This is a genomic window from Streptomyces sp. NPDC059092 (assembly GCF_042756365.1).
Classification (GTDB): Bacteria; Actinomycetota; Actinomycetes; order Streptomycetales; family Streptomycetaceae; genus Streptomyces.
Window position 1 is genome coordinate 1 of record NZ_JBHZEJ010000036.1, and the last position, 57,221, is coordinate 57,221.

The window sequence follows — 57,221 nt, forward strand, 5'->3', positions numbered from 1 at the left end:
GTGTGACGCGGCCCGCGGCGTCGTGCCCGCGTGCGCGGGGACGGTCAGGGGGTCAGCGGCGGACGCGGGCCCTCGTCCTCGGGGTGCCGCGCGGGCGTACCGTCCTCCTTGATGACCTCACCCTGGACGACCTTGCCGTCGGGCTGACGCATCCGGGCCTGCTGGAAGGCGTCGCCGAGGGTACCCGGACCCGCCGCGCGCATACGGCGCTCCAGCGACCGTTCCGTGTACCGGCCGAGCGCCGTCCGTACGGGCCCCACGAGCAGCAGCAGGCCCAGTACGTCGGTGATCAGCCCGGGGAGCATGATCAGCAGGCCGCCGAGCATGAGGAAGCCGTTGCCGGTGGAACCGGTGGCACCCTCGGGCGGGGCCGTGCCGGGGCTCTGCTGCCGCTGGAGGGTCTCGGTCAGATTCTGGAACGCGCGGCGCCCGGCGCTCTTCATCACCACCGCGCCGAGCACGACCGCGCCCACGAGCAGCAGCAGGACGGTGAAGCCTCCGGCGGCCTCGGCCACCACGGTCAGCAGCCAGATCTCCAGCACCAGCCAGACGGCTACGGCGAGGGGGACGAGGGTGCGGGCGCGTGAGCGCTTGGGAACGGGCCGAGGCGATTGCGCGGTCGTCATGGTTCCAGTGTGCCTGGGCGCGGACCGTTACGGCGTACGGGGCAGGCCGTAACGATCATGGCGGCCCGGCCGGCGGAAGCGTCAGGCCGCTGGACCGGACGGCCTGGACGGTTTGCGCCCCAGCAGCCGGTTCGCCCGGGACTCGACACCCCAGGCGGTGACCCTCCAGAGCGCTTCCACGAGGATGTCCTTGCTCATCTTGGAGTCGCCCAGTTCCCGCTCGACGAAGGTGATGGGCACCTCGACCACATGGCAGCCCGCCTCGGCCGCGCGGCGGGCCAGGTCCACCTGGAAGCAGTAGCCCTGGGAGGAGACGTCGTCGAGGCCGATCCCTTCCAGGGTCTCCCTGCGGAAGGCCCGGTAGCCGCCGGTGACGTCGCGGAACGGGACGCCGAGCAGGACCCGTGAGTAGGTGCTGCCGCCCCGGGAGATCATCTGCCGGGTCCTGGGCCAGTTCACGACGCGCCCGCCCGGCACCCAGCGCGAGCCGAGCACGAGATCGGCGCCCTTGAGCGCGGTGAGCAGGCGGGGCAGTTCCTCGGGCTGGTGGGAGCCGTCGGCGTCCATCTCGACGAGGACCCCGTAGCCGTGCTCCATGCCCCAGCGGAACCCTGCCAGATAGGCGGCGCCGAGCCCTTCCTTGCCCTTGCGGTGCAACACCTTGACCTGGCTGTCGGCGGCGGCCAGCTCGTCGGCGATCTTCCCGGTGCCGTCGGGGCTGTTGTCGTCGGCGATGAGGATGTCGGCCGCCGGTACCGCGGCGCGCACGCGGGAGACGATCGGCGTGATGTTCTCGGCCTCGTTGAAGGTCGGGATGATCACCAAGGCTGTACCGAGCGGGCCGTACCGCCTCTGGCCACCGTCGTTCACTGCTGCCCCTTCATCGCCGTACGCAGACGCCACAGCTTAGCGAGCGGACGGGGGCTCCCGAGCACGATGGTGGTCCGGTGTCGGACGACTTGGCCGGTGATGTCCGGAGATGACGGAAGGAACCGCCGGCCCGAGGTCCTGTACGGGGCACGCGCTGCGGACCGGGACCCGGCGTCCTTCGGGCCGACCTGGGGCCCGCTGGCTGCGGGTCGACCGAAAGCCGTTGTCTACTGAACGCCGGAGCCCCGTCCGGGTCGCACCTGCCGGCCGGCGGAAACCTTCCCTCGCCCCCGAGACGCGGGCGCTGGACCTGGCTCCCAGTGGCGGTGCGCCGGTGCGGCACACCGCCCCATGGCCCAGCGGCGTTCGACGACGTGCGTGGAGATTGCCGGACGGACGTCCTGTGGTGGACCCGGCCGAACCTACCCGCCGGTGGCGGCTCACTGTCAATACCCGCTTGACCAGCACCGTTGACCGGAAACACCAGGTCAGCGCGGAAGACCCGCAGGTCGCGGCAGAGGCCGGAAAGCATCGGTCGGCGGTACGAAATGTCCGTACGTCACTCGTTCGGGCTCACGAACACGGTGTGCCCGGCGACAACGGTCCGCAGACATACCGGCAACGGGCGCCCCGGCGTGAGATCCGGCAGTCCGGGCGTCCCGGAGCGCGGGTCCGTGGACCAGCGCGCCACCCGGTCGTCGGGCGCCTGGACCACCAGTTCCTCGGTACGCCAGAGCGCGTAGTCGGCGGGGGCGCCCGGCACCAGCGTCCCCGCGTCGTCACGGCCGACGGCACGCCAGCCGCCCCGGGTGTGGGCGGTGAACGCCGCCCGGACGGAGATCCGGTGCCCGGGGGTGCGGTGGAAGGCGGCGGCCCGGACGGTCCCCCACGGGTCGAACGGGGTGACCGGGCTGTCCGAGCCCAGCGCCAGCGGCACCCCGGCGCGCAGCAGCGCCGCGTACGGGTTGAGGGTACGGGCCCGCTCGACGCCGAGCCGGCGCGCGTACATGCCCTCGTCGCCGCCCCAGACCGCGTCGAAGGCGGGCTGCACGGAGGCGGTGAGCCCGAGTTCGGCGAAGGCGGTGACGGTCTCCGGGGTGAGCATCTCCGCGTGTTCGACGCGGTGCCTGGCAGCCCGGATCCGTGCCGGCCCGAGACGCTCGGCGGCGGCCCGCACCCCGGCCACCACCGCGCTGATCGCGGCATCGCCGATCGCGTGGAAACCGGCCTGGAGCCCGGCCTCGGTGCAGGCCGTGACGTGGGCCGCGACCGCGACGGCGTCGAGATGCGCGGTGCCGGAGTGGGCGGCGTCGGCGTACGGCTCGTGCAGCGCGGCGGTGTGCGAGCCGAGCGACCCGTCCACGAAGAGATCACCCGCGGCGCCCGCCGCACCCAGCTCCCGGACCCGCCGGGCGCCCTTCTCGTCCTCGACCAGCTCCGCCCAGTAGCCGTGGACGCGCGGCCCCGCCTCCTCCCGGGCGAGCGCCAGCAGCGCGATGAAGTCCTCCTCGTCGGAGATCTCCGGCCCCGCGCACTCGTGGAGCGTGCCGATCCCGAGGGAAGCGGCCCGGGACCGGGCGGCGCGCTGCGCCTCGGTGCGCTGACGGGCACTGACGGCCCCATGAGCGGCCTCGCGCACAGCGTGGTGCGCCGGGCCGGTCACGGGCCCCTCGGGGCGGTAGCCGGCCAGGGAGGCGACGCCGGGGACCAGGTCGAGCAGGGCCGTCGTCACGACGGCCGAATGCACGTCCACCCGCGGCAGATAGAGGGGCCGACCACCAGCCGCCTCGTCCAACTCGGCCCGCGTCGGAGCCCGCCGCTCCGGCCAGCGCTCCGCGTCCCACCCGTGCCCGAGCAGAATCCGCTCGTCCGGACGCGCCGCACCGTGGGCCCGCACGAGCGCCAGCGCCTCCACGAGGCTGCCGGCGCCCGACAGATCGAGCCCGGTGAGAGCGAGCCCCGTCGCCGTGGTGTGCACATGGGCATCGGTGAAGGCGGGCGTGACGAGCGCACCGTCCAGATCGACCACCTCATCGGCCCCGGCGACGAACGAGTCGGCGGCCCCCTCGGAGCCGACCCAGGAGACGTGCCCTCGCTCGACGAGCATCGCGGTGGCGAAGGGGTCGGCGGGGCTGTGGACTTCTCCACGACGCAGGAGCACGGTGCGGTGGTCGGCCTGGGAGCCGATACGGTCACTCATGGCCCCAGTCTGCCCCTTTTCCGGGAGGGCTCGGTTCGCCTCCGGGGCGCTTGCCGTACTCATCAGCACCTCCGGCCGCGGTCGGGCCGGGCGACACGGTGCCGAGTCTTCGGCCCGAGTGCGCGGCCGGCCGGCGAGTGAGCCGAAGGGACGCGTCGGCGCCGCAGGAGAGAGAGCGCAGGTTCGTGAGGAACGGGCGAACCGGGCACGGTCGACCGTCGGCGCCGGCTTGCGGCGCCCCGGAGGCGAACCGGGCCACACCATCAAAAAGAAGGCGCCCGGGATTCGTAGGGGGTGGAGAGGACCACCGTGGTGCGGGTGGAGACTCCCGCCAGGGAGCGGATGCGGGTCAGGAGGTGTTCGAGTTCCAGCGGGGTGGAGACCCGGACCTTGAGGATGTAGTTCTCGTCGCCCGCCACGCTGTGGCACGCCTCGATCTCGGCGATCCCGGAGAGCCGTTCCGCGATGTCGTCGGGGGCGCTGGGGTCGAAGGGTTTGACCGAGATGAACGCGGTGAGGGGCAGGCCGACCGCTTCCGGGTCGACCACGGCCGCGTAGCCGCGGATCACTCCGCGCTGTTCCAGGCGGCGTACGCGCTGATGTACCGCCGAGGTGGACAGGCCAGTGGCCTTGCCCAGGTCGGTGTAGCTCATCCGGCCGTCCTTGACGAGCAATTCCACGATCTGACGATCCAGCTCCTCCATGCGGATCAACCTATTGCCCCGGGGGCGTTCCGGCACAGCCGGAGCGGTGTCGCGCCCGGCCGGATGGGCCGCTTCCGCACGCATCTGCGGCTGGCATGTGACGAAGACCACACACCTGCGGCCGGGTCCGCCGAGACCTTACGGTTACCTGGCACGCGCGACGGGAAGTGCTTGCTGTGGTCGAGACCACAGCAGCCTGGTCGGCCCACCCGAGGGGGAATGTCTCCATGCAGAGCCTGAAGCGCGCCGGACGTATCGAGCCGGTTTCCGTCGATCTCGACGAGAGTGACGAGATCGACTCCTACGACACCTTCGAGATGTACCGGGTGGTCTGCCCGGACTGCGTGCAGCCGATCGCGCTGCTCGCCGACGAGGACACCTTGCCGGAGCACGCGCTGTGCCCCACTCCGTGGAACCCGTTCGTACTGTCGGTGTGCGCCGGTACGGGCCGCGCCGCTTCCGAGGCGCGGCCCGCGGACTCGTCGTACGAGGCCCAGGAGCAGGAGACCGGGCTGCTGCTGACGCTCCCCCAGGGACTCGACTGGCGTACACAGCCCTTCTCGCACGTCGGCGGCGCGGGCTCGCGCCCGTTCAAGGTGCCGACGGTGCGGCAGCACGCCGCCTGAGCTTCCGTCAGCGGGTCTCCGGGCCCGCGAGATGGCGTGCGATCACCATCCGCTGGATCTGGTTGGTGCCTTCGACGATCTGCAGCACCTTCGCCTCGCGCAGATAGCGCTCCGCCGGGAAGTCGGCCGTGTAGCCGTAGCCGCCGAGCACCTGTACGGCGTCGATGGTGACCTGCATGGCCATGTCGGTGCAGAACAGCTTGGCCATGGCGGCCTGCGAGGAGAAGGGCCGGCCCGCGTCGCGCAGCCGCGCCGCGGCGAGGTAGAGCGCGCGTCCGGCCTCGATCCGGGTGGCCATGTCGGCGAGCAGGAAGCGCAGCCCCTGGAAGTCCGCGACGGGCCTGCCGAATTGCCGCCGTCCGGTGGCGTAGGCGACGGCCTCGTCCAGGGCGGCCTGGGCGACGCCGACGGCGCAGGCGGCGATGCCGAGCCGCCCCGAGTCGAGCGCGGAGAGCGCGATCGCGAAACCTTGCCCTTCCTCGCCGATCCGGCGGTCGTCGGCCACGCGCACGCCGTCGAAGTGGAGTTGGGCGGTGGGCGAGCCCTTCATGCCCATCTTCTTCTCCGGCGGGGCCGCGTTCAGTCCGGGTGCGTCACCCGGTACGAGGAACGCGGTGATGCCGCGCGCGCCGTCCGCACCGGTGCGGGCGAGCACCGTGTAGAAGTCCGCGACTCCGCCGTGGGTGATCCATGCCTTGGTGCCGGTGAGGACCCAGTGGTCGCCGTCGCGTACGGCCCTGGTCCGGAGCGAGGCGGCGTCGGAGCCCGAGGCGGGTTCGGAGAGGCAGTACGCGCCGAGCAGGCCGCCACCCAGCATCGCCGGAAGGAGTTCGGTCTGCTGGTCCTTGCCGCCGTAGCCGGCGAGGGCGTGGCAGGCGAGGGTGTGGACGCTGGCGCCGAGGCCCACGGTGAGCCGGGTGGCGGCGAGTTCTTCGAGTACCTGGAGGTAGACCTCGTACGGCTGGCCCCCGCCGCCGAGGGCGGTGTCGTAGGGGAGGCCGAGCAGGCCGGAGGTGGAGAGCAGACGGAAGAGTTCGCGCGGGAAGCGTCCGGCGTCCTCCTCCTCGGCGGCCTTCGGGGCGATCTCCCGCCGGCTGATGTCGCGTACGAGGGCGACGAGGTCCTGGGCCTCCTCGGTGGGCAACAGACGGTCCACCGGTCGCGGGGCGCGGTCGGACATGGCGGCGCTCTCCTCCCTGTCGGGCGCTGCGGCGGTCGCGCGCGGGTGTGGGCGGGCGCCGCCGGCGTGGGGTCCGGGGTGGTCCCCGGACGGGTCGTACCTGCCTTCACCGATGCTGCCCTCCCGGATCGCGGCAGGGGCTGATCGGTAGCTGTGGCGCGTTGAGTATGCCCGATCGGAGGGCGTGCGTCACGGGTCGGCGATCACGTACCAGGGGCGGCCACGGGCGGTACGGAACCGGAGGTGAACCGGCGTCGGGGCGGCAGCGAATTGGTCCGAACCATTGACCCCAGTGGTCTAGTCCTTCTAACGTCCCCTTCTGAAACCGCTTCACCAGTCCCTTCCAACGCGCCTGACATCTCCGCCGGTCGGCGACATGGCAGGCCCTTCCCCCCACCCGTGCTTCCCGCTTCTTCTCCCCCACGAGGAGACTTCATGTTCAGGCTCCACCGTTCCCGCACCCGTTTCCGGGCGCTCACCGCCGCCGCGTGCACCGCAGTTCTCGGCGTGACGCTGCTCTCCGGGGCCGGCACCGCCACGGCCGGCGAGACCTCCCCGGCACCGGCCGCGCCCGCGTCCGCCGCCGCGCCTGCCGCCGCGGCCGGGGACAAGGTCATCGGATACTTCACCAACTGGGGTGTCTACGACCGCAATTACCACGTCAAGAACATCGAGACGTCCGGCTCGGCCGACAAGCTCACGCACATCAACTACGCCTTCGGCAACGTCACCGGCGGCAAGTGCGCCATCGGCGACTCGTACGCGGACTACGAGAAGGCGTACACCGCCGACCAGAGCGTGGACGGCGCCGCCGACACCTGGGACCAGCCGCTGCGCGGCAACTTCAACCAACTGCGCAAGCTCAAGGCGATGCACCCCGGCCTCAAGGTGATCTGGTCCTTCGGCGGCTGGTCCTGGTCCGGCGGCTTCGCCGAGGCGGCGAAGAACCCGGCGGCGTTCGCGCAGTCCTGCCGCGATCTGGTGGAGGACCCGCGCTGGGCCGATGTGTTCGACGGGATCGACATCGACTGGGAGTACCCCAACGCCTGCGGGCTGACCTGCGACACCAGTGGCCGGGACGCCTTCAAGGACGTCGCGGCGGCGCTGCGCGGCACGTTCGGCTCCGACCTGGTGACGGCGGCGATCACCGCCGACGGCACGGACGGCGGGAAGATCGACGCCGCGGACTACGCGGGCGCCGCGCAGTACCTCGACTGGTACAACCCGATGACGTACGACTTCTTCGGCGCCTTCGCCGCGCAGGGCCCCACCGCCCCGCACTCGCCGCTGACCTCGTACGCGGGCATCCCGACGCAGGGCTTCGACTCGGACACCGCGATCACGAAGCTCAAGAGCCTCGGTATCCCGTCCGAGAAGCTGCTGCTGGGCATCGGCTTCTACGGGCGCGGCTGGTCCGGCGTCACCCAGGCGGATCCTGGCGGGACCGCGACGGGCGCGGCGCCGGGGAAGTACGAGGCGGGCATCGAGGACTACAAGCTCCTCAAGGACCGCTGCCCGGCCAACGGCACGGTCGGCGGCACCGCGTACGCCTTCTGCGGCGACCAGTGGTGGAGCTACGACACCCCGGCCACCATCGCGGGGAAGATGGCGTACAAGGACCAGCAGGGCCTCGGCGGCACCTTCTTCTGGGAGCTGAGCGGGGACACCTCGAACGGTGAGCTGATCAAGGCCATCGACTAGGACTCCGTGTGACGGAGCCCCGGGAACGCGCCGGGGGCGGGGCGCCCGATCGGCCCCCGCCCCCGGCGTTCCCGTTCCCCGCGTCGTTTCCGTTCCCGGCGTCCCCGTCCCCTGCGGCGTCCCCATTCCCGGCCGCAGGGACGCGCCCGCTACGGCAGGTCCCGCCCCGGGCCGTGGCCCGTGACCGGGATCCAGTCGAGGTCCTGGGGCGGCGCCGGGCACTCCGGCGCGAACTCCTCGATCGTGTTGAGCGTGTGGCGCAACATCCTGACCAGCAGATCGCGCGGGATCTCCCGCCGCAGCTCGTCCCGGTGCTCCAGCCATTCGAGCGTCAGCCACTCGACGCTGCTGAGCCAGCCGAGCAGGGCGAGCCGCGCGATCGGCGGGATGTCCTGATGTCCGTACGCGCCTTGGGCGACGGTGGCGACCAGGCCGGTCCTGACCGCGTCGCGGATCGCCTGGACCTGGGTGTCGAAGCCGACGCCGCCGGTGATGATGGTGCGGTACGCCGATTCGTTGTACTGGGCGAAGCGCAGATAGGCCTCGACGGTGCGCTGCACCCGCTGGGTGCGCGGCAGTTCGGCGCCGCCCGCGGCGAGTGAGACGAGTTCGGCGACCGAGTCCTCGACAATGGCGAGATAGTAGCCGCGCTTGTTCTTGAAGTAGTAGTAGATCAGCCCTTTGGCGACCCCCGCGTGCTGCGCGATGTCGTCCATCGACAGCGCGTCGTAAGAGGTGTCGGCGAACAACTTCCGGCCGGTTGCGATGAGTTCGGAGCGCCGCACCTGTGATCGCAGGGACGGTCCGCGCTGTTGACTACGATTCAAATCCGTGTCCTGGTCTCCGGCTGCCACGGTGTTCCCGCAGGAATTCCCGCAGTATCGCAGAGATGGCGCGAGGCTCCGCGATGTGGCCGGAGAAGACCCGTGGGAGGACGGGGACGGCGAGCAGGCCGGCCAGAGGCCCGTGCCCCACATCACACGGCCCTTTTGCCGGAACCGCAAAAGTGTTGCGAGTGGTGTGAGCGCACCCGAATGCTCGTGGCAGAAGCGCACCACGATCGAGGAGCAGCGATGTCAGCGATGCCGACGGCATACCCGGATGTGCAGCACCGGCTGGTGGACGTCCCCGGCGGCCGGATCCATGTGGCGGAACAGGGCACCGGGCCGCTGGTCCTCCTCGTCCACGGTTTCCCCGAGTCCTGGTACTCCTGGCGCCACCAGCTTCCGGCGCTCGCCGCCGCCGGGTACCGCGCGGTCGCGCTCGACGTGCGCGGCTACGGGCGCTCGTCGAAGCCGGCGGACGTGGCGGCGTACCGGATGCTCGCCCATGTATCCGACAACGTCGGTGTGGTGCGCGCCCTCGGCGCGGAGAGCGCGGTGGTCGTCGGCCATGACTGGGGCTCCCCCATCGCCGCCAACTCCGCGCTGCTCAGGCCGGACGTCTTCACGGCCGTGGGGCTGATGAGCGTCCCGTACTCGCCCAGGAGCGGGTTCCGGCCGAGCGACGCCTTCGGCATGATCGGCGGGGAGGAGGAGTTCTACGTCAGCTACTTCCAGCGGCCGGGCCGCGCGGAGGCGGAGATCGAGCCGGACGTACGGGGATGGCTGGCCGGATTCTACGCCGGGCTGTCGGCCGACACGATGGACCCGGAAAGCAAGGACGGCCTCTTCTTCGTGCCCCGGGGCGCGAAGCTCTCCGACCGCTTCCCGGGCGGGCGGCTGCCCTCCTGGCTGACGGAGGCCGATCTCGACCTCTACGCGGGCGAGTTCGAGCGGACCGGGCTGACCGGGCCGCTGAACCGCTACCGCAACGTCGACCAGGACTGGGACGACCTCGCCGCGTGGGACGGCGCCCCGGTCCGTCAGCCGTCGCTCTTCATCGGCGGAACGCTCGACGCCTCCACCACCTGGATGGCGGACGCCATCGCGAACCACCCCGCCACCCTGCCGGGCCTGGTCTCCTCGCACCTCCTCGAAGGCTGCGGCCACTGGGTGCAGCAGGAGCGGGCCGACGAGGTCAACGGGCTCCTCGTGGAGTGGCTGCGCTCGCTGCCCGCGCCCCGTCCGTAGAACGCCGTCAGAGCAGGCCGACCGCCCGCAGCGCCCGGCACTGCGCGGCGGACGGCTGCGCGGGCCAGTAGACGTAGCAGACCCCGCCCGTGCCGGAGGCGACCTTGCCGGACGCGTTGTACCGCTTGGTACGGAGCCAGATGGTCTCCCACTCGGAGCGGCGGTAGACCCGGCGTACGGCCGTATTGCTGGGCGAGGCGGGGTCGTTGGCGATCACGTCACCCTCGGGGGTGAAGCCGATGACCGTCATGAGATGGCCGGAGGTGCCGTAACCCGCCCCCGTCAGCTCCTCCTTGAGGAAGGACTGCGAGGTGATGACCGGGATGCCCGCCCCCACCAGCCTCTCCGCATCGGCGAGCGAGCCGAGCCGGGTGACGGCGGAGCTCAGGTCCCGGTAGGTGGCGGCGTACGCGGCGTTGAACGGCCAGTTGCCGCAGCCCTCGTACTGGTGGTCGTAGGTGTACCGGGCCGCGTGACAGACCTGCGGATCGGCGAAGGCCGGGTCCACCCAGGCCAGTTCCGCGGCGGTGGGGACGCGCCCCCAGTACTCGATGATCATCTGCGAGGAGGTGGGGCTGCACCACGCCTCGCCCCCGTTGTCGTACTCGGGGTACTGCCCGATGTGGGTGTTCTGCGAGTAGCGCGGCACGGTCAGCTCGCGCGCGAGCCCCGGCACGGAGGCCGGGACGGTGAACCGGTCCGGGATGCCGGAGGCCATCGCGCCGATCCGGTGGACCACCGGGGTGAGACCGCTGCCGGGGGCGCGGTGGAGGGTGAGGCGCAGCCGGTACGAGACGAGGCGCGTCCCGGTCGAGGCGTCGTCCACCGCGAAGGTGTCCGTCCAGACGGTGCTGCGGCCGTCGCTCTGGCCGTCCAGCGAGGTGCGCCGGATGTCGCCGTCCCCGTCGCCCGAGGTCCAGCGGCCCATCACGTACCACGGGGTGTCGGTGCCGTCGGCGTACTGTCCGCGCAGCTCGATCTGGAGCCAGGTGCCGGCCGGGGTCCGCGCGTTCCAGGAGGCGATCACCTCGGTGGCGGGGACCTTCGAGCGGTGCGCGGGTGAGGTCCAGGTGGCGTACTCCCACGTGGTGCTCTTCCCGGTGTGCGGGTCGGCGTAGGTGGTGGTGCCCGCCGGGGCGTCGATGACCAGCGCGGGCCGGTCGCCGGAGAGGGCGCGGACGCCGTGGGCGGTACCGGCCCGCCAGTCGGCGTACGAGGTCCAGAACGCGTTGTCCACGAGCGGCTGCGCCGGGGCGCCGGGGGCGGCTGCCGCCGCGCCGGCCGGGAGGGCGGCGCCCGCCCCGGTGGCCGCGGTGACCGCGAGCGCGGCGGTGAGAACGGTTCTGCGCGAGGGGGGACGGGCCATGGGAACCTCCGGTCGACGAGCGAAGAAAGGGTCGAGAACGGGCGAAGGGGCGGGTGACGGCGGGAGGATGACGGGTCGACAGTGGTCCACTATCCCGGCTTCCGGCGGGCTTCTGCCAGCGATTCGCACCGCGTCGGCCGAGCAATATTGGTCTCCACCGGTGGCATGACCTGCGGCGGCCGGACATGCCCCGGGAGCTTCCCGCCTCGTAGGCTGGGCCGTATGGACGACCTCACCGCCGTGGCCGCGCGGCTGCGCGCCCTGCCGCCCTCGTGCGGTCCGGTGCGGCTGATCGCGGTGGACGGCCACGCCGGCTCAGGCAAGACCACCTTCGCGGCGCGGCTCGCGGCGGCGCTCGGCGGCGCACCCGTGCTGCGGCTGGACGACGTGGCGAGCCACGAAGAGCTGTTCGGGTGGGTGCCCCGGCTGACGGCCCAGGTCATCGCGCCGTTCTCGCGCGGTACGACCGCGTACTACACGCCGTACGACTGGACGCTGCGCCGCTTCACCGCGCCGCGCGCGCTGCCCGCCGCCCCCGTGGTCCTCCTGGAGGGGGTCGGGGCCGGCCGGCGGGCGCTGCGGCCGCATCTCGCCGGACTGTTCTGGATGGAGCGGGGCGCCGAGGAGTCCTGGGAGCGGGGTCGCCGCCGGGACGGACCGGCCCAGTCCGCCTTCTGGGACGGGTGGACAGGGGCGGAGACACGCCATTTCGCGACGGACCCGTCTCGTCCCTTTTCCGATGCTCTGGTACGAGAGGGGCGGGAGGGGTACACGATGAGCCCGATGCCGCACGCGACCGCGAGGCAGGACCAAGCCATTACCCACCGTGACCGGCTGGGGCCACCGTACTGAGCAGTCGGAAATCGACGCGCGCAGAGTGCCCAACTCGGCTTGACCAGCGGGCAGGGCAGGTCTTACGTTCTTAATGTGCGGCTTTTCGGAGCCGCCGCAGACGCGAAGCCCCCGGTTGTTCCCCCGTGATCGGGGGCTTCGTTCTGCCCTCTCCGCCGCTCCGCCGGTCCCGTTACGGCCTCGCCCGCTCACCCTGGGTCACCGGGTGACGCGGTACGCGGCGCCCTTAGTCGCACACACTCTGCGCAGGTACGATGCCTCTGAGTGCGGTCAATTCCCGTCCGCGTCATGGTGGTTCAGTACGCTGCCGACGGGCGCCCGCCCGGCGGGACATCACGGGGGCACGGTTTGTGGGGGACCTGATGGATATCGGCACGCAGGGCACGGGAGCCCCGGCCGACCTCGCCTGGGTGCGCGGGGTGGACGCCTACACCATGGGGGCGTACCCCCAGGCGGAGGAGGAGTTCAGGACTGCCGTCCGGCTCGATCCCGGGATGGCCGACGGCTGGCTCGGGCTGCACGCGCTGCGCGTCGAGACCACCACCGCCCTGATCCACATGTACCGCCATCGCGAGCGCTTCGGCGAACAGCGCACCCGCCACCGCCGCACCCTGAACTCCTGGTACTGGCTGGGCTGGTGGGTCCAGCCCGTACTGGAGAGCGGTCGCGACCTGCGGCTGGCGCACGCCTCGCACTGGCTGGACGGCCGCCATGTGCCCGAGCTGGACCGGGCGTTGGCCGAGCTGCCGCCCGTGGACACCGATCCGCAGGTGCGTTTCCTGCACGCCTGCCGCGCCTATCTGGTCAAGGACTGGGACCAGTTGTGCCGCCACACCGAGCAGCTCGTCCACGATCCGCTGCTCGGTATCGAGGCGGGTCTCTTCGGCGGGATGGCCCGGGTCAGGCTGGAGATGTTCGGCCAGGCCGAGCCGCTGCTCTCCACCGCCCTGATGCGCTGCCGCAGCGAGCAGCCCCAGCGCAAGGAGCTGCGGTACTGGCTGGCCCGCGCCCACGAGGGCACCGGGCGCAGCGCCGCCGCCCTGCCGCTCTACCGGGCCGTGCACCGGCTCGACCCGGCGTTCATGGACACCGCGGCGCGGCTCGCCGCGATCGCGGACTCCGACGGGTACGACAGCTACGAGTCGCCCGACGACCCGGTGGGGCTGGCGTCCGTGGCGCTGGCCGGTCTCGGTCAGGACGCGGCGGACCTGACGGAGGCCCAGCCCCAGGCACAGGCGCAGAGCGATCCGGAGGGGCCGCTCGGCTCCGACATCCTGGTCGGCAGGGAGCCACAGCCGCCGCTCGGCGGCAGCGGTCCGCCCACCGTGCCCGAACCCCTGAGGGAGAAGCTGCCGCCCCCGCCCGTACAGCCGCCGGCGGCGCGCTTCCCGGAGGGGCCGACGGATCCGGCGCTGCTCGCCGAGGCGCTGGCCGAGCTGGAGCGGATGGTCGGGCTCGAACCGGTGAAGCGGCAGGTCAAGGCGGTCTCCGCGCAGCTCCGCATGGCGCGGCTGCGGGCCGGCCAGGGGCTTCCCGTACAGCCGCCGAAACGTCACTTTGTCTTCTCCGGCCCCTCGGGCACCGGCAAGACCACCGTGGCGCGCATCCTGGGCCGGATCTTCTACGCGCTCGGGCTGCTCGGCGGGGACCATCTCGTCGAAGCGCAACGGGCCGATCTGGTCGGCGAGTTCCTGGGCCAGACCGCAGTCAAGGCGAACGAGCTGATCGACTCGGCGATCGGCGGGGTGCTCTTCGTCGACGAGGCGTACAGCCTCTCCAACTCCGGCTACAGCAAGGGCGACGCCTACGGCGACGAGGCGCTTCAGGTCCTGCTGAAGCGCGCCGAGGACAACCGGGACCATCTCGTGGTGATCCTGGCGGGCTATCCGGAAGGCATGGACAGGCTGCTCGCCACCAACCCCGGGCTCTCCTCGCGGTTCACCAGCCGGGTCGACTTCCCGAGCTACCGGCCGCTCGAACTGACCGCGATCGGCGGGGTGCTGGCCGCCGAGAACGGCGACGTGTGGGACGAGGAGTCCGTCGACGAGCTGCGCTCGATCAGCGGGCACGTGGTCGACCAGGGGTGGATCGACGAACTGGGCAACGGCCGGTTCGTCCGGACGCTGTACGAGAAGAGCTGCGCCTACCGCGATCTGCGGCTCTCCGGCTACAGCGGCACTCCTACGCGCGATGACCTGGCCACGCTGCGGCTGCCCGATCTGATGCAGGCGTACGGCGAGGTGCTCTCGGGGCGCGGCCCGGCCGACCGGGGCCCCCAGGACCCGGCGGGGACATGACCCCACCGGGCCCGGGGCGACCGGCCCGGCTCCGGAGACGGCTCCGTACGGCGGGCCGGCCGGTCCGGCACAGCGGACCGGCCGGCCCCGGAGCCGGTGGTTCAGCGGGCCAGGGCTTGGGCGGCCTGGTCCGTGCGCTGTTCGCCGACGAGGGTCGCCCTGGTGGTGGACACCTCCCGGTGGGAGGGGTCCCGCACCTCCCCGACCAGCATTTCGAGGACGTCCTCCATGGCCACCAGGCCGAGCACCCGCCCGGACGCGTCCGCGACCTGGGCGAGATGGGTGGCCGCGCGGCGCATCACGGTGAGGGCGTCGTCCAGCGGGAGTTCCGCGCGGAGCGTCGCCATCGGCCGCCAGACGTGCTGGGGCACCGCCCGGTCCGCCGTCTCCAGATCGAGGACGTCCTTGACGTGCAGATACCCCATGAAGGCGCCACCGCCCTCCGCGCACACCGGGAAGCGGGAGTAGCCGGTGCGTACCGTCAGCTCCTCGATCTCCCGTGGGGTGACGGCCGGGTTCACCGTGACCAGTGAGGCGCGGGTGAGGAGTACGTCGGTGACCGGGCGGCTGCCCAGCTCCAGCGCGTCCTCCAGACGCTCCTGCGCCTCGGGTTCCAGCAGCCCCGCCTGTCCCGAGTCCTCGACGAGCCGGTTGAGCTGCTCGCTGGTGAAGACGGCCTCCACCTCGTCCTTGGGCTCGACGCGGAAGGCCCGCAGGACGAGCCGGGCGCAGGCGCCGAGAGCGGCGGTGACCGGCCGGCAGAGCCGGGCGAAGCCGACCAGGCCGGGGCTGAGCCAGAGCGCGGTCTTCTCCGGGGCCGCCATGGCGAGGTTCTTGGGGACCATCTCGCCGATGACGAGGTGCAGGAAGACGACCAGCGCCAGGGCGATGACGTACCCCAGCGGATGGACCAGGCCCTCCGGCACCCGGACCGCGTGGAAGACGGGCTCCAGGAGGTGCGCCACCGTCGGCTCGGCCACCGCGCCGAGCGTCAGGGAGCAGATGGTGATCCCGAACTGCGCGGCGGCCATCATCTGCGGCAGGTTCTCCAGCCCGTACAGCGCCTGTCTGGCGCGGGCCGAGCCGCGTGCGGCGTGCGGTTCGATCTGGCTGCGGCGTACGGAGACGAGGGCGAACTCGGCCCCGACGAAGTAGCCGTTGGCGAGGACCAGGAGAAGGGCGAAGGCGAGTTGCAGCACGCTCATCGGACGCCCTCCGCCATCGCGGGAGCAGGCGCGGAAGCGGCTGCGGGCTCAGGCGCGCAGGCGTCCCCGGGAACGGGGACGAGGGCGCCGGGCGGCGCCCCGGTCCGTACCGGCTGCGCGGCCCGCGCGGCCCGTGTGGCCCGTGTGGCCCGTGTGGCCGGTACGGGATCGGCCGGGCCGTCGTCCGTCAGCCGTATCAGCCGGACCCGCTCCGCCCGGTAGCGGTCCACCTGGCGTACGGAGAGCCGCCAGCCGGGCAGCTCCGCGCGGTCGCCGGGGGCCGGGATCCGGCCGAGCAGATCGGCGACGAGACCGGCCAGGGTCTCGTAGGGCCCCTCGGGGGCGTCGAGTCCGATGCGCCGCAGGGCGAGGATCCGGGCGCTGCCGTCGGCCTCCCAGGCGGGCCGGCCGTCCACCGGGTCGACGGGGGCCAGTTCCGGCCGCCCGTCCCCCTCGGCGTCGTGTTCGTCGCGCACCTCGCCGACCAGCTCCTCGACGATGTCCTCCAGGGTGACGACCCCGGCCGTACCGCCGTACTCGTCGACCACGGCGGCTATCGGCTGCTCGTTGCGCAGCCGCTCCAGGAGCTGCTGCACGGGCAGGGTCTCCGGGACGAGCAGCGCGGGGAGGGCGATCTCGCCGACGGGGGTACGCAGCCGCTCGGCGACGGGGACGGCGAGCGCGTCCTTGAGGTGCACCATGCCGATGATCTCGTCGATGCGTTCCCGGTAGACGGGGAAGCGGGAGAGCCCGGTGGCCCGCGTGAGGTTGACGACGTCCGCGGCCGTCGCGTCCGCCTGGAGGGCGCTGACCTTCACCCGGGGGGTCATCACGTGCTGTGCGGTGAGCCGGCCGAGTGAGAGGGTCCGTACGAACAGGTCGGCCGTGTCCTGTTCGAGGGTGCCGGCCCGGGCGGAGTGGCGGGCCAGCGAGACGAGTTCGCCGGGGGTACGGGCCGAGGCCAGCTCGTCGGTCGGCTCGACGCCGAGTATCCGTACGAGCCGGTTGGCGACCGTGTTGAGCAGGGAGATCACCGGCCGGAACACGGTGGAGAAGAGGTGTTGCGGACCCGCCACGAAGCCCGCGACCTGGAGCGGCCGGGAGACCGCCCAGTTCTTGGGGACGAGTTCACCGATCACCATCTGGACGGCGGAGGCCAGCAGCATGCCGATCACCACGGCGATACCGGAGACGGCCCCGGCGGGCAGTCCGGTCGCGGCGAGCGGCCCACCGAGCAGTTCGGCGAGGGCCGGCTCGGCGAGCATGCCGACGACCAGCGAGGTGATGGTGATGCCGAGCTGGGTGCCGGAGAGCTGGAAGGAGAGTTCTCGCAGGGCTCTGACGACGGTACGGGCGCGGCGGTCGCCCGCGGCGGCGGCACGCTCGGCATCGGGGCGGTCCACCGTGATGAGGCCGAACTCGGCCGCCACGAAGAAGCCGTTGGCGAGGATGAGAAGGAATGCTGCGGCGAGCAGCAGAAGGGGGATGGTCATGCCGCCGCCTCGTCGAAGGGGGCGGCGCAGGTACTACCGGACGATCCGTCCATTGCTGGAGGGAGTCACTCCTCGGGTCGCAGGATGCCCCGCGGGCCGTCTCGGCCGTCTGATGCGGGGCGGGGCGCACTCGGCGCCTCCGCCACCAGAGTAATCAAGACAGGGGCGGAGCGGACAGGACCTGGTGGCCCGTCGCCGTACCGGAGCCCCGTGCGAGGCGGCTCCGGCACCCCGCGCACAGGGGTGTCAGCGCGCGTCGTCGTCCCGTGCGGAGCGGGATTCGGTGAGGTCGCGCAGCGCGCGGGCGTCGCGGATCGCGCGCTCCTTGGCCACGCCGGGCTGGATACCGAGGACGGGCAGGCTGCTGCCGTCGCTGAGGTCGAGGAAGACCCACGGGTCCCCGGGCCGCAGGTTGACCCGCAGGATCTCGGCCCACTCCAGCCGGCGGGTGCGGGTGAGATTGACGACCGTCACCCCGGTGTCGTCGGCGACGACCTTGGGGCGGCTGAGCAGCGCCAGCACGCCGGAGAACAGCAGCGCGGTGAGGATGAAGCTCAGCCGCTCCCCCGTGCTGAGCTGCTCCAGCATGAGGCCGATGGCCGAGATGACGACGAACATGACCGTGCCGACGGAGAGCAGCACCGTACGGGTGACGGTCGGCCGGAACGTGACCGGCAGGGCGGGTACGGGGGCGGGCGCGGACATGGGTTCTGGGTCTTCCCGGGGTGGCGGTCGAGGAGGCTCGGAGAGAGGAGGAACGGGGCGGCCGGAGCCGGATCAGAGGCGGCAGGCGTGGATGGCCGTGGTGAGGATGGCGCGGGCGCCCAGCGCGTACAGGTCGTCCATGATCCGCTGCGCCTCCCTCGACGGGACCATCGCGCGGACGGCGACCCATCCCTCGTTGTGCAGCGGGGAGATGGTCGGGGATTCGAGGCCCGGGGTGAGGGCGACGGCGCGCTCCAGGTGCTCGGCGCGGCAGTCGTAGTCCATCATCACGTACGTACGGGCGACCAGGACGCCCTGGAGGCGGCGCAGGAACTGCTGCACCTTGGGCTCCTCGGCGCCCGCGCCGGTGCGGCGGATGACGACCGCCTCCGAGGTCATGATCGGCTCGCCGATCACTTCGAGGCCGGCGTTCCGCAGCGAGGTGCCGGTCTCCACCACGTCCGCGATGATCTGGGCGACGCCCAGCTCGATGGCGGTCTCGACCGCGCCGTCCAGGTGGACGACGGAGGCGTCGACGCCGTGGTCGGCGAGGTGCCGGGCCACGATGCCCTCGTACGAGGTGGCGACGGTCATGCCGCCGAACTCGGTGACCCCGGTGGCGGTGCCCGGCTTGGTGGCGTACCGGAAGGTGGAGCGCGCGAAGCCGAGCGGCAGGATCTCCTCGGCGTCGGCCTCCGAGTCCAGCAGCAGATCGCGGCCGGTGATGCCGATGTCGAGGCGGCCGGAGCTCACGTAGATCGCGATGTCGCGGGGGCGCAGGTAGAAGAACTCGACCTCGTTGTCCGGGTCGACCAGGACGAGTTCCTTGGACTCCTTGCGCTGCTGGTATCCGGCCTCATGGAGCATCGCCGACGCAGGCCCGGAGAGAGAACCCTTGTTGGGAACGGCGATGCGCAGCATGAGGTCGTCTTCCTTCGTGCGGTGGGTGAGCGGGGAGGAAAGGGGTGGAACGGTACGGAACGGGCTTGAGCTGATGCTCAGAGATGGGCGTACACGTCGTCAAGGGAGATTCCGCGCGCGACCATCATCACCTGGACGTGGTAGAGGAGCTGGGAGATCTCCTCGGCGGCGGCTTCCTTGCCCTCGTACTCGGCGGCCATCCACACTTCGGCCGCCTCTTCGACGACCTTCTTGCCGATGGCGTGTACGCCCTTTTCCACCAGTTCGGCGGTGCGGGAGGTGGCGGGGTCGCCCTGGGCGGCCTTCTGCTGGAGCTCGCTGAACAGCTCCTCGAACGTCTTCTTGGACATGGTGGCGCTCACTTTACGCGGCTGCTCGCGGGCTCCTGGCGCCAGGGTTCTGCGATGGTACGGAGGGTGGTGGCGGTGGCGACGGCGGCGGTGACCGCCTCGTGTCCCTTGTCCTCGTGGGAGCCTTCGAGACCGGCCCGGTCGAGGGCCTGCTCCTCGGTGTCGCAGGTCAGTACGCCGAAGCCGATGGGGACTCCGGTGTCCACGGAGACCTGGGTGAGGCCCTGGGTGACGCCCTGGCACACATACTCGAAGTGCGGGGTGCCGCCCCGGATGACGACACCGAGCGCGACGACCGCGTCGTAACCGCGGCCCGCCAGCACCTTGGCGACGACGGGCAGCTCGAAGCTGCCGGGCACGCGCAGCAGCGTCGGCTCGTCGATGCCGAGGTCGCTCAGGGCCCGCAGGGCGCCGTCGACGAGACCGTCCATGATCTTCTCGTGCCACTGCGCCGCGATCACGGCGACGCGGAGGTCTCCGCAGTTCTTGACACTCAGTTCGGGTGCGCCCTTGCCGCTCACGTCTCTCCTCGCATGCTGTGCTTCTCGCCGGTGGTCGGTTCGCCGGTCGGTCGGGTTGGCCGGGGTGGCCGGTCGGGTCGTACGGTCCTACTGGTTGCCGCAGGTGGGCACGGCGGCGGCGTCGAGCCACGGCAGGTCGTGGCCCATCCGGTCGCGCTTGGTGCGCAGATAGCGGAGGTTGTGCTCGCCGGCCTGGACGGGCATCGGCTCGCGCCCGGTGACCCGCAGGCCGTGCCGGACGAGCGCCGTGGTCTTGTCGGGGTTGTTGGTCATCAGCCGCAGGCTGCGCACCCCGAGGTCGTCGAGGATCCGCGCGCCCGCCGCGTAGTCGCGGGCGTCGGCGGGCAGCCCCAGTTCCAGGTTGGCGTCCAGGGTGTCGCGGCCCCGCTCCTGGAGTTCGTACGCACGGAGCTTGGAGAGCAGGCCGATGCCACGGCCCTCGTGGCCGCGCAGGTAGACGACGACGCCGCGGCCCTCCGCGGTGACGCGCTCCATGGACGCCTGGAGCTGGGGTCCGCAGTCGCACCGCTGGGAGCTGAAGATGTCGCCGGTCAGGCACTCGGAGTGGACGCGTACGAGCACGTCCTCGCCGTCGCCCAGCTCCCCGTGGACCAGGGCGACGTGCTCGACGCCGTCGACGGTGGAGCGGTAGCCGTACGCGGTGAAGTCGCCGTAGGCGGTGGGCAGGCTGACCTCGGCCTCGCGGCGGACCGTGGGCTCCGCGGTGCCGCGGTACGCGATCAGGTCCTCGATGGAGATGATCGTCAGACCGTGCTTGCGCGCGAACGGGATCAGCTCGGGCAGCCGCAGCATCACCCCGTCCTCGCCCGCGATCTCCACGATCGCGCCCGCGGGGCGCAGCCCGGCGAGCCGGGCCAGGTCGACGGCGGCCTCGGTGTGGCCGTTGCGTACGAGCACCCCGCCGGCCCTGGCCCGCAGCGGGAAGACATGACCGGGCCTGACGAAGTCGCCGGGCGCCGCCTCGCCCGAGGCGAGGAGCCGGAGCGTGGTGGCGCGGTCGGCGGCGGAGATGCCCGTGGTGACGCCGTGGGCGCTCGCGGCGTCGACGGTGACGGTGAAGGCGGTCCGCATCGACTCGGTGTTGTCGCCGACCATCTGCGGGAGTTCGAGCCGGTCCAGCTCCGCGCCCTCCATGGGGGCGCAGATCATGCCGCGGCACTCGCTCATCATGAAGGCGATGATCTCGGGGGTGGCCTTCTCCGCGGCGACGACGAGATCGCCCTCGTTCTCGCGGTCCTCGTCGTCCACGACCACGACGGGGCGGCCGGCCGCGATGTCACGTATGGCCTGGGCCACGGGGTCCAGGGAGAGGTCCTCGGCATTGTCGCGGGAGTACCAGGTGGGGCGCGGGGAGTCGGTGCGCACCTCGTCGTCCGGGGTGGCGGCGGGGGACGGGCTGGCTGTCATGCTGCTGCTCCTTCCAGGGTCATGGCGCCGGCGCGGGAGCGCAGCCACCAGTCGCGCATGCCCCACAGGACGAGGGCGAGGTAGATGACGTAGACGAAGCCGGAGAAGGCGAGTCCGCTGCCGAACGCGAGGGGGACGCCGACGAGGTCGACGAGCAGCCAGGCGAACCAGAACTCGACGAGGCCGCGCGCCTGGGCGACCATCGCGGCGAGGGTGCCGGTGAAGATGTACGCGTCGGGCCAGGGGTTCCAGGACAGTTCGGGTACGGCGGCGAAGAGCCCCCCGACGGCGAGGGTGCCCAGGGCCGTACCGCCGAGGAGCAGCCCGCGCTCGCGCCAGGTGGCGAACCGTACGGCGATCGAGCCGTCCTGCGCCTGCCCTCTGCCGCGCTGCCACTGGCGCCAGCCCCACACCGCGACGCCGATGACCAGGAGCTGCTTGCCGACGCCGCCGCTGAGGTGGGCGGAGGCGTACGCGCCGACCAGGATGACGCCGGAGAGGAGCTGGGCGGGCCAGCTCCAGATGGAGCGCCGCCAGCCGAGGGCGAGCGCGGCCAGACCGATGGTGTTGCCGATCATGTCGGACCACAGGATGTGCTGACCGAAGGCCGTGAACGCCTCACCGTTCAGCCAGGACAGGGTGTTCACCGCGCGGACTCCTCTGCCTGTGCGCGCTGAGCGGGGCTCAGCAGGCGCTCGACGTACTTCGCGATGACGTCGACCTCCAGGTTGACCGGGTCGCCCGGTCCCTTGAGGCCGAGGGTGGTCAGCGCGAGGGTGGTGGGGATGAGGCTGATGGTGAAGTGGTCGGTCCCGGCGTCGACGACCGTGAGGCTGACGCCGTCCACGGTGATGGAGCCCTTCTCCACGACGTAGCGGGTCAGGGCGGCGGGGAGCGAGATCTTGACGATCTCCCAGTGCTCGGAGGGCGTGCGCTCGACGATGGTGCCGGTGCCGTCGACATGGCCCTGGACGATGTGCCCGCCGAGCCTCCCGCCGAGGGCCATGGGCCGCTCCAGGTTGACGCGGGAGCCGGCCCCGAGGGCGCCGAGGCTGGACCGGTCGAGCGTCTCGGCCATCACATCGGCGGTGAACTCGCCGTCCCCGGACTCCACGACCGTCAGACAGACGCCGTTGACGGCGATGGAGTCGCCGTGCCGGGCGTTCTCGGTGACGACGGGGCCGCGCAGGCGGAAGCGGGAGGAGTCACCGAGGTTCTCCACGGCGGTGACCTCACCCAGTTCTTCGACGATTCCGGTGAACACTCAACGCTCCTTCGTGGCGGTCGCGGCGGGCTCGGCGGCCCGGGCGACGGAGGTTTCGGGGGGCTCTGTGGTCTCGATGACCCCGGAGGCTGTCTCGGGGATCGCGGCCGTTTCGGGGATCGCGGTGATCCGCAGGTCGGGGCCGATCCGTACGGTCTCCGTCATCCGCAGGCGCAACGCCCCGGCGATCGTGGTGATTCCGGCGTCGCCGAGCGCGGCGGGACCGGCGCCGAGGAGGACCGGGGCGAGATAGCCGACGACCTGGTCGACCGCTCCGGCGGCGACGAAGGAGCCGGCCAGGGCCGGGCCGCCTTCGAGGAGTACGGAGCGGACGCCGCGCTCGTGCAGGACTGCCAGCAGGGCGGGGACGGACAGCCCCCGGCCCCCGGCGGCGCGGGGCAGCCGTACGGCGTCGGGGAGATGGCGCGCGTCGGCGTCCTCGGCGACGGCGATCAGGGTGGGCGCGCCGCCGTCCAGGACCCGGGCGCCGGGCCGCACGGCGGTGGCCTCGGTGTCCATGACGACCCGCAGCGGCTGGACGGCGCCCTCGATGCCGCGGACCGCGAGGTGCGGGTCGTCGGCGCGGGCGGTGCCGGAGCCGACCACGACCGCGTCGGCCTGGGCGCGCAGCCGGTGGACGTCGGCACGGGCCTCTGCGGAGGTGATCCAGCGGCTGGTGGCGTCGGCGGCGGCGATCCGGCCGTCGAGGGTGGCGGCGTACTTCCACAGGACGTACGGGCGGCCCCGGCGTACGGAGGTGAGCCAGGCGGTGTTGCCCGCCTCGGCCTCGTCGCCGAGCAGCCCGGCCTCGGCGGGGATCCCGGCGGCGCGGAGGGCGGCGGCGCCCCCGGCGGCCTGCGGGTTCGGGTCGGGGACCGCGTAGTGGACGCGGGCGATCCCGGCGTCGATCAGCGCCTGGGCACAGGGGCCGGTGCGGCCGGTGTGGGAGCAGGGTTCGAGGGTGACGTACGCGGTGCCGCCCCGGGCCCGGGGGCCCGCCGCGCGCAGGGCGTGGACCTCGGCGTGCGGTCCACCGGCGCGCTGGTGGTGGCCCGCGCCGACGAGGTGTCCCGAGGCGTCCAGGATCACGCATCCGACGACCGGATTGGGGCTGGTGGAGCCGAGTCCGCGGGCGGCGAGCGTGACGGCCCGTCGCATGGCGTCCGCGTCGGTGACGCGTTCGGCTTGGGTGGCCACCCGGGTCCTCCTGCCTCTGGGGCACGGACTCCGGGGCCTGTCGATGACGACAGAGAAACGGGACCACACAGGGGAACGCCGAGGCCGGGGAACGGTCTCGTCCAAGGACGAAACGCCCGAAACGGCGTACCTGCAAGGGCCCGCCGCGCACTGCCTCCCATCCGGACTTTAACCGTCGGTCCAGGAATCTCACCTGGTCAACCGGCCACTGGATGCGGCCGGGTCGCGGACTGTAACCGCCGGTTCGGAATTGCACCGACCCCGGAGTGCGCTGCTGCTGGTACGCGACCAGTGTGCCACGGCTGATCGTCGGCGATCCGGGCGAGCACTGTGGGCTGACTCACAAAGCGGGCGGGAATGCGGTCAAGGGCTTGCGCTCCACCCCTCTCACCTGCACCTCCGTCGGGGAGCGGACCGACCGGGTACGGGGTGACGGCGGCGGCCGGCGCCGATCCGCGGTCAGGTGTCTCATATGCCGGGCGGAAAACGGGTGTCCGCGCTCAGCTCCCAGACGGAAAACGGGTGTCCGTGGTCAGCTCCCAGGGGAAAACGGGGGCTCGCGCCCAGATCCGGGCCATACCGCGTGCCCGCTCAACTCCCTGGCGCGAACAGCGCGTTCTGTGCCGCGTCGCGCGCCGTGAGCAGCGCGCCCCGGAGCACCGCCGCGCCGCCGAGCATCCCGGGTCTGACCTCCGTACGGAGCGGGGACATCGCGGCGAGCCGGTCCTCGACCCGGGCGGCCAGCGCCTCGCCGCCCGCGTGGCCGACCTCCCCGGCCAGCACGATCCGGCCGGGATCGAGGACCGCGCCGACCGCCGCGGCACCGATGGCGACCCGGCCGGCGAGGGCGTCGAGGAACCGCGCGGCGGCGGGCCGCCCGTCCCCGGTGGCGGCACGCACCAGCGCGGCGGACGGCGGCTCCTGGAGCGCTCCCGGGGCGGGTACGAGCCCGTACCCCTCGGCGAGTGCGCAGACGGCGGCCGACCCGGCCAGGCTGTGGAAGCCGCCGTCGCAGGTCGTCGCCGAGGGCAGCCCCGCGGTGCCCGGCACGGGCAGGAAGCCGATCTCGCCCGCGCCCCCGGAGGCACCCCTGCGCAGCCGTCCGTCGAGCACGACGGCCGCGCCGATGCCGTGGCCGATCCAGAGCAGTACGAAGGTGTCCTGGCCGCGGGCGGCGCCGAGGCGCTGCTCGGCGAGGGCGGCGAGGTTGGTCTCGTTCTCGACGAGGACGGTGGCGGGCAGCCGCTCCTGGAGTACGGACACGAGCCGCCGGTGCCACTCCGGCAGCCCGGTGCTGTCGCGGAGTTCGCCGGTGACGTCGACCAGCCCGGGGGCGCCGATGCCGACGCTGTGCAGGGGGACGGCGCCGGCCTGCCGGGCGGTGCGTTCCAGCAGCGCCGCGGCCTGTTCGACGGCGGGTTCCGTGGCGGTGTCGCTGCCGATGGGCAGGACGGCCTCGGCGAGGGTGACGCCGAGCAGATCGGCGACGACGACGGCGACGCTGTCGGTCCTCACGTCCAGGGCGGCGAGATGCGCGCGGTCCGCGACGATCCCGTACAGCCGGGCGTTGGGGCCGCGGCGGCGGTCGCCGGCCTCCCCGACGACCGTGACCAGACCTGATTCCTGGAGCCGGTCCACGAGGTCGGCCACGGTGGGGCGGGAGAGCCCGGTCATGGTCTTGAGCTGTCCGGCCGTCAACGGGCCTTCCTGCTGGAGCAGGCGCAGGGCCAGCCGGTCGTTGATGGCGCGGGCGGTGCTCGGGGATGCGGCCATGGCGGGATCCTTCCAGATCGCTGCCGGAACACGGATGTCCCTGGGTGTCCTCACCTGTCTCCCGCCTGTCTCTATTTATCAGGCAGGGTTCCTGATAATTTACTCCCGCACCGGAGGAGGTGTGTCAGCGGGTGGGCCCGGAGAACGGGCCGCCCTCGAAGGGGGACCCCCTCGGAGGAGGCCGGAACGGCATGCGGGCAGAAGCGGTCCATGACAAACAGGGGTTGCGGCGGGCGCGGATCGCCATCGCCGTCGTCTTCTGCGTGCACGGCGCGGTCACCGGCAGCTTCGCCACCCGGGTCCCCTGGATCCAGGAGCACGCCGGCCTCAGCGCGGGGCAGCTCGGTCTCGCGCTCGCCTTTCCCGCGATCGGCTCCGTGACCGCGATGCCGGTCGCGGGCGCGATCAGCCACCGCTTCGGCGCGCGCACCGCGCTGCGCGGACTGCTCGCCCTGTGGACGCTCGCGCTGATCCTGCCGTCCCTCGCGCCGAACCTCGTCACCCTGTGCGCGGCCCTGTTCGTCTACGGCGCCGCGTCCGGCATGTCGGACGTGGTGATGAACGCCGTCGGCCTGGAGACCGAGGCCAGGCTCGACCGGTCGATCATCTCCAGCCTGCACGGCATGTGGAGCGCGGGCGCCCTGATCGGATCCGCCGCCGGCGCCCTCGCGGCCCATCTCGGCGCGGACGCGCGGCTGCACCATCTCCTCGCGGCCCTCGTGCTCACGACGCTGGGCCTGATCGCCTGCCGGAGCGTGCTGGACGTGCGCAGCGCGCCCGAGGCCGAGGCCCCGCCGAGGTTCGCGCTGCCGCCGCGGTCCGCGCTGCTCATCGGGGTCGTCGGGTTCTGCGCGGTCTTCGCGGAGGGAGCGAGCCTGGACTGGTCGGCGGTCTACCTGCGGGACGTCCTGGACACCTCGCCCGGGGTGGCGGCCGCGTCGACGACCGCCTTCGCGCTCACCATGGCGCTCACCCGGCTCGGCGGGGACCGGCTGGTCGACCGGTTCGGCGCGGTACGGACCGTGCGCACCGGCGGGGTGCTGGCCGCGCTGGGCGGTCTGCTGGTGGTGGTCGCACCGGACCCGCTGGTCGCCATGGCCGGTTTCGGGCTGCTGGGGCTCGGGGTCGCGGTCGTCGTGCCGCTGGCCTTCGCGGCGGCCGGGCGTTCGGGGCCGAATCCGAGCCAGGCCATCGCGGGGGTGGCCACGATCACGTACACCTCGGGGCTGATCGCGCCCTCGGCGATCGGCGCGGTCGCCGACGCGACCTCGCTGGTGGCGTCGTTCGGGCTGGTCACCGCGCTCGCCTGCGGGCTGATCGTCGGCGCGGGGATGCTGCGTACGGGTGACCGGCGCACCGCCGCGGGCGGGGACGGCGGCGGGGAGCGCGCCGCCGGCCGGACCGGCGAGCAGGCGGCGCCCGACCCCCTGGCCTGAGCGCGGTCCGTCGGCCGCGCGGGGCCGACGGGCGGGACGCCCACGGCGGGGGCGGCGCGGTCGCGGCACTACGATGGGCGCTGATCTTTTTCGGCCACGCGGCCGGCCGGTCGAAGCGGCCCGGACCGGAGCCTGCCGTGGCGGCGCCGGTCACCGCACCGGACGCGACCCAGAAGTGGAGCCCCACCCATGAAGCTCGGCGTGCGCTGGACCCTGCACGGAGACGGGCGCACGCCCGCACCGGGCGCCGTCGTCCGCCCCGACGAGCGGCTGTCGTGGCCCCGTACGGCCGGACTCGGCGCCCAGCACGTGGTGGCGATGTTCGGCGCCTCGTTCGTCGCCCCGGTCCTGATGGGGCTGGACCCCAACCTCGCGATCATGATGTCCGGCATCGCGACGGTGATCTTCCTGCTGGCGACCCGCGGCCGGGTGCCGAGCTATCTGGGGTGTTCGCTCTCGTTCGTCGGTGTGGCCGCCGCCATCCGGGCCTCGGGCGGCGACAGTTCCACCGTCACCGGCGCGATCCTGGTCGTGGGCGCGGTGCTCCTGCTCGCCGGGCTCGCGGTACGGCGCTTCGGCGCCCGGGTCATCCACACCGCGATGCCGCCCGTGGTGACGGGCGCGGTCGTGATGCTGATCGGCTTCAACCTGGCACCGGTGACGGCCGCCACGTACTGGCCGCAGGACCAGTGGACCGCGCTGCTGGTGATGGTGGTCACCGGGCTCGCCGTGGTCTGTCTGCGCGGCTTCTGGTCCCGGATCGCGATCTTCCTCGGGCTGGTCTTCGGGTACGCGATCTCCTGGGTCTTCGACCGGGTCTTCGGCCGGATCCACTCCCCGGCGGGCGGCGCCGAGGCCGTCGACCACTGGCGGCTGAATCTGTCGGGTGTGGGCAAGGCCGCCTGGGTGGGGCTGCCGGACTTCCACGGGCCGAGCTTCGAGTGGTCGGCGATCCTGCTCGCGCTGCCGGTCGTGATCGCGCTGATCGCGGAGAACGCGGGCCATGTGAAGGCCGTCGGTGAGATGACCGGGGACCCGCTCGACGACGAGCTGGGCACGGCGATCGCGGCGGACGGCGCCGCCTCGATGCTCTCCACCGCCGTCGGTGGCCCGCCCAACACCACGTACTCCGAGAACATCGGCGTCATGGCCGCCACCCGCGTCTACTCCACCGCCGCGTACTGGGCCGCCGCCGGCTTCGCCCTGCTCTTCGGGCTCTGTCCCAAGTTCGGCGCGGTGGTGGCCGCGATCCCGGGCGGGGTGCTCGGCGGGATCACCGTCATCCTGTACGGCATGATCGGCCTGCTCGGCGCGCAGATCTGGACCAACGCCGGGGTGGATCTGCGTAATCCACTCAACCTGGTGCCGACGGCGGCGGGCATCATCATCGGGGTCGGCGGGGTGAGCCTGAAGTTCTCCGACTCCTTCGAGATCGGCGGGATCGCGCTCGGCACGATCGTCGTGATCACCGGCTACCACGTGCTGCGCGCCTTCGCCCCGGCGCATCTCAAGGGGCCTGAGGGGCCGGAGCGGCCCGGGGGTCCGCACGGGCCTGAGGGGCCCAAGAAACCCAAGAAACCCCAGGAACCCCAGGAACCCCAAGGGCCCGACGAGCCCGCTCAGCCCGTCGCCAGTTCGTAGGCGACGTCGGGGGCGAACGAACCCGCCGCCCCCGTGCAGCCGTCGGACTCCCCCGGCAGCCTCACCCAGAGGTACGCGTCGATCCGCGCCTCGCCCGTGTCGGTCGTCGGCGCCCGGCCCAGCGCCCGCCCCGCCGGGTCGCACCACTGCCCCGCGGCCGGCGCCCCGTTGCCGTTGCGGCTGGTGTCGATCACCGCGCCGAGCCGAGCGGGGCCGCCGAGCGCGGCCAGCACCCGCCGGGCGTACGCCGCCTCGTCGGCGGTGCGGTGGAAGTTGGCGACGTTGGTGAAGACACCGTCACCGCTGCTCGCGGCCCCGGCGGCGCGCAACAGGTCGGCCTGCCGCTCCGCCGGGTGCCACCCGGAGTGGCCCGCGTCGAAGTAGACCCGCGCCTTGGGGGAGGCCGCGTGGATCGTACGGGCCGCGCGGGCCAGCGACGCGTACCGGGCGGCGCGCGCCGCCGCGTCGAGGCAGTCGGAGAGCGCGACCGAGTCGGGTTCGAGGACGACGATCGACGCTCCCCCGCCGAGCCCGGCCGCGAACTCCCTGATCCAGCCGTCGTACGCGGCGAGGTCGGGCGCGCCGCCCTGCGAGGCGCCTCCGCAGTCCCGGTCGGGGATCGCGTACGGCACGAGGACGGGCACCCGGCCGGCCTCGGCGGCCCCGGCCGTCACCGCGCGCACCTCGCCCGTGACGGCGCCGGGGTTGTACGCGGCGAACCAGACCGCGGCGGGCCGCGCCGCGATCCGCGACTCGATCAGCGGACGCCGGGGGTCGTCGCGGTGCGCGGCGACCCAGTCGAGCACCTGGGACGCGGGGTGCCGGTGGAGCGTGGCGTTCACGGGCCCGGCGCGCTCCGGGGACCCGCTTCCCGGGACGGCGGCCGACGGGGTGGCCGGCGCGGCCGTACGGGAGGGACCCGGCGGCGCCGACAGCACCACGGACGGCGGTGAGGGCGAGGGCGAGGGTACGAGCGAGGTCGCGGCGGCCGGAGCGGGCACCGCGGGCAGCGGCACGAGCACCGGCGACCGCGTCGTCCCGGGTCTGGCCGTGTCCCGCCCGTCCCCTCCCGCGGTGGCGGTCAGTACGCCGGTGACGGTGGAGACGGCGACCACCGCCGAGGCCGCGACGGCCATGGCGTGATGCCGGACGGCACGCCGCCGTTCGACCCGTTCGCGCTGCGCCACGGAGCGCCGTACCCCTGTTCCCGCCACCGGACATCCCCCCTCGCACGGTGCCAGGCCGGGCGTGCGCCGGGCCTGGCGTGCGCGAGCCTATGCGGGTGGGCGGGGCGTACGGGTACGGATCAGCGGGGTCGCGGCCCCGACCAGGGGGCGCCGTACCGATGTACGCCCGCTTCGGTCGCCCGGGTCCAGCCGCGCTCGGCCCCGCTGCGCAGCGGAAGCTCCGCCCCGGCGCGGGCCACCGGTGGACACCTGTCGTACACCGGCGGCCGGAACTCGTACACCGGTGACCGGTCGGCCACGTGGTGCTCAGTCCTCCGGGAGTTCCACGGGCGCGAGGTCGTCGAACAGGTCGCCGGGCCCGGGGTTCGTCGGGTCCGTGGCGCCGCCGAAGTGACGCATCACGCCCCACACCGCGTTGAGCGCGGTCTGCACCGCGCCCTCCGCCCAGCCCGCCGTCCACGAGATGTCGTCCCCCGCCAGGAAGAGACCCCGCCGGTCCGCGGGCAGCCGGTCCTGCATGAAGTGGGTGAACAGGCGCCGCTGATAGCGGTAGTGGCCGGGCAGGTTGGCCTTGAACGCGCCCATGAACCAGGGCTCGTTCTCCCAGGACACGGTCACCGGGCCGCCGATGAGGTGCTTCCTGATGTCGACCTTCGGATAGATCTCGCCGAGCGAGGTCAGCATCACCTCCATCCGCTCCTGCGGCGACAGCGGCAGCCACTTGAGGCTGTCGTCGCACCAGGTGTACGAGAGACAGATGACGGCCGGCCGGCCGGGCCCGTCGTCCAGCAGATAGGTGCCCCGGGTCATCCGGTCGGTGAGCGTCATCGACATGGTGTCCCGCCCGGTCGGCTCCCCCCGGTCGTCCACCGCCTCGTCCAGCCAGAACGGCCGGTCGACCGGCACGAACAGCTTGGACGACTCCATGTAGTGCGTGCGCTCCATCGCCGTCCAGTGGTCGATCGGGAAGAGCGAGTCGTCACAGGCGATCTTGGAGAGCAGCAGCCAGGACTGGGCGGTGAAGACCGCGGCACGGTACGTACGGATGTGGCCCGAGGCGTCCGTCACCGTGACCCGGTTGCCCGCCGTACGGTGCAGCCGGGTCACGGCGGGGCGCGGCGCGCCGTCGTGCAGCGAGGCCAGTGACGTACCGGCGGGCCAGTGTGTGAGCTTGCCGGGCGCCCGCTCCCAGAGCCGCCGCGGGAGCTGCTGGCTGCCGCCGACGATGGAGCGGTGGTGGTCGTCGGCCTCGGTGTAGACGACGCGCAGGATCTCCAGGATGGAGTTCGGGAAATCGGTGTCCCAGCCGCCGGTGCCGAAGCCGACCTGGCCGAAGATCTCCCGGTGCCGGAAGGACGCGAAGGCCGGGGAGTCGCAGAGGAAGCCGTAGAAGGTCTGGTTGTCGAGCTTCTCGACCAGCTTCGCCCAGATCTCCCGGATCCGGGGTACGTCGCGCTCGCGCAGCGCCCGGTTCATGGCGGAGAAGTCGGCGCCCTCCTCCAGACACGTGTTCCAGGCGTCCATCACCTCGTGGAAGACGGGCGGCAGTTCGTCGACGGTCCGCGCGTAGTGGGAGGTGCCCTTGAGGTCGACCACGGTGGACGGGGTGCCGGGGGCCAGCGGGTTGGGGAAGGGCTTGGTCTCCAGACCCACCAGGTCGATGTAGTGGCGCAGCGCGGTGGAGGACGGCGGGAAGCGCATCGCGCCCATCTCGGCGGTCAGGGCGGGGTCGCAGCCGTCGAAGCCGACCGTGCGCAGCCGCCCGCCGATCCGGTCCGCCTCGTACACGACGGGCTTGAGCCCCATCTTCATCAGCTCGTACGCGGTGACGATGCCGGAGAGCCCGCCGCCGATGACGGCGACCTCGGCGCCGTGCTCGGTCGCGGGGATCTGGCCGAGCCCGGCGGGGTGGGCGAGGAAGTCGTCGTACGCGTAGGGGAAGTCGGGACCGGCCATGGTGATCGGCGGTTGCGCGTCGGTGTGCTGGACGGCGTTGGGCACCGTGGACGTCATGGGGTACGGACTCCTCGCGGGGGTGGCGGGACGGACGGGGGCTTCGGCGGGCTCGGGAAGCTCAGCCGAGCGAGGTGTAGAGGCCGGGGCGGCGGTCGCTCAGATACGGGTTGGCCGCGCGGGAGGCGGCGAGCAAGGCGCCGTCGACCTCGGCCAGGAGCAGTTCCTCGCCGCGCCCGGCGCGCGCCCGGACGGCTCCGTCGGGGCCCGCGAGACAGCTCAGCCCGACGAACTCGAACGAACCCTGCTCACCGGGCGTGCCTTCCTCGCCGGTCCGGTTCACGTACGCCACGTACATCTGGTTCTCGAAGGCCCGCACCGGCACCATCGATTCGGCGACGAACTGGAACGGGTGCATCTGGGCCGTGGGCACCAGCAGCAGGTCGGTGCCGGCGAGGGCGTGGGCGCGGACGTTCTCCGGGAACTCCACGTCGTAACAGATCATGATGCCGATCCGCAGTCCGGCCAGTTCGGCCTGGACGACGGGGCGCTCCCCCGGCGTGAACCAGGTGCGCTCGAAGCAGCCGAAGAGATGGGTCTTGCGGTAGTTCGCGAGGCGCGTGCCGTCGGGGCCGATCAACTGCGCGGAGTTGTAGATCGCGCCGCTCCCCGGCGCGGGGTCCCGCTCGGGGTAGCCGTAGAGCACCGCGAGCCCGTGGCGTACGGCGATCGCCGCGACCGCCGCGCTGCCCGGGCCTTCGGCGGTCTCGGCGAGCCGGGGGACGGCGTCGCCGATCGCGTATCCGGTCAGGAACATCTCGGGACAGACGAGCAGCCCGGCCCCGGACGCGGCGGCCCGGCCCGCGGCCTCGTCGAGCACGCGCAGACCGCCGTCGACGGAACCGGGCCTTCCCGAGCTCTGGAGCAGGGCTGTACGGAGCGGGGGCATGGCTGACCTCGGGCGGGGTGCGAAGGGGGTCCGGCGGGAGTCCGCCGGGACAGCTCGACGGTACGGTCCGGCCGAGGGGCGGGACAAGACGCGTCCGTTGCGCACGAACCATCGATTCGTTGCGTGATCGGCCGCCCCACCGGCGATTCGTTGTCCGCACGGCGTGAGGGGCCGTTCCGGCGTGGGGAGCCGGTGCTACGGCGGGCCTGCGGAGTGGCGTCGCAGCAGCGGGGACAGGACCAGCACCGACTTCGTGCGCTCCACGTACGGTTCGCCCGCGATCCGCTCCAGGACCTGCTCGAAGTGGCGCATGTCGGCGGCGAAGACCTGGACGACGGCGTCCGCCTCGCCGGTCACGGTGGAGGCCGCCACGACCTCGGGCAGCCGCTCCAGGCCCCGCCTGATGGCGTCGGGCGAGGTGTTGCGGCGGCAGTAGATCTCGATGAACCCCTCGGTCTCCCAGCCGAGCGTGGCGGGGTCGACCCGTACGGTGAAGCCGGTGATCGCGCCCGTGGCGCGCAGCCGGTCGACGCGCCGCTTCACGGCGGGCGCGGAGAGCCCGACGAGGGAGCCGATGTCGGCGTAGGAGCGGCGGGCGTCCTCGGCGAGGGCGTGGACGATGCGTTCGTCGAGTTCGTTCAGTCGCACTGCTGGTGGTTCATTTCTCTGTGCGCTGTGTGCGCTCTGTGCACTGTGTGCGCTCTGCGGGACCTGCTGGCTCTCGCGCTCCGTGCGGCGGATCCGTGCTCTCCCGTACCGAACGGTACGGGAGAGCCGGCCCGGTCAGCTCCAGCTGTTGTGGAGCGGCTTGCCCTCGGCGTATCCGGCGGCGCTCTGGACGCCGACGATCGCCTTCTCCGCGAACTCGGCCAGCGAGTTCGCGCCCGCGTAGGTGCACGAGGAGCGGACGCCCGCGATGATCGAGTCGATCAGGTCCTCGACGCCGGGGCGCTCCGGGTCCAGGAACATCCGCGAGGTGGAGATGCCCTCCTCGAAGAGCGCCTTGCGCGCCCGGTCGTACGCCGACTCCTCGCTCGTACGGTTGCGTACGGCGCGGGCGGAGGCCATGCCGAAGGACTCCTTGTAGAACCGTCCGTCGGGGGACTGCTGAAGGTCCCCGGGCGACTCGTACGTACCGGCGAACCAGGAGCCGATCATGACGTTCGACGCGCCGGCGGCCAGCGCCATGGCGACATCGCGCGGGTGCCTGACCCCGCCGTCGGCCCAGACGTGCTTCCCGGCCTTCCGCGCCTCGGCGGCGCACTCCAGCACGGCCGAGAACTGCGGCCGTCCCACGCCGGTCATCATGCGGGTGGTGCACATGGCGCCGGGTCCGACCCCGACCTTGACGATGTCCGCGCCGGCCTCGATCAGATCCCGTACGCCCTGCGCGGCGACCACGTTGCCCGCGACGACCGGGACCTTCGGGTCGAGCGCGCGGACCGCCTTGACGGCGGCGATCATCGACTCCTGGTGGCCGTGGGCGGTGTCGACGACCAGGGTGTCGACGCCCGCTTCGAGGAGCTGCGCCGCCTTGCCCGCGACATCGCCGTTGACGCCGACCGCGGCGGCGATCCGCAGCCGGCCCGCGGCGTCGGTGGCGGGCGTGTAGAGGGTCGCGCGCAGGGCGCCCTTACGGGTGAGGACCCCGGCGAGCCGGCCCTCGGCGTCGACGGCCGGGGCGAGCTTGCGGTTGGCGTTGTCGAGGGTGTGGAACGCCTCGCCCGGGTCGAGGCCGGCCGAGATCAGCACCAGGTCCTTCGACATGACCTCGGAGAGCTGGGTGAAGCGGTCGACGCCGGACAGGTCGTGGTCGGTGACGATGCCGACGGGCCTGCGGTCGCCGTCGACCACGACGCCCGCGCCGTGGGCCCGCTTGGGCAGCAGGGAGAGCGCGTCGCCGACGGTCTGGAACGGGGTGAGCACGATCGGGGTGTCGAGCACGAGATGGCGCGTCTTGACCCACGAGATGACGTCGGTGACGACCTCGATCGGGATGTCCTGCGGGATCACGACGAGTCCGCCGCGCCGGGCCACCGTCTCGGCCATCCGGCGGCCCGCGATCGCGGTCATGTTCGCGACGACGAGCGGGACGGTGGTGCCCGTACCGTCCGGCGAGGAGAGGTCCACGGCCTGGCGGGAGCCCACGGCCGAGCGGCTCGGCACCATGAAGACATCGTCGTACGTCAGGTCGTGCGTGGGCGTGACGTCATTGAGGAAACGCATACTGACTCTCTCACCTGCTGTTTCGCTTGAGGGGCGGGTGGGGAGTGAGCGACGGGCCCGGTCGGCCCCGGCTGCGGCTCCTACGCCATCATCACCGATACGGCAGCGGAATGGCGAACCTGGCGACCGGCTCTGTACGTTCCGCCAGGGGGCCGGTGGTGATCTTCGAAGCATCCTCCGAGACCCTCCGGGACCCCGCCCATCGGGACCTCGCCCTCGGACGGACCGGCGCCCCCGCCCTCGTCCGGGTCGGCTCAGTCCTCGTCCGGGTCCCGGTCGGCTCAGTACCCGTCCGGGTCCCGGTCGGCTCAGTCCTCGTCCGGGTCCCGGTCGGCTCAGTCCTCGTCCGGGTCCGCGCGCTCCAGCGCGGGATGCGGCGCGGGCGTGAACTCCGACAGCAGGAAGTCCGCAGCGGCGGTGTCCGTGACCAGGCTGGTGACCAGCCCCGAGCGGAGTACCGCCCCGATCGCCTCGGCCTTGCGCAGCCCGCCCGCGATCGCCACGACCTCCGGGATACGGCGCAGCCGGTCCGCCTCGACGGTGATGCAGCGCTCGCCCAGGTCCCGGCCGACTCTGCGGCCCTCCGCGTCGAAGAGGTGCGCGGACATCTCGGCGGCGACGCCGAGCGAGGCGTAGTGGGCGCGCTCCTCCTCGGTGATCATGTCGTGGACCGTGGAGATACCGGGCTCCCACGAGCCGATGGAGACGGCCGCGACGGTGACCTTGTCGAAGTACTCGAAGGCGCGCGCGATCCCGGTCTGGCTGCGCAGCGCGGCGGCGGTCGCCGGGTCGGGCAGCAGCATCGGGGCGTAGATGGGGTGCGCCTCGCCACCGGAGACCTGGGCGGCGCGCCGTACGGCCTCGACGGAGCCGCGCTCGGCGGTGCCCGCGTCGTACACACCGGTGAGCTGGACGACCGTGCAGGGCGGCAGCCGGTCGAGCGCCGCCGCCATGTGGATGGTGGAGCGCCCCCAGGCGAGGCCCAGGACGTCGCCCTCGACCACCAGTTCGCCGAGCAGATCGGCGGCGACCTCACCGAGGTTCTCCGGGTCGGGCGACTCGTCCTCGCCCTCCGCCGGGGACTCGACGACGACCGCGTGGCGCAGGCCGTAGCGGGCGCGCAGCGCGTCGGAGCGCTCCGCGTCGAGTTCGGCGGGCACGCGGATCTCGATCCGTACGAGGTCGCGCTCCAGCGCGGTCTCCAGGACCCGGGCCACCTTGAAGCGGCTGACGCCGAACTCCTCGGCGATCTGGATCTTGGACTTGCCCTCCAGGTAGAAGCGACGGGCCATGGCCGCCGCCTGCACCAGCTCCGCGGGTCCCATCCGCAGGGCTGGCCGACCCGCCGACATACCAGCCACCGCGATCTCCTCACCTTTGTTCACACTCTGGACTCGCTGTTCATCCTGTCAGATCCAGCGGTCCTTGATCGGCCCCGTAAGGCCCCGTTCACGTTCTTGTGGCTCAGTGGCCGCAGGCCCAGGAGGCCGCGGCGGTCGCCTCGGTCGCCTGGTTGCGCAGCATCCGTACCGCCGCCGCCGGATCGTCCGTGCCGTACACCGCGGACCCGGCGACGAAGACATCGGCACCGGCCTCGGCACAGCGCTCGATGGTGGTGGCGGAGACCCCGCCGTCGACCTGGAGCCACAGTTCGAGTCCGTGCTTGGAGATCAGCTCCCGGGTACGGCGGATCTTCGGCAGCATGATGTCCAGGAACGCCTGTCCGCCGAAGCCCGGCTCCACCGTCATGATCAGCAGCATGTCGAGTTCGGGGAGCAGGTCCTCGTACGGTTCGATCGGGGTCGCGGGCTTCAGCGCCATCGACGCCTTGGCCCCCTTGGCCCTGATCTCCCGCGCCAGCCGTACGGGGGCCGCCGCGGCCTCCACGTGGAAGGTCACGGAACCCGCGCCGGCCTCGACGTACCGCGGGGCCCAGCGGTCGGGCTCCTCGATCATGAGGTGGCAGTCCAGCGGCGTGTCCGTGGCCCGCGCGAGCGCTTCGACCACGGGCACACCCAGGGTCAGGTTGGGCACGAAGTGGTTGTCCATGACATCGACATGGAGCCAGTCGGCTCCGTCGACCGCTTTCGCCTCCTCGGCGAGGCGGGCGAAATCCGCGGACAGGATGCTGGGGTTGATCTGGGCCATGTGCCAAGCCTGCCATGCTCCGGGACACTTCCTGACCGCCCCGCGACCCCGGGTACGGGCCAATCCCGTACGGGAATGGGCACAGTCCGCGCAATCCTCGCGTTTCTGTGGACAGTTCCGGGTCCACGGAAAGACCGGTTTGACTGGCCGGGCGGTCAGGCGGTCAGTTGGGTCAGGCGGTCCGGCGCAGCAGCGCCAGATACATGGCGTCCGTGCCGTGCAGATGCGGCCAGAGCTGGACGTCGGGTCCGTCGCCCAGCGCGGGGACGCCCGGCATCAGGGGCCTGGCGTCGACCCACTCGGCCTCGACCGGTGCTCCGCCGCGGCCCTTCAGGACGTCCTCGACGACGACCCGGGTCTCCGCGAGGTGCGGGGAGCAGGTCGCGTATCCGACGATGCCGCCGACGCGTACGGCCTGGAACGCCTCGCGCAGCAGCCCGCGCTGGAGCGGCGCGAAGCCGTCCAGGTCGGCGGGGCGGCGCCGCCAGCGCGCCTCCGGCCTGCGGCGCAGCGCGCCCAGGCCCGTGCAGGGGACGTCGACCAGGACGCGGTCGAAGGACCCGGGGCGCCAGGGCGGGCGGGTGCCGTCGGCGGCGATGACCTGGTACGGGCCCGGATTCCCGGCGAGGGCGCGTTCGACGAGCCGGGCGCGGTGCGGCTGTTTCTCGGCGGCGAGCAGAAAGGCGCCGCGCCCGGCGGCGAGCGCGGCCATCAGCGCGGCCTTGCCGCCGGGGCCCGCGCAGCCGTCGAGCCAGCGGGCGTCGGCCCCCTCCAGCGGTGCGTTGGCCACGGCCAGGGCGACGAGCTGACTGCCCTCGTCCTGGACGCCGGCGCTGCCGTCCCGTACCGCCTCGACGGCGCCCGGTTCGCCGCCCTCGGCGAGCCGTACGGCATACGGCGACCAGCGTCCCGGGAGCACGGTGTCCGCGCCGAGGAGGTCGGTCAGTTCTTCGGTGGTGGAGCGTCCCGGCCGGGCGACGAGGGTCACCTCGGGCCGTTCGTTGTCGGCTTCGAGCAGGTCCTCGATCCCGGCGCGCCCGCCGCCCAGCGCGTCCCAGAGCGCCGAGACGATCCAGCGGGGGTGGGAGTGGACGACCGCGAGATGGTCCTCGGCGTCCTCGTCGTAGGGCGGGGCGACCCGCTCCAGCCAGGCGGCCAGGTCGTCCTTGGAGATCTTGCGCAGGACGGCGTTGACGAACTTGGCGCGCCCGTCGCCGAGCACCACCCGGGCCAGGTCCACGCTGGCCGAGACGGCGGCGTGGGTGGGGATCCGGGTCCCGAGGAGCTGGTGCGCGCCGAGCGCGAGCACATCGAGCACCGGCGGGTCGACCTCGCGCAGCGGCCGGTCGACGCACGCCGAGATGATCGCGTCGTACGTGCCCTGGCGGCGCAGCGTCCCGTACACCAGCTCGGTGGCGAGCGCCGCGTCCCGTGCCTCGAAGTCGCTGTTCTCGCGGGCCTTCTTGAGCAGCGGCGGCAGCACGAGGTTGGCGTAGGCGTCCCGCTCGTCGACGGCCCGGAGCACCTCGAAGGCGAGAAGCCGTACGGGGTCCTTCTTGGGGCGGCGGTACGGCTGGGAGGGGCGGCGGGGGGCCTGCTCGTTCAAAGGTGCTCCGCGGTGAGAAGAGTCGATCCCTCTCAGCCTACGTCGGCGGTTCCCAGACGTTCGCCCGGGGCGATCCGGACCCCGCGCGCCCAGTCGGCGGCGCGCATCGGCTTCTTGCCCTGCGGCTGGACCCAGAGGAGTTCGACGGCGTGCGAGCCGGTGCCGACGTGCACGGTGTTCTTGCCGACGGAGAGTTCCCCGGGCGCCGGTCCTGTGACGTCGGGCGTGGGGGTGGCCTGGACCAGCTTGAGCCGTTCGCCGCGGAAGAGGGTCCAGGCGCCGGGCGCGGGGGTGCAGGCGCGTACGACCCGGTCGACGCGGAGCGCCGGGTCCGCCCACTCCACCCGCGCGCCCTCGACGGTGATCTTGGGGGCGAGGGAGATGCCGTCGGCGGGCTGCGCCACGGGGACCAGGGAGCCGTCCTCGATGCCGTCCATGGTCGCGGAGAGCAGCCCGGCGCCGGCGAAAGCCAGCCGGGTCAGCAGGTCGCCGCTGGTGTCGGTGGGCCGCACATGCTCGGTGATCACGCCGTACACGGGCCCGGAGTCCAGCCCCTCCTCGATCTGGAAGGTGGCCGCTCCGGTCATCTCGTCGCCCGCCATGACGGCGTGCTGCACGGGCGCGGCGCCGCGCCACGCGGGCAGCAGCGAGAAGTGCAGGTTCACCCAGCCGTGGACGGGCACGCCGAGGGCGGTCTTCGGCAGGAGCGCGCCGTACGCGACGACCGGGCAGCAGTCGGGGCCGATCTCGCGCAGCCGGGCGAGGAAGTCCTCGTCGCGCGGCTTCGCGGGCTTGAGGACCTCGATGCCCGCTTCCTCGGCGCGCTGGGCGACGGGGCTGGCGACCAGTCTGCGGCCCCGCCCCGCGGGCGCGTCGGGCCTGGTCACGACGGCGACGACAGCGTGCCGCTCCGAGGCGATGAGTGCGTCCAGGGCGGGTACGGCGACCTCGGGGGTGCCGGCGAAGACGAGCTTCATCGGTGGCTGACTACCTCTCGGACTGGTGGTCGAACGGCGGGACGGGACCGGTCCGGCGGCCGGACACCCGGTCAGGCCGGGGCCTCGGCGGGCCGGTGGGGTGCGGGGGCGGTACACATCTTCGCGGGAACGTGAGCGGGTACGTGAGCGGCGCACCAGTCTAGAGGGGTGCGCCGCAGGGGGCGTACGACGGCCTGCGCGCCCCGCGCATATGCGTATACGCCTCCGTGGCGTGACCACATCGCCCGGTGAAGCGTTGTCAAGAGAGATTGACCAACGCGGGCCGCACCGGTGCGGCCCGGATCCTTTTCCACGCCGGTTCGAGAGGCTTGTTCATGGCCGACCACGCAACCCACGACGCACAAGCCCGGGCAAGTCTGCACCTGTTGGTGCGGGACATCGAGCGGGTCAGGCGGCAGGTGGACGCGTTGCGCACGCTCACCGCCCAGTTGGGCAATGTCTACCGCCCACGGCGCTCGGGGCCCTCCACGGGTTTCGTCGTCTACGGCCGGGCGCCCGCCCCGACCGTGCGCCTCGCGCAGGAGCTGAGGGACAGCGTCGAGACGCTGGTGACCGCGGCGGTGGACTTCGACCGCTCGCTGGGGTTCTCATGGGACGCGGTGGGTTCGGCGCTGGGGGTCACCAAGCAGGCGGTGCACCGGCGTTACGGTACGCGGCGGGCCGCGCAGCAGCCGGGCGCGGCCGAGGCGGACCGCGCGCAGGACGTCGGGGTCAACCGGTCCGCGCTGTCGGCCGTACCAGGCGCCGTACCCACGGTGCCGGCGGCCCGTGCGATGCCTCCGCAGCCGTCGGCGAGCGTCTCCTCGCTCCGCGAGGAGAGCCTTCCCAGGGCCTTCCCCGGCCCGCGCGGCGGCTGACCCCGCCCCCTCTCCCCCGCCCCCCTCTCTCTCCCGTCCAGCGCGCCGGAACCGGTCACCCGGCGACGGCGCGACGAGCCGGCCCGTACCGCACCCCCACGCGCCGCCCCGCGCGGCGCGGCAGGTACGGGCAGCAGAGCGCGGTGCGGCCGGCAGCCGCCCGGCCGCACCGCCGCGCACGCCCCTTCGCTCAGCCGAAGCCGGGCGGACCTTCGCTCGGCACACGCCGGACGGACTCTCGCTCACCCGATGTCGGGCGGATCGATCCTGATCCGTACGGGATCGCCGCCGCCCCGGGACGTCCGCGCCGCCTGCGCCGCTTTCAGCGCCCGGGCCAGCGCGGCGCCGCTGCCCGGCGGCACCCGCAGCAGAGCACGCTCCCAGCGCTCCCCCGGCGGCGGATCGCCCGGTCTGCGCGGCCGGGCCGGATCGGTCAGCGGCAGCGGTACGGGCCCCAGTACCTCGGCGTCACCCGGCAGTTCCGCCGAGGCCAGGAACGTCCCCACCGCCTCCGTGGGGCCGACCACCGCGGCCATCCGCGACACCGGCGGGAACCCCAGCTCGGCCCGCTCCGCCAGCTCGCGCCGCGCGTGCCCCACCGGGTCCCAGCGGACCAGCGCCTGCACCGGACGGAGCGTCGGCTCCGCGACCACGACCACCGTGCCGCCCTCGCCCTGCCCCCGGACCAGGGACGCCGCCTGCGTCCAGCGGCGCAGCGCCTCCTCGCCCGCCCGCAGATCGGGGCGGCCGAGCATCGCCCAGCCGTCGAGCAGCAGCGCCGCCGCGTAACCGCCCTCCGCGACCGGCTCGGCGCCCGGCGTGCTGACCACGAGCGCGGGGCGCCCCGGCACGGAATCGAGCACGTGGTCGCGTCCCGACGTACGGACCGGGACGGCCGGGAACGCCCGGCCCAGCTCCTCCGCCGTACGCCGCGCCCCCACGATCTGCGCGCGCAGCCGGGGGCTTCCGCAGGCCGCGCAGTGCCAGCCGGGCTCCTCGCGCCCGCACCAGCCGCAGTGCAGCTCCCGCTCGCGCGGGGCCTCCAGCGGCCCCGCGCAGTGCCGACACCGGGCCGGTGTACGGCACAGCTCGCAGGCCAGCCGGGGCGCATAGCCGCGCCGGGGCACCTGCACCAGCACCGGGCCGCTCTTCAGCCCCTCCCTGACGGCCTGCCAGGCGAGGCTGGGCAGCCGGGCCGTCCTCGCCGCCTCGTCGCGCGCCAGCTCGCCGTCTCCGATCGTGCGCACCAGAGGGGCGGCGTGACGCACCTGCTCCCGCTCGGCCGCCAGCGGCAGCGCCCAGCCCGTGCCGACGAGTTGGGCCGCCTCGACCGTGCACGCCGTACTGCCCAGCAGAAAGCCGCACTTGTCGTGCGCGGCGCGCAGCAGCAGCACCTCGCGGGCGTGCGGCTGGGGGGCGTGCTGCTCACTGTGGCTGGAGTCACCGTCGTCCCAGATGGCGACCAGTCCCAGGTCACGGACGGGCGCGAACATGGCCGCGCGCGTCCCGACGACCGCCCGTACCGCGCCGCGCCGTACCGCCAGCCACTCCCGGTAGCGCTTCTCGGGCCCCGCCTCCGCCGTGAGGAGCGCGTGCCGCCCCTCGCCCAGCAGCGCGGTGAGCGCCGCGTCGACCCGCCCGGCGACCCGCCCGTCCGGTACGACGACGAGCGCGCCACGCCCGGAGGCGAGCGTCGCGGCGACGGCCCGCGCCAGCTCCTCCGCCCAGCGCGGCCCGGGCAGCGCGGTCCACACGGCGCGCGGCGCACCGCCCCCGGCGAGCGCGCCGAGGAACGCGGGCCCGTTCACATACCGCTCCCAGCTCCCCGGCTCCGGCGCGGCGGGCGGCGGCGGCGGCTCGGGCGACGGCTTCGCCTCCGCCCGCGCGTTCCGCGGCGGCACGGCGAGCTGCAGCACGTCGGCGAGGCTCCCCGCGTACCGGTCGGCGACGGCCCTGGCCAGCCCCAGCAGCTCGGCGCTGAGCACGGGCTCGGTGGACACGACACCCGCCAGCGCGGCGAGCGGTCCCGCGTAGTCCGACTCGGCGCGCCGCTCGACCACGAACCCGTCGATCAGCCGCCCGCCCTCACGTCGCCCGCCCCGCACCTGATGCGCCCCGGCCCCGAACCGCACCCGTACCCGCACCCCGGGCTGCGCGGCCTCGTCCAGCTCCTCGGGCACGGCGTAGTCGAAGAACTGGTCGAGATGGAGCACCCCCTTGTTCACCACCACCCGCGCCACCGGCAACCCCCCGGCCAGCGCGGCCCCCCGCCACGTCCGCGGCTTGGCCCGCGGCACCTTCGCCTTCCGCACACTCTCCCGAATGAGCGCAAGCTGCTCGGGCCCACCACCGGCGGGATCGTCGGGCCGCTCGTCGTCGCTGCTCACAGCTTCATACCTACCAGACGCCACTGACAGCTCCGCACCCGCGGAGATCCGTCCGCCGTGCCCACCGCCACCCGCCGCGCCCACCGACAGTGAGGCCCCGGACACCGCGTCAACGGTGTCCGGGGCCTCACTCAGGAATGCGGCAGGCGGCTCAGACGCCCGCGGCCTCGCGCAGCGCGTCCACGCGGTCCGTGCGCTCCCAGGTGAATTCCGGCAGCTCGCGGCCGAAGTGGCCGTACGCCGCCGTCTGGGCGTAGATCGGGCGCAGCAGGTCGAGGTCGCGGATGATCGCGGCCGGGCGGAGGTCGAAGACCTGGCCAATGGCCTGCTCGATCTTCTCGGGTTCGACCGTGGCCGTGCCGAAGGTCTCGACGAAGAGGCCGACCGGCTCGGCCTTGCCGATCGCGTACGCGACCTGGACCTCGCAGCGTGCGGCGAGGCCGGCCGCCACGACGTTCTTGGCGACCCAGCGCATCGCGTACGCGGCGGAGCGGTCGACCTTCGACGGGTCCTTGCCGGAGAAGGCGCCGCCGCCGTGGCGGGCCATGCCGCCGTACGTGTCGATGATGATCTTGCGGCCGGTGAGGCCGGCGTCGCCCATCGGGCCGCCGATCTCGAAGCGTCCGGTCGGGTTGACCAGGAGGCGGTAGCCGTCGGTGTCGAGCTTGATGCCGTCGTCGACCAGACCCTTGAGCACGTGCTCGACGACGAACTCGCGGACGTCGGGGGCGAGCAGCGAGTCCAGGTCGATGTCGGAGGCGTGCTGCGAGGAGACGACGACCGTGTCGAGGCGTACGGCCTTGTCGCCGTCGTACTCGATGGTCACCTGGGTCTTGCCGTCGGGGCGCAGGTACGGGATGGTCCCGTTCTTGCGGACCTCGGAGAGGCGGCGCGAGAGCCGGTGCGCGAGGTGGATCGGGAGCGGCATCAGCTCGGGGGTCTCGTCGCAGGCGTAGCCGAACATCAGGCCCTGGTCGCCGGCGCCCTGCTTGTCCAGCTCGTCCTCATCGCCCTCGACCCGCTTCTCGTACGCCGTGTCGACGCCCTGTGCGATGTCGGGAGACTGCGCGCCGATGGACACCGAGACGCCGCAGGAGGCGCCGTCGAAGCCCTTCTTCGACGAGTCGTAGCCGATCTCCAGGATCTTGTTCCGCACGAGCTGGGCGATCGGCGCGTAGGCCTTGGTGGTCACCTCGCCGGCGACATGCACCAGACCGGTGGTGATCAAGGTCTCCACGGCGACCCGGGAGGACGGGTCCTCCTGGAGGAGCGCGTCAAGAATGGTGTCGCTGATCTGGTCAGCGATCTTGTCGGGGTGACCTTCGGTCACTGACTCCGAGGTGAAGAGACGGCGGGACACATCGCTCCCTGAGGTTGCAGCGGCTGCTGGCTGATCATTGGCGGATCGCACGGGGCGCTGCACGCCCCGCGACGTTCCTCGACCACTTTATCGGTCGAATCGGGCCACGGGGGCAAGTGTCTCGATCTGTGGGAGCCCCCGGGCTCGCGGTGTCGCATTATGCGCCACCGTGATCGCCCCTGGCCAGAGCCCTGAGAGAGATGCGACGAAGGGCACAGAAACGGCATAGGGGAGAAAAGTGGGCGCAATGAAGAATTCATACGGCCGGAGGTCCGGCGAAGCCCGCGGCCCCCACCGTCGTCATCCGGACACCACCCGGGGCGCCACCAGATCCCAGACCACGTCCGCCAGGGCTTCTTTCGGGCCGTACGGTACGGGCGTCTCGGTGCCGTCCGCCGCGAGGACGACCGCCTCGTTCTCCTCCGTCCCGAACACCTTGTGCTCCCCGACCTCGTTGACGACGAGGAGGTCGCACCCCTTGCGCCGCAGCTTGCGCCGGCCGTTCTCCAGGACGTCGTCCGTCTCCGCCGCGAAGCCGACGACCACCTGTCCGGGGCGGGCGCGCGTGGCGGCCAGCTCGGCGAGGATGTCCGGGTTGCGGACGAGGGCGACCGGCGCGGGCTCCTCGCCGTCCTTCTTCTTGATCTTGCCCTCGGCCTGGACGGCGGGGCGGAAATCGGCCACGGCCGCCGCCATGACCACCGCGTCGGCCTCGGCGGCGGCCTTCAGCACGGCCTCGCGGAGCTGGAGCGCCGTACCGACGTGGACCATGTCGACGCCCGCCGGGTCCGGCAGCCCCGTGTTCGCCTCGACGAGCGTGACCCTGGCGCCCCTGGCCACGGCCGTACGGGCCAGGGCGTACCCCTGCTTGCCCGAGGAGCGGTTGCCCAGGTAGCGGACCGGGTCGAGCGGTTCACGCGTCCCCCCGGCGCTGATCAGCACATGGTGTCCCGCCAGGTCGGGCGCGGGCACGCCACGGGCCAGGATCCGGCGGCACAGCTCGAAGATCTCGCCCGGGTCCGGCAGCCGCCCCTTGCCGGTGTCGACGCCGGTGAGGCGGCCCACGGCGGGTTCGACGACGACGGCGCCCCTGGCCCGCAGGGTCGCCACGTTCTCCTGGGTGGCGGGGTGCTCCCACATCTCGGTGTGCATGGCGGGCGCGAAGACGACCGGACAGCGGGCCGTGAGGAGCGTGTTGGTCAGCAGGTCGTCCGCGAGGCCGTGCGCCGCCTTGGCGAGCAGGTCGGCGGTGGCCGGGGCGACGACGACCAGGTCGGCGCTCTGGCCGATCCGTACGTGGGGCACCTCGTGGACGTCGGACCAGACCTCGGTGGAGACGGGATGGCCCGAGAGCGCCGACCAGGTCGCCGCCCCGACGAAGTGGAGCGCGGATCCGGTCGGTACGACCCGTACGTCGTGGCCCGATTCGGTCAGCCCGCGCAACAGCTCGCACGCCTTGTACGCGGCGATCCCCCCGGCGACCCCCAGAACGACCTTCGGCTTCTCCACCGTGTCTCTCCCCTCCGCTGTCCACAGCCCGGCCGTAAGTGACCGAGCCGAATGCCCCGCACGATCGTGACAGCTCCCATGACACACCACAGGCCCGGCAGTCGCGCTGCCGGGCCTGTGGTGAGAAAGCGTGTGCCGTGGGGCGCCTACTGGGCCGGGCCCTCGATGGCCTCGGAGGTCAGCAGACCCGCGTTGATCTCGCGCAGGGCGATCGAGAGCGGCTTCTCGTGGACGTGGGTGTCCACCAGCGGACCGACGTACTCCAGCAGGCCCTCACCGAGCTGCGAGTAGTACGCGTTGATCTGGCGCGCGCGCTTGGCCGCGTAGATCACGAGGCTGTACTTCGAGTCCGTGGCCTCGAGCAGCTCATCGATCGGCGGGTTGATGATGCCCTCGGGCGTGGTGATGGAAGAGGACACTCTCTTGCCTTCCGAAGAAAATTCAGGGAAAAACAGGGGTTCGTGTGCTGTCACACCCCATGGACCGGGGATTTCTCGTGGTCCGGCGAATATTCGCCGCCCCGGCGTACCGGGCGGTCCACGAGGAAAGCACACAAAAGATCATGCAACTGCCATCAAGGCTAGCAGCTCGCGTGCGACGTCCTCGACCGAGGTGTTGACCAGGGTCGTGTCGAACTCCGCCTCGGCGGCCAGTTCCACCCTCGCGGCGGCCAGCCTGCGCTCGATCACCTCGGCCGACTCCGTGCCCCGACCGGTGAGCCGGCGCACCAGCTCGTCCCAGCTCGGCGGGGCCAGGAAGACCAGCCGGGAGTCCGGCAACGACTCCTTGACCTGCCGGGCGCCCTGGAGGTCGATCTCCAGGAGTACGGGCTCACCCGCGGCCAGCCGGTCCAGGACCGCCTGCCGGGGGGTCCCGTACCGGTTGCCCGCGAACTCCGCCCATTCCAGCAGTTCGCCGTTGGCCACCGACTTGTCGAACTCGTCGTCGGTGACGAAGAAGTACTGGACCCCGTGGCGCTCACCGGGGCGCGGCTTTCTCGTGGTGGCCGACACCGAGAGCCATACCTCGGGGTGGACCTTGCGCATATGGGCGACGACCGTGCTCTTGCCGACCCCGGAGGGGCCGGAGAGCACGGTCAGCCGCGGTCGTACGTCTGCTGCCATGCGGCGATTATCCAGGTTCCCGGGGGTGCCCGGAAACGTCAGGCGCCGCCACCGCCGAACTCGCGCTCCAGGGACGCGATCTGATTGGAGCCAAGACCTCGCACGCGGCGGCTCTCGGAAATCCCGAGCCGCTCCATGAGCTGCTTGGCACGGACCTTGCCCACGCCGGGCAGCGACTCAAGGAGGGCGGAGACCTTCATCTTCCCGATGACGTCGTTCTCCTGACCCTGCTTGATCACGTCATGGAGCGAAGCGCCGGAATGCTTGAGTCGATTCTTGACCTCGGCCCGCTCCCGGCGAGCCGCGGCGGCCTTCTCGAGCGCGGCTGCGCGCTGTTCAGGGGTAAGGGGCGGAAGAGCCACGCCTGCGTCACCTCGGATGTCGAACTGTCGGATACGGACCGGTGAGGAACCTAATCGCCCCACACCAGGCGAGCAACGGGCAACGAACTGCGCGTTGACTCTCGACGGAGACTAGCGGCCAAGTCCGTCCGAGTCAGCGAGAACAGACGAAAAGTCCTGGTCAGCATCGATCAGGGGTGACATTTTGGTCATTTTGCCCAACTTTTTGGACAGGAAGCCGCTCATTGCCTCCGTCACCTGCCGGCCGTGCCACCGCCGACAGCCGTTCTCACCTCGTCCGCGAAGCGGTCCGCGGCGCTCCGCAGGGCCGCGGCGTCGGGACCGTGACGCAGAACACCCCGGCTGACGCTGGGTACGACGTTCCCGACCGCCGCGCCGAAGACGCCGGGCAGATCGGCGGGCGTCGCGCCCTGCGCGCCGATCCCGGGGGCCAGCAGCGGTCCGTTGATCGCGAGGTCCACCGCGTCCCCGAGGTCCCCGAGGGTGGCCCCCACGACCGCGCCGACCGAACCGAGGGGCGTCGCGCCCGCGTTCTCGGCGGCCATGTGGTCGAGCATGAGCCGGGCGAGCGTTCGGCCGTCGGCGGCGGTGGCGCGCTGCACCTCGGCGCCCTCCGGGTTGGAGGTCAGCGCGAGGACGAAGACCCCGCAGCCGGCCGCCGAGGCCGCGTCCAGCGCCGGGCGCAGCGAGCCGAAGCCGAGGTACGGGGAGAGCGTCACCGCGTCCGAGAAGAGCGGCGAGGCCGGGTCCAGGTAGGTCTCCGCGTACGCGCCCATCGTGGAGCCGATGTCGCCGCGCTTGGCGTCCATCAGGACCAGCGCCCCGGCCGCCCGCGCCTCCGCGACGGCCTTCTCCAGGACGGCGACGCCGCGCGAGCCGAAGCGCTCGAAGAACGCCGACTGCGGCTTGAGTACGGCGACCCGGTCGGCCAGCGCCTCCACCGTCGTACGGGTGAACCGCTCCAGGCCCGCGACGTCGTCGTCGAGCCCCCAGTCGGTGAGGAGCGAGGCGTGCGGGTCGATGCCCACGCAGAGCGGTCCGCGGCTGTCCATCGCCTGCCGCAGCCGCGCGCCGAAGGGGACCACGGGGCGGGGAAACCCCGGAGGAGTCGGAGCGGTCATGCGTCGGCCTTCTTCCGGCTCCGGGCGTCCCGGGTGGACGCGCCGACGGCCTCGGCGAGGGTGGCGTACGGGGAGAGCGCGAGCCGGGCCGCGAGCCCCTGGTGGATCTCGCGACTCCAGAACGGACCCCGGTAGATGAACGCGCTGTACCCCTGGACGAGCGTGGCACCGGCCAGAATGCGCTGCCAGGCGTCCTCGGCGTCCTCCACGCCCCCGACGCCCACCAGGGTGATCCGGTCGCCCACACGCGCGTACAGGCGGCTCAGCACCTCCAGCGAGCGCTCCTTGAGCGGTGCGCCGGACAGTCCGCCGGTCTCGGCGGTCAGGGCGGGCGCCGACGTGAGGCCGAGGCTCTCGCGGGCGATGGTGGTGTTGGTGGCGATGATGCCGTCCAGACCCAGTTCCACGGCCAGGTCGGCGACGGCGTCGACGTCCTCGTCCGCGAGGTCGGGCGCGATCTTGACCAGGAGCGGGACGCGGCGCCGGGTGACGGTGCGGTCGGCGGCCTCGCGTACGGCGGTGAGCAGCGGCCTGAGCTGGTCGACGGCCTGGAGGCTGCGCAGCCCGGGGGTGTTGGGCGAGCTGACGTTGACCACGAGGTAGTCGGCGTGGCGGGCCAGCCGCTCCGTGGAGAGCACGTAGTCGGCGACGGCCTCATTCTCGGGGACCACCTTGGTCTTGCCGATGTTGACGCCGACGGTCGTCCTGAAGACGGGCCCACGGGCCGTACGGGCGGCGAGGCGCTCCGCCACGGCGGCGGAGCCCTCGTTGTTGAAGCCCATGCGGTTGATCAGCGCGCGGTCGGGGACGAGGCGGAAGAGCCGCTGTCTCGGGTTGCCGGACTGCGGCTCGCCGGTGACGGTGCCGATCTCGACGTGGTCGAAGCCGGCCATGGCCAGGCCGTCGATGCCCACGGCGTTCTTGTCGAACCCCGCCGCGAGCCCGAAGGGGCCGTGCATGCGCAGCCCGAACGCCTCCGTGCGCAGCTCCTCGAAGCGGGGGGCGAGCGCGGCGGCGGCGAAGGTGCGCAGCACGGGGACCCGGGCGGCGAGCCGGATCCAGCGGAAGGCCAGGTGGTGCGCCTGTTCGGGGTCCATCCGCCGGAAGACCAGCCGGAAGAGGATCCGGTACACGGTGTTCGTGGTGTCCGCGATGTTCATGGGGTTCAGTCCTCGCGCGCCGCGGTGAGGTGCTGCGCGTGCTCCTGGAGGGAGCGGACGCCGACCTCGCCGTGCTTGAGGGCGTCGATGCCCTGGACGGCTGCGGCCAGCGCCTGGACCGTGGTGAGGCAGGGGACGCCGCGCGCGACGGCCGCCGTACGGATGTCGTAGCCGTCGAGCCGGCCGCCGGTGCCGTACGGGGTGTTGACGATGAGGTCGACGCCGCCCTCGTGGATGATCTGGACGATGGTCTTCTCGCCGTCCGGGCCCTCGCCCTCGAACTGCTTGCGTACGACGGTCGCCTTGATGCCGTTGCGCTTGAGGACCTCGGCGGTGCCCGAGGTGGCCAGCAGCTCGAAGCCGTGGGCGACCAGCTCGCGCGCCGGGAAGATCATCGAGCGCTTGTCGCGGTTGGCGACGGAGATGAAGGCGCGGCCCTTGACGGGCAGCGGGCCGTACGCCCCGGCCTGCGACTTGGCGTACGCCGTGCCGAAGGCGGAGTCGATGCCCATGACCTCGCCGGTGGAGCGCATCTCCGGGCCGAGGACGGTGTCGACGCCGCGTCCGTGGATGTCGCGGAACCGCGACCACGGCATCACGGCCTCCTTGACGGAGATCGGCGCGTCGAGCGGCAGCGTGCCGCCGTCGCCCTGCGCGGGCAGCAGCCCTTCCGCACGCAGCTCGGCGACGGTCGCGCCGAGCGAGATGCGGGCGGCGGCCTTCGCGAGCGGTACGGCGGTCGCCTTCGAGGTGAAGGGGACGGTACGGGAGGCGCGCGGGTTGGCCTCCAGGACGTAGAGGATGTCGCCGGCCATCGCGAACTGGATGTTGATCAGCCCGCGTACGCCCACCCCCTTGGCGATCGCTTCCGTGGAGGCGCGCAGCCGCTTGATGTCGAAGCCGCCGAGCGTGATGGGCGGCAGGGCGCACGCCGAGTCGCCGGAGTGGATGCCGGCCTCCTCGATGTGCTCCATGACGCCGCCGAGGTACAGCTCCGTACCGTCGTAGAGCGCGTCCACGTCGATCTCGATGGCGTCGTCGAGGAACCGGTCCACGAGGACCGGCCGGGTGGGGCTGATCTCCGTGGACTCGGCGATGTACGAGGAGAGCCGGGTCTCGTCGTACACGATCTCCATGCCGCGTCCGCCGAGGACGTACGAAGGCCGGACCAGGACCGGGTAGCCGATCTCGTCCGCGATCGCCTTGGCCTCGGCGAAGGTGGTGGCGGTGCCGTGCTTGGGCGCGGGCAGTCCGGCCTCGGCGAGGACCCGGCCGAAGGCGCCCCGGTCCTCGGCTGCGTGGATCGCCTCGGGCGGGGTGCCGACGACGGGTACGCCGTTGTCCTTGAGGGCCTGGGCGAGGCCCAGCGGGGTCTGGCCGCCGAGCTGGACGATGACGCCCGCGATCGGCCCTGCCAGGGTCTCGGCGTGCACGATCTCCAGGACGTCCTCCAGGGTGAGCGGCTCGAAGTAGAGCCGGTCGGAGGTGTCGTAGTCGGTGGAGACGGTCTCCGGGTTGCAGTTGACCATGATGGTCTCGTACCCGGCGTCGCTCAGCGCGAAGGAGGCGTGGACGCAGGAGTAGTCGAACTCGATACCCTGGCCGATCCGGTTGGGACCGGAGCCGAGGATGATCACGGCGGGCTTCTCCCGGGGCGCGACCTCGCTCTCCTCGTCGTACGAGGAGTAGAAGTACGGGGTGTTCGCGGCGAACTCGGCGGCGCAGGTGTCGACCGTCTTGTAGACGGGGCGGACGCCGAGGGCGTGCCTGACCTCGCGTACGACGTCCTCGCGCAGCCCGCGGATCTCGGCGATCTGGGCGTCGGAGAAGCCGTGCCGTTTGGCCTCGGCGAGCAGGTCGGGGTCGAGCCGTTCGGCGGCGGCCAGCTCGTCCGCGTACTCCTTGATCAGGAACAGCTGGTCGACGAACCACGGGTCGATCTTCGTGGCGTCGAAGACCTCCTCGGGGGTGGCTCCGGCCCTGATGGCCCGCATGACGGTGTTGATCCGGCCGTCGGTGGGGACGCCCGCGGTCTTCAGCAGCTCCGTACGGTCGCCGGGGGCGCCCGCGAAGGAGAACTGGCTACCGGCCTTCTCCAGCGAGCGCAGCGCCTTCTGGAGGGCCTCGGTGAAGTTGCGGCCGATGGCCATGGCCTCGCCGACGGACTTCATGGTGGTGGTGAGGCTCGCGTCGGCGGCCGGGAACTTCTCGAAGGCGAACCGGGGCACCTTGACGACGACGTAGTCGAGCGTGGGCTCGAAGGACGCCGGGGTCTTCTCGGTGATGTCGTTGGGGATCTCGTCCAGCGTGTAGCCGACGGCGAGCCGGGCGGCGATCTTGGCGATCGGGAAGCCGGTGGCCTTGGAGGCGAGCGCGGAGGAGCGGGAGACGCGCGGGTTCATCTCGATGACGATGACGCGGCCGTCGTCCGGGTTGATCGCGAACTGGATGTTGCAGCCGCCGGTGTCGACGCCGACCTCGCGGATCACGGCGATGCCGACGTCCCGCAGGATCTGGTACTCGCGGTCGGTGAGCGTCATCGCGGGCGCGACGGTGATCGAGTCGCCGGTGTGCACGCCCATCGGGTCGAAGTTCTCGATGGAGCAGACGACCACGACGTTGTCGTGCTTGTCGCGCATCAGCTCCAGCTCGTACTCCTTCCAGCCGAGGATGGACTCCTCCAGGAGCACCTCGGTGGTCGGCGAGAGCATCAGGCCCTGTCCGGCGATCCGGCGCAGGTCCTCCTCGGTGTGGGCGAAGCCGGAGCCGGCGCCGCCCATGGTGAAGGAGGGGCGGACGACGACGGGGTAGCCGCCGAGCGTGTCGACGCCGGCGAGGACGTCGTCCATGGTGTGGCAGATGACCGAGCGGGCGGACTCGCCGTGGCCGATCTTCTCGTGGACGGCCCTGACGACGCCCTTGAAGAGGTCGCGGTCCTCGCCCTTGTTGATGGCCTCGACGTTGGCGCCGATCAGCTCGACGCCGTACTTGTCGAGGGTGCCCGCGTCGTGCAGCGAGATCGCGGTGTTCAGCGCGGTCTGGCCGCCGAGGGTGGGCAGCAGCGCGTCGGGGCGCTCCTTCGCGATGATCTTCTCGACGTACTCGGGGGTGATCGGCTCGACGTACGTGGCGTCGGCGATCTCCGGGTCCGTCATGATCGTGGCGGGGTTGGAGTTGACCAGGATGACGCGCAGGCCCTCGGACCTGAGGACGCGGCACGCCTGGGTACCGGAGTAGTCGAATTCAGCGGCCTGGCCGATGACGATCGGTCCTGAACCGATGACCAGGACGGACTGGATATCGGTGCGCTTAGGCACGCTGGTCCTCCATCAGGGCTGTGTTCATCAAAGACGTGAAGCGGTCGAAGAGGTACGCGGCGTCGTGCGGGCCGGCGGCCGCCTCGGGGTGGTACTGGACGCTGAAGACCGGCCGGTCGAGGAGCCTGAGCCCTTCGACCACGTTGTCGTTGAGACAGACGTGGGAGACCTCGGCGCGGCCGTAGGGGGTGTCGGTGACCTGGTCGAGCGGGGCGTCGACGGCGAACCCGTGGTTGTGCGCGGTGACCTCGACCTTGCCGGTCGTACGGTCCTGGACGGGCTGGTTGATGCCCCGGTGCCCGTACTTCAGCTTGTACGTGCCGAAGCCGAGCGCGCGGCCGAGGAGCTGGTTGCCGAAGCAGATGCCGAAGAGCGGCGTGCCGCGCTCCAGCACGCCCCGGACGACGGTGAGGTCCGCGGTGGCGGGGTCGCCGGGCCCGTTGGAGAGGAAGACCCCGTCGGGCGCGGTCGCGTACACCTCGTCCAGCGTGGCGGTGGCGGGCAGGACGTGCACCTCGATGCCGCGCTGGGCCATCCGGTGCGGGGTCATGCCCTTGATGCCGAGGTCGAGCGCGGCGACGGTGAAGCGCTTCTCGCCGATCGCGGGGACGACGTACGGCTGCTCCGTGGCGACCTCGGCGGAGAGGTCGGCGCCGGTCATCTCCGGGGCCTGCCGGACCCGGGCGAGCAGTGTCGCCTCGTCGGCCAGGGACTCCCCGGAGAAGATGCCGACGCGCATGGCGCCGCGTTCGCGCAGGTGGCGGGTGAGGGCGCGGGTGTCGACGCCGCTGATGCCGACGACGCCCTGGGCGACCAGCTCGTCGTCGAGGGAGCGGCGCGAGCGCCAGTTGGACGGGGTGCGCGCGGGGTCCCGTACGACGTAGCCGGAGACCCAGATCCGCCGGGACTCGGGGTCCTCGTCGTTCACGCCGGTGTTGCCGATGTGCGGGGCGGTCATCACGACGACCTGACGGTGGTACGACGGGTCGGTGAGGGTTTCCTGGTAGCCGGTCATGCCGGTGGAGAAGACGGCCTCGCCGAAGGTCTCCCCCACGGCCCCGTAGGCACGGCCGCGGAAGCTGCGGCCGTCCTCCAGGACGAGTACGGCGGGAGACGCCTTCGCGCGGGCGGTTCCCCGGATGGAGGTGGTCATCGTGCGGGGCCTTCCGTAGTGCTGGTGCGGTGTGTCGTGATGGATTTGTTCATGGAGTTCAGGGCGTCGACCCAGGCGGCGTGCTCGGCGGACCGGTCGGAGCGGAAGCCGGAGTCGATCAGCCGGTCCCCGTGCTCCCAGGTGACGATCAGCAGCCCGCCCTCGGCGAGGACCTTGCCCGCGATGCCCTTGTCGAGCCGGGCCTCGCGCAGCCGCTCAGCCGGTACGAAGAAGTCCCGCGCGCCGGGGCGTACGACGTCGAGGCCCGCGTCGGTGAGCGTCAGCTCCACGCGGCTGCGGGCGCCGAGGCCGTGCGCCACGATCCGGTCGAGCCACTGCCCGGCGGTCGTGGAGCCGTGGTAGCGGCCCGTCATCGTCAGTCCGGCCTCGCCGGGGTCGTCCGGCGCCGCCGGCAGCTCGGGCAGGTCCGACTGGAGGCTGCCGCGCCACTTCCAGCCCTGGCGCATCAGCCAGTACACGAGGGCGACGAAGAGCAGCAGACCGGCCACCCAGCCGATCCGGGCGGCCCAGTCGGTCACGTCCGCCGATTTCTGTTCGGCGGCCAGTGGAAGCAGAAGGTTCGCAGTTGTCACGCCAGATTCCCGTCGACGACCGTGGCACGGCCCCGCAGGAAGGTGTGGGTCACACGTCCCGGCAGCTCACGCCCCTCGTAGGGGGTGTTACGGCTGCGGGAGGCGAAGCCCGCGGGGTCCACTGCTCCACGGTATGCCGGATCGACCAGGGTGAGGTTGGCGGGCTCGCCTGCCGAGACGGGCCGGCCGTGGCCTTCGAGGCGGCCGATGCGCGCGGGACGGAACGACATCCGGTCGGCGACGCCCGCCCAGTCCAGCAGTCCGGTGTCGACCATCGTCTCCTGGACCACCGACAGGGCGGTCTCCAGGCCGACCATGCCCATGGCCGCCGCCGCCCACTCGCAGTCCTTGTCCTCGTGCGGGTGGGGCGCGTGGTCGGTGGCGACGCAGTCGATCGTGCCGTCGGCGAGCGCCGCGCGCAGGGCGAGGACGTCGGCCTCGGTGCGCAGCGGCGGGTTCACCTTGTAGACGGGGTTGTACGACCGTACGAGTTCGTCGGTGAGGAGGAGGTGGTGCGGGGTGACCTCGGCGGTGACGTTCCACCCCTTGGACTTCGCCCAGCGGACCAGCTCGACCGAGCCGGCGGTGGAGAGGTGGCAGATGTGCACGCGGGAGCCGACGTGCGCGGCGAGCAGCACGTCGCGCGCGATGACCGACTCCTCGGCGACGGCGGGCCAGCCGCCGAGCCCCAGCTCGGCGGAGACGACGCCCTCGTTCATCTGGGCGCCCTCGGTGAGCCGCGGCTCCTGGGCGTGCTGGGCGATGACGCCGTCGAACGCCTTCACGTACTCCAGCGCCCTGCGCATGATCACCGCGTCGTCGACGCACTTGCCGTCGTCGGAGAAGACCCGGACGCCCGCGGCGGAGTCGTGCATGGCGCCCAGCTCGGCGAGGTGCTTGCCCTCCAGGCCGACGGTGACGGCGCCGACGGGCTGCACGTCGCAGTAGCCGGACTCCCTGCCGAGCCGCCAGACCTGCTCGACGACGCCGGCCGTGTCGGCGACGGGGAAGGTGTTGGCCATGGCGTGGACGGCGGTGAAGCCGCCGACGGCGGCGGCCTTCGTGCCGGTCAGGACGGTCTCGGAGTCCTCGCGGCCGGGCTCCCGGAGGTGTGTGTGGAGGTCGACCAGGCCGGGCAGGAGGATCTGCCCCGCGGCCTCCACGACGGTGGCGTCACCGGCGTCCAGGCCGGTGCCCACGGCCTCGATGGCCTCGCCGTCGATCAGTACGTCCTGGACGTCGCCGCCGAGCACCTTCGCGCCCCGGATCAGGATCTTGCTCATGGTTACTTGTTCTCCTCGGGTGACGGGCGGGACGTCTCGGGTGAGGTGCGGGACGTGGTGACGGCGGGCTCGTTGCCGCCCAGCAGCAGGTAGAGCACGGCCATCCGGATGGAGACGCCGTTGGCGACCTGCTCCACGGCCGTGCAGCGGTCGGAGTCGGCGACCTCGGCGGTGATCTCCATGCCCCGGTTCATCGGCCCGGGGTGCATGACGACGGAGTCGCCGGGCATCCGGCGCATCCGCTCGCCGTTGAGGCCGTAGCGCCGGGAGTACTCGCGCTCGGTCGGGAAGAAGGCGGCGTTCATCCGCTCGCGCTGCACCCGCAGCATCATCACGGCGTCGGAGGCGGGCAGCACCCGGTCCAGGTCGTAGCTGACCTCGCAGGGCCAGTGCTCGACGCCGATGGGTACGAGGGTGGGCGGCGCGACGACCGTGACGTGGGCGCCGAGCGTGTGGAGCAGCAGGACGTTGGAGCGGGCGACGCGGCTGTGCAGCACGTCGCCGACGATCGTGACCCGCCGCCCGGCCAGGTCGCGGCCGATCCCCTCGTCCGCGCCGACCAGCCTGCGGCGCAGCGTGAAGGCGTCGAGGAGGGCCTGGGTCGGGTGTTCGTGGGTGCCGTCGCCCGCGTTGACGACCGCGCCGTCGATCCAGCCGGAGGTGGCGAGGCGGTACGGGGCGCCGGAGGCGCCGTGCCGGATGACGACGGCGTCGGCGCCCATCGCCTCCAGGGTGAGCGCGGTGTCCTTGAGCGATTCGCCCTTGGAGACGGACGAGCCCTTGGCCGAAAAGTTGATCACATCGGCGGAGAGGCGCTTGGCGGCGGCCTCGAAGGAGATCCTGGTGCGGGTCGAGTCCTCGAAGAAGAGGTTGACGACGGTACGGCCGCGCAGGGTCGGCAGTTTCTTGATGGGCCGGTCGGCGACCCGGGCCATCTCCTCGGCGGTGTCGAGGATCAGCACGGCGTCGTCGCGGCTGAGATCGGCGGCGGAGATCAGGTGGCCGGGTGTGCGGGGGTTCGCCCCGGGAAGACGCAGCATCGGAAAGAGCGCTCCGGATGTGGTGGGGTGTGCGGGCGTGCGGGCGCGCTGAGGCAGCCGTACGGGGTGGAACGGCGTACGGAGCGGGCCGCTACCGCTCGCCGGGCGCGGCGGGCCGCTGGAGGCCGAGCAGCACGGTGTCGCGGCCGTCCTCCTCCGCGAGCTGGACCTTGACCGTCTCGCGCAGGGAGGTGGGGAGGTTCTTGCCGACGTAGTCGGCGCGGATCGGCAGCTCGCGGTGGCCGCGGTCGACGAGGACCGCGAGCTGGACGGCGCGCGGGCGGCCGATGTCGCCGAGGGCGTCGAGGGCGGCGCGGATCGTCCGGCCGGAGAAGAGCACGTCGTCGACGAGGACGACCAGCCGTCCGTCGACGCCGTCCCCGGGAATGTCGGTGCGGGCCAGCGCGCGGGCCGGCCGCAGCCGCAGGTCGTCGCGGTACATGGTGATGTCGAGGGAGCC

Annotated in this window: 49 protein-coding genes and 1 riboswitch (1 of these 50 running past the window's edge); of the genes, 8 read left to right on the plus strand and 41 right to left on the minus strand. The window is 72.4% G+C overall.

All coding sequences use genetic code 11. The features are described from left to right. Positions 1-44 precede the first annotated feature (44 nt). The 4 genes from fxsA to ACFXPL_RS21220 form a co-directional block, all read right to left on the minus strand. A complete protein-coding gene (gene fxsA, locus ACFXPL_RS21205; RefSeq protein WP_384921578.1) occupies positions 45-626 on the minus strand; it encodes an FxsA family membrane protein in 582 nt (193 codons plus the stop codon). A gap of 81 nt (positions 627-707) precedes the next feature. Then, positions 708-1,496: a polyprenol monophosphomannose synthase gene (locus tag ACFXPL_RS21210; protein ID WP_384921581.1), complete on the minus strand. Its 789-nt coding sequence runs from the start codon at positions 1,494-1,496 to the stop codon at positions 708-710. Positions 1,497-2,055: 559 nt separating this feature from the next. Then, entirely contained in the window at positions 2,056-3,696 is a 1,641-nt protein-coding gene (locus ACFXPL_RS21215; RefSeq protein ID WP_384921584.1) for an amidohydrolase, read from the minus strand. Positions 3,697-3,959: 263 nt separating this feature from the next. Further along, positions 3,960-4,400: an Lrp/AsnC family transcriptional regulator gene (locus ACFXPL_RS21220; protein ID WP_384921587.1), complete on the minus strand. Its 441-nt coding sequence runs from the start codon at positions 4,398-4,400 to the stop codon at positions 3,960-3,962. Between the two features lie 227 nt (positions 4,401-4,627). Between ACFXPL_RS21220 and ACFXPL_RS21225 the strand changes: the two genes are divergently transcribed. After that, on the plus strand, positions 4,628-5,026 hold the full coding sequence (locus ACFXPL_RS21225; RefSeq protein WP_384921590.1) for a hypothetical protein: 399 nt from the start codon (positions 4,628-4,630) through the stop codon (positions 5,024-5,026). Between the two features lie 7 nt (positions 5,027-5,033). Here the strand turns inward: ACFXPL_RS21225 and ACFXPL_RS21230 are convergent, their stop codons facing one another. Continuing rightward, complete coding sequence (locus ACFXPL_RS21230; RefSeq protein ID WP_384921593.1) at positions 5,034-6,206, minus strand: acyl-CoA dehydrogenase family protein; 1,173 nt, start codon at positions 6,204-6,206, stop codon at positions 5,034-5,036. 435 nt (positions 6,207-6,641) lie between these two features. On the opposite strand from ACFXPL_RS21230, the gene ACFXPL_RS21235 reads away from it, so the two are divergent. Further along, positions 6,642-7,907 (plus strand): glycoside hydrolase family 18 protein, encoded by a 1,266-nt coding sequence (locus tag ACFXPL_RS21235; protein ID WP_384921596.1) that lies wholly within the window; start codon positions 6,642-6,644, stop codon positions 7,905-7,907. A 149-nt stretch (positions 7,908-8,056) separates the two neighbouring features. Here ACFXPL_RS21235 and ACFXPL_RS21240 read toward each other — a convergent pair whose 3' ends face one another. After that, on the minus strand, positions 8,057-8,734 hold the full coding sequence (locus tag ACFXPL_RS21240) for a TetR/AcrR family transcriptional regulator (RefSeq protein ID WP_384921599.1): 678 nt from the start codon (positions 8,732-8,734) through the stop codon (positions 8,057-8,059). Between the two features lie 246 nt (positions 8,735-8,980). Here ACFXPL_RS21240 and ACFXPL_RS21245 point away from each other — a divergent pair, with 246 nt between their 5' ends. Beyond that, positions 8,981-9,979 carry an alpha/beta fold hydrolase gene (locus ACFXPL_RS21245; protein WP_384921602.1) on the plus strand — a complete coding sequence of 333 codons (999 nt, stop codon included), beginning with the start codon at positions 8,981-8,983 and terminating at the stop codon, positions 9,977-9,979. Positions 9,980-9,986: 7 nt separating this feature from the next. Here ACFXPL_RS21245 and ACFXPL_RS21250 read toward each other — a convergent pair whose 3' ends face one another. After that, positions 9,987-11,345, minus strand: coding sequence for a peptidase C39 family protein (locus tag ACFXPL_RS21250; protein ID WP_384921605.1), 1,359 nt, complete (start codon positions 11,343-11,345; stop codon positions 9,987-9,989). Positions 11,346-11,567: 222 nt separating this feature from the next. On the opposite strand from ACFXPL_RS21250, the gene ACFXPL_RS21255 reads away from it, so the two are divergent. Next, entirely contained in the window at positions 11,568-12,197 is a 630-nt protein-coding gene (locus tag ACFXPL_RS21255) for a hypothetical protein (RefSeq protein WP_384921608.1), read from the plus strand. A gap of 362 nt (positions 12,198-12,559) precedes the next feature. Then, positions 12,560-14,494, plus strand: a complete 1,935-nt coding sequence (locus ACFXPL_RS21260) for an AAA family ATPase (protein WP_384921612.1) — start codon at positions 12,560-12,562, stop codon at positions 14,492-14,494. A 101-nt stretch (positions 14,495-14,595) separates the two neighbouring features. Here the strand turns inward: ACFXPL_RS21260 and ACFXPL_RS21265 are convergent, their stop codons facing one another. The 11 genes from ACFXPL_RS21265 to ACFXPL_RS21315 all read right to left on the minus strand — a co-directional run bounded on the left by ACFXPL_RS21265 (position 14,596) and on the right by ACFXPL_RS21315 (position 25,351). Next, positions 14,596-15,699: a hemolysin family protein gene (locus ACFXPL_RS21265; protein WP_384921615.1), complete on the minus strand. Its 1,104-nt coding sequence runs from the start codon at positions 15,697-15,699 to the stop codon at positions 14,596-14,598. After that, entirely contained in the window at positions 15,696-17,192 is a 1,497-nt protein-coding gene (locus tag ACFXPL_RS21270) for a hemolysin family protein (protein ID WP_384921618.1), read from the minus strand. The genes ACFXPL_RS21265 and ACFXPL_RS21270 overlap by 4 nt, the downstream gene beginning before the upstream one ends. 246 nt (positions 17,193-17,438) lie before the next feature. Continuing rightward, a complete protein-coding gene (locus tag ACFXPL_RS21275) occupies positions 17,439-17,897 on the minus strand; it encodes a PH domain-containing protein (protein ID WP_384921621.1) in 459 nt (152 codons plus the stop codon). A gap of 72 nt (positions 17,898-17,969) precedes the next feature. Then, a complete protein-coding gene (gene hisG, locus ACFXPL_RS21280) occupies positions 17,970-18,818 on the minus strand; it encodes an ATP phosphoribosyltransferase (protein ID WP_384921624.1) in 849 nt (282 codons plus the stop codon). Positions 18,819-18,895: 77 nt separating this feature from the next. After that, a complete protein-coding gene (locus ACFXPL_RS21285) occupies positions 18,896-19,168 on the minus strand; it encodes a phosphoribosyl-ATP diphosphatase (protein WP_384921627.1) in 273 nt (90 codons plus the stop codon). 8 nt (positions 19,169-19,176) lie between these two features. Beyond that, a complete protein-coding gene (ribH, locus tag ACFXPL_RS21290; protein ID WP_384921630.1) occupies positions 19,177-19,689 on the minus strand; it encodes a 6,7-dimethyl-8-ribityllumazine synthase in 513 nt (170 codons plus the stop codon). 87 nt (positions 19,690-19,776) lie between these two features. Next, entirely contained in the window at positions 19,777-21,117 is a 1,341-nt protein-coding gene (locus ACFXPL_RS21295) for a bifunctional 3,4-dihydroxy-2-butanone-4-phosphate synthase/GTP cyclohydrolase II (protein WP_384921633.1), read from the minus strand. After that, complete coding sequence (locus ACFXPL_RS21300) at positions 21,114-21,695, minus strand: nicotinamide riboside transporter PnuC (RefSeq protein ID WP_384921771.1); 582 nt, start codon at positions 21,693-21,695, stop codon at positions 21,114-21,116. Before ACFXPL_RS21300 ends, ACFXPL_RS21295 begins: the two co-directional genes overlap by 4 nt. Before the next feature lie 65 nt (positions 21,696-21,760). Next, positions 21,761-22,381 carry a riboflavin synthase gene (locus tag ACFXPL_RS21305; RefSeq protein ID WP_384921636.1) on the minus strand — a complete coding sequence of 207 codons (621 nt, stop codon included), beginning with the start codon at positions 22,379-22,381 and terminating at the stop codon, positions 21,761-21,763. Next, positions 22,382-23,539 carry a bifunctional diaminohydroxyphosphoribosylaminopyrimidine deaminase/5-amino-6-(5-phosphoribosylamino)uracil reductase RibD gene (gene ribD, locus ACFXPL_RS21310; RefSeq protein ID WP_384921778.1) on the minus strand — a complete coding sequence of 386 codons (1,158 nt, stop codon included), beginning with the start codon at positions 23,537-23,539 and terminating at the stop codon, positions 22,382-22,384. Positions 23,540-23,721: 182 nt separating this feature from the next. Then, positions 23,722-23,852, minus strand: a riboswitch (FMN riboswitch). A 317-nt stretch (positions 23,853-24,169) separates the two neighbouring features. After that, on the minus strand, positions 24,170-25,351 hold the full coding sequence (locus ACFXPL_RS21315) for an ROK family transcriptional regulator (RefSeq protein ID WP_384921639.1): 1,182 nt from the start codon (positions 25,349-25,351) through the stop codon (positions 24,170-24,172). Positions 25,352-25,542: 191 nt separating this feature from the next. Between ACFXPL_RS21315 and ACFXPL_RS21320 the strand changes: the two genes are divergently transcribed. Together ACFXPL_RS21320 and ACFXPL_RS21325 are read left to right on the plus strand one after the other, a co-directional pair. Next, positions 25,543-26,787 carry an MFS transporter gene (locus ACFXPL_RS21320; protein WP_384921642.1) on the plus strand — a complete coding sequence of 415 codons (1,245 nt, stop codon included), beginning with the start codon at positions 25,543-25,545 and terminating at the stop codon, positions 26,785-26,787. A gap of 189 nt (positions 26,788-26,976) precedes the next feature. Continuing rightward, positions 26,977-28,428, plus strand: coding sequence for a uracil-xanthine permease family protein (locus ACFXPL_RS21325; protein WP_384921645.1), 1,452 nt, complete (start codon positions 26,977-26,979; stop codon positions 28,426-28,428). Here ACFXPL_RS21325 and ACFXPL_RS21330 read toward each other — a convergent pair. From ACFXPL_RS21330 to fmt, 9 genes are all read right to left on the minus strand, one after another. Beyond that, positions 28,407-29,642: a glycoside hydrolase family 6 protein gene (locus ACFXPL_RS21330; RefSeq protein ID WP_384921648.1), complete on the minus strand. Its 1,236-nt coding sequence runs from the start codon at positions 29,640-29,642 to the stop codon at positions 28,407-28,409. The genes ACFXPL_RS21325 and ACFXPL_RS21330 overlap by 22 nt on opposite strands. Before the next feature lie 279 nt (positions 29,643-29,921). After that, positions 29,922-31,628: a flavin monoamine oxidase family protein gene (locus ACFXPL_RS21335; protein WP_384921651.1), complete on the minus strand. Its 1,707-nt coding sequence runs from the start codon at positions 31,626-31,628 to the stop codon at positions 29,922-29,924. Between the two features lie 61 nt (positions 31,629-31,689). Then, on the minus strand, positions 31,690-32,517 hold the full coding sequence (locus ACFXPL_RS21340; protein WP_384921654.1) for a carbon-nitrogen hydrolase family protein: 828 nt from the start codon (positions 32,515-32,517) through the stop codon (positions 31,690-31,692). Positions 32,518-32,712: 195 nt separating this feature from the next. Beyond that, positions 32,713-33,165 (minus strand): Lrp/AsnC family transcriptional regulator, encoded by a 453-nt coding sequence (locus ACFXPL_RS21345; RefSeq protein ID WP_384921657.1) that lies wholly within the window; start codon positions 33,163-33,165, stop codon positions 32,713-32,715. 135 nt (positions 33,166-33,300) lie between these two features. Next, on the minus strand, positions 33,301-34,743 hold the full coding sequence (locus tag ACFXPL_RS21350) for a GuaB1 family IMP dehydrogenase-related protein (protein WP_384921660.1): 1,443 nt from the start codon (positions 34,741-34,743) through the stop codon (positions 33,301-33,303). A 335-nt stretch (positions 34,744-35,078) separates the two neighbouring features. Continuing rightward, positions 35,079-36,128, minus strand: a complete 1,050-nt coding sequence (locus ACFXPL_RS21355; RefSeq protein ID WP_384921663.1) for a sugar-binding transcriptional regulator — start codon at positions 36,126-36,128, stop codon at positions 35,079-35,081. A 79-nt stretch (positions 36,129-36,207) separates the two neighbouring features. Further along, entirely contained in the window at positions 36,208-36,891 is a 684-nt protein-coding gene (gene rpe / locus ACFXPL_RS21360; protein ID WP_384921666.1) for a ribulose-phosphate 3-epimerase, read from the minus strand. Between the two features lie 172 nt (positions 36,892-37,063). Beyond that, complete coding sequence (locus ACFXPL_RS21365; protein ID WP_384921669.1) at positions 37,064-38,497, minus strand: RsmB/NOP family class I SAM-dependent RNA methyltransferase; 1,434 nt, start codon at positions 38,495-38,497, stop codon at positions 37,064-37,066. Positions 38,498-38,529: 32 nt separating this feature from the next. Continuing rightward, positions 38,530-39,474, minus strand: a complete 945-nt coding sequence (gene fmt / locus ACFXPL_RS21370) for a methionyl-tRNA formyltransferase (RefSeq protein ID WP_384921671.1) — start codon at positions 39,472-39,474, stop codon at positions 38,530-38,532. A 335-nt stretch (positions 39,475-39,809) separates the two neighbouring features. On the opposite strand from fmt, the gene ACFXPL_RS21375 reads away from it, so the two are divergent. After that, positions 39,810-40,352 (plus strand): hypothetical protein, encoded by a 543-nt coding sequence (locus tag ACFXPL_RS21375; RefSeq protein ID WP_384921674.1) that lies wholly within the window; start codon positions 39,810-39,812, stop codon positions 40,350-40,352. Positions 40,353-40,594: 242 nt separating this feature from the next. Here ACFXPL_RS21375 and ACFXPL_RS21380 read toward each other — a convergent pair whose 3' ends face one another. The 14 genes from ACFXPL_RS21380 to pyrR all read right to left on the minus strand — a co-directional run. Beyond that, positions 40,595-42,739 carry a primosomal protein N' gene (locus ACFXPL_RS21380; protein ID WP_384921676.1) on the minus strand — a complete coding sequence of 715 codons (2,145 nt, stop codon included), beginning with the start codon at positions 42,737-42,739 and terminating at the stop codon, positions 40,595-40,597. 151 nt (positions 42,740-42,890) lie between these two features. Further along, positions 42,891-44,099: a methionine adenosyltransferase gene (metK, locus tag ACFXPL_RS21385; protein WP_384921679.1), complete on the minus strand. Its 1,209-nt coding sequence runs from the start codon at positions 44,097-44,099 to the stop codon at positions 42,891-42,893. A 300-nt stretch (positions 44,100-44,399) separates the two neighbouring features. Beyond that, complete coding sequence (coaBC, locus tag ACFXPL_RS21390; RefSeq protein WP_384921682.1) at positions 44,400-45,608, minus strand: bifunctional phosphopantothenoylcysteine decarboxylase/phosphopantothenate--cysteine ligase CoaBC; 1,209 nt, start codon at positions 45,606-45,608, stop codon at positions 44,400-44,402. 146 nt (positions 45,609-45,754) lie between these two features. Continuing rightward, positions 45,755-46,027: a DNA-directed RNA polymerase subunit omega gene (gene rpoZ / locus ACFXPL_RS21395; RefSeq protein WP_003970369.1), complete on the minus strand. Its 273-nt coding sequence runs from the start codon at positions 46,025-46,027 to the stop codon at positions 45,755-45,757. Positions 46,028-46,168: 141 nt separating this feature from the next. Next, positions 46,169-46,732, minus strand: a complete 564-nt coding sequence (gmk, locus tag ACFXPL_RS21400; protein ID WP_384921685.1) for a guanylate kinase — start codon at positions 46,730-46,732, stop codon at positions 46,169-46,171. A gap of 38 nt (positions 46,733-46,770) precedes the next feature. Next, the gene (locus ACFXPL_RS21405) at positions 46,771-47,094 is read right to left on the minus strand and encodes an integration host factor (protein WP_319681383.1); all 324 of its coding nucleotides are present in this window, start codon (positions 47,092-47,094) and stop codon (positions 46,771-46,773) included. A gap of 233 nt (positions 47,095-47,327) precedes the next feature. Further along, a complete protein-coding gene (gene pyrF, locus ACFXPL_RS21410; protein ID WP_384921689.1) occupies positions 47,328-48,215 on the minus strand; it encodes an orotidine-5'-phosphate decarboxylase in 888 nt (295 codons plus the stop codon). Next, the gene (locus tag ACFXPL_RS21415; RefSeq protein WP_384921781.1) at positions 48,212-49,348 is read right to left on the minus strand and encodes a quinone-dependent dihydroorotate dehydrogenase; all 1,137 of its coding nucleotides are present in this window, start codon (positions 49,346-49,348) and stop codon (positions 48,212-48,214) included. The genes pyrF and ACFXPL_RS21415 overlap by 4 nt, the downstream gene beginning before the upstream one ends. 32 nt (positions 49,349-49,380) lie before the next feature. Then, on the minus strand, positions 49,381-52,692 hold the full coding sequence (gene carB / locus ACFXPL_RS21420) for a carbamoyl-phosphate synthase large subunit (RefSeq protein ID WP_384921692.1): 3,312 nt from the start codon (positions 52,690-52,692) through the stop codon (positions 49,381-49,383). Continuing rightward, entirely contained in the window at positions 52,685-53,845 is a 1,161-nt protein-coding gene (gene carA / locus ACFXPL_RS21425) for a glutamine-hydrolyzing carbamoyl-phosphate synthase small subunit (RefSeq protein WP_384921695.1), read from the minus strand. The genes carB and carA overlap by 8 nt, the downstream gene beginning before the upstream one ends. Continuing rightward, entirely contained in the window at positions 53,842-54,438 is a 597-nt protein-coding gene (locus ACFXPL_RS21430; protein WP_384921698.1) for a hypothetical protein, read from the minus strand. Before ACFXPL_RS21430 ends, carA begins: the two co-directional genes overlap by 4 nt. After that, positions 54,435-55,721 carry a dihydroorotase gene (locus tag ACFXPL_RS21435; protein WP_384921701.1) on the minus strand — a complete coding sequence of 429 codons (1,287 nt, stop codon included), beginning with the start codon at positions 55,719-55,721 and terminating at the stop codon, positions 54,435-54,437. The genes ACFXPL_RS21430 and ACFXPL_RS21435 overlap by 4 nt, the downstream gene beginning before the upstream one ends. A 2-nt stretch (positions 55,722-55,723) precedes the next feature. Continuing rightward, complete coding sequence (locus ACFXPL_RS21440; RefSeq protein WP_384921704.1) at positions 55,724-56,761, minus strand: aspartate carbamoyltransferase catalytic subunit; 1,038 nt, start codon at positions 56,759-56,761, stop codon at positions 55,724-55,726. Positions 56,762-56,852: 91 nt separating this feature from the next. After that, positions 56,853-57,221: the 3' portion of a bifunctional pyr operon transcriptional regulator/uracil phosphoribosyltransferase PyrR gene (gene pyrR, locus ACFXPL_RS21445; protein ID WP_384921707.1), read on the minus strand. 252 nt of this gene lie beyond the right edge of the window; only the last 369 of its 621 coding nucleotides appear in the window; its start codon lies off the right edge, out of view; the stop codon is at positions 56,853-56,855.

Bases quoted from the DNA above. Each gene is read 5' to 3' on its own strand.
- fxsA (WP_384921578.1), bottom strand. From the start codon at position 626: ATGACGACCGCGCAATCGCCTCGGCCCGTTCCCAAGCGCTCACGCGCC.
- ACFXPL_RS21215 (WP_384921584.1), bottom strand. From the start codon at position 3,696: ATGAGTGACCGTATCGGCTCCCAGGCCGACCACCGCACCGTGCTCCTG.
- ACFXPL_RS21220 (WP_384921587.1), bottom strand. From the start codon at position 4,400: ATGGAGGAGCTGGATCGTCAGATCGTGGAATTGCTCGTCAAGGACGGC.
- ACFXPL_RS21225 (WP_384921590.1), top strand. From the start codon at position 4,628: ATGCAGAGCCTGAAGCGCGCCGGACGTATCGAGCCGGTTTCCGTCGAT.
- ACFXPL_RS21230 (WP_384921593.1), bottom strand. From the start codon at position 6,206: ATGTCCGACCGCGCCCCGCGACCGGTGGACCGTCTGTTGCCCACCGAG.
- ACFXPL_RS21235 (WP_384921596.1), top strand. From the start codon at position 6,642: ATGTTCAGGCTCCACCGTTCCCGCACCCGTTTCCGGGCGCTCACCGCC.
- ACFXPL_RS21245 (WP_384921602.1), top strand. From the start codon at position 8,981: ATGTCAGCGATGCCGACGGCATACCCGGATGTGCAGCACCGGCTGGTG.
- ACFXPL_RS21250 (WP_384921605.1), bottom strand. From the start codon at position 11,345: ATGGCCCGTCCCCCCTCGCGCAGAACCGTTCTCACCGCCGCGCTCGCG.
- ACFXPL_RS21255 (WP_384921608.1), top strand. From the start codon at position 11,568: ATGGACGACCTCACCGCCGTGGCCGCGCGGCTGCGCGCCCTGCCGCCC.
- ACFXPL_RS21260 (WP_384921612.1), top strand. From the start codon at position 12,560: ATGGATATCGGCACGCAGGGCACGGGAGCCCCGGCCGACCTCGCCTGG.
- ACFXPL_RS21265 (WP_384921615.1), bottom strand. From the start codon at position 15,699: ATGAGCGTGCTGCAACTCGCCTTCGCCCTTCTCCTGGTCCTCGCCAAC.
- ACFXPL_RS21270 (WP_384921618.1), bottom strand. From the start codon at position 17,192: ATGACCATCCCCCTTCTGCTGCTCGCCGCAGCATTCCTTCTCATCCTC.
- ACFXPL_RS21275 (WP_384921621.1), bottom strand. From the start codon at position 17,897: ATGTCCGCGCCCGCCCCCGTACCCGCCCTGCCGGTCACGTTCCGGCCG.
- hisG (WP_384921624.1), bottom strand. From the start codon at position 18,818: ATGCTGCGCATCGCCGTTCCCAACAAGGGTTCTCTCTCCGGGCCTGCG.
- ACFXPL_RS21285 (WP_384921627.1), bottom strand. From the start codon at position 19,168: ATGTCCAAGAAGACGTTCGAGGAGCTGTTCAGCGAGCTCCAGCAGAAG.
- ACFXPL_RS21295 (WP_384921633.1), bottom strand. From the start codon at position 21,117: ATGACAGCCAGCCCGTCCCCCGCCGCCACCCCGGACGACGAGGTGCGC.
- ACFXPL_RS21300 (WP_384921771.1), bottom strand. From the start codon at position 21,695: ATGATCGGCAACACCATCGGTCTGGCCGCGCTCGCCCTCGGCTGGCGG.
- ribD (WP_384921778.1), bottom strand. From the start codon at position 23,539: ATGCGACGGGCCGTCACGCTCGCCGCCCGCGGACTCGGCTCCACCAGC.
- ACFXPL_RS21315 (WP_384921639.1), bottom strand. From the start codon at position 25,351: ATGGCCGCATCCCCGAGCACCGCCCGCGCCATCAACGACCGGCTGGCC.
- ACFXPL_RS21320 (WP_384921642.1), top strand. From the start codon at position 25,543: ATGCGGGCAGAAGCGGTCCATGACAAACAGGGGTTGCGGCGGGCGCGG.
- ACFXPL_RS21325 (WP_384921645.1), top strand. From the start codon at position 26,977: ATGAAGCTCGGCGTGCGCTGGACCCTGCACGGAGACGGGCGCACGCCC.
- ACFXPL_RS21335 (WP_384921651.1), bottom strand. From the start codon at position 31,628: ATGACGTCCACGGTGCCCAACGCCGTCCAGCACACCGACGCGCAACCG.
- ACFXPL_RS21340 (WP_384921654.1), bottom strand. From the start codon at position 32,517: ATGCCCCCGCTCCGTACAGCCCTGCTCCAGAGCTCGGGAAGGCCCGGT.
- ACFXPL_RS21350 (WP_384921660.1), bottom strand. From the start codon at position 34,743: ATGCGTTTCCTCAATGACGTCACGCCCACGCACGACCTGACGTACGAC.
- rpe (WP_384921666.1), bottom strand. From the start codon at position 36,891: ATGGCCCAGATCAACCCCAGCATCCTGTCCGCGGATTTCGCCCGCCTC.
- fmt (WP_384921671.1), bottom strand. From the start codon at position 39,474: ATGAAGCTCGTCTTCGCCGGCACCCCCGAGGTCGCCGTACCCGCCCTG.
- ACFXPL_RS21375 (WP_384921674.1), top strand. From the start codon at position 39,810: ATGGCCGACCACGCAACCCACGACGCACAAGCCCGGGCAAGTCTGCAC.
- gmk (WP_384921685.1), bottom strand. From the start codon at position 46,732: ATGGCAGCAGACGTACGACCGCGGCTGACCGTGCTCTCCGGCCCCTCC.
- pyrF (WP_384921689.1), bottom strand. From the start codon at position 48,215: ATGACCGCTCCGACTCCTCCGGGGTTTCCCCGCCCCGTGGTCCCCTTC.
- carA (WP_384921695.1), bottom strand. From the start codon at position 53,845: ATGACCACCTCCATCCGGGGAACCGCCCGCGCGAAGGCGTCTCCCGCC.
- ACFXPL_RS21435 (WP_384921701.1), bottom strand. From the start codon at position 55,721: ATGAGCAAGATCCTGATCCGGGGCGCGAAGGTGCTCGGCGGCGACGTC.
- ACFXPL_RS21440 (WP_384921704.1), bottom strand. From the start codon at position 56,761: ATGCTGCGTCTTCCCGGGGCGAACCCCCGCACACCCGGCCACCTGATC.